Raw genomic sequence first — 57,671 nt, 5'->3', positions numbered from 1 at the left:
TCGAGGCGGGAATCGGGCGGGTCCGGGACCGGATGACCGCGTTCTTCAAGGGCCAACCCGCACCCGAGGTGCGCGTGGAGGAAGCCATCGAATCGGGTCTGCAGGCCGTGATCGTGGAGAACACGGCCCGTGCCGCGGAATCCGCCGAGCGGCGCTGGCGTGACGAGCCCGCCGGACAGGTGTTGCTCGCGGGCCGGGATGCGGCCGGCCTGCCACCGGACTTCCCCGACCAGGTCGCGGAGAGCATCCGGTCGTGGCAGTCGGACGTCATGCTCATGATCCAGCAGGAAGGCGCGGGCAAGCGCACGCGGGCCCGCGCAATGTCGCTGGGCGTGAACGCGCTCGCCGTGATCCTCATGATCGCCGTGTTCTCGACCACGGGCGGGCTGACCGGCCTGGAGGTCGGGATCGCGGGTGGTTCGGGTGTCGTGGGGACCAAACTGCTCGAGGCGGTCTTCGGTGAGGACGCCGTGCGCCGGATGAGCGACCAGGCGCGCAAGAACCTGGAGACCCGGATCCGGACGATGCTGGCCGGTCGGGCCAAGCAGTTCCTGGACACGATCGACGAACTCGGGGAGCACCCCTCGGCCGAGCAACTGCACGCAGCGGCCGCCCGCGTGCGCGCAGAGAGTGAGGCCCTGTGAGCCCGCGTTCCCGGGACCAGGACGTGTCCCTGCCCGATCGGATCTCCGGACTCGCGCAGGCCGTGGAGATCGCGGAGGGTCGCCTGGACGCCGAGGTGATCCGGGGTGCGCGGGAGACCCTCGAGCGCGCCGCGCAGCGCCGGGCGCTGTCCGCGGACCACACCGTGGTGGGCTTCTTCGGCGCCACGGGCTCCGGCAAGTCCTCCCTGTTCAACGCCGTGGTCGGTCAGGACCTCGCCCGTAGTGCGGCGCGCCGACCCACGACCTCCGCACCGCTCGCCGCGATCTGGGGGGATGAGGGCAGCCAGCCGCTACTCGACTGGCTCGACGTCGCTGACCGCAGGGTCGTGGGTCCCGCGCTGAGCACGTCCACCGGGCGCGGGCGCAAGGCGAGCACCACGAGCGGTGGGCTCGTGCTGCTGGACCTGCCGGACTTCGACTCCGTGACGCGGGAACACCGGCAGATCGTCCAGCGCATGGTCGGTCTCGTGGACGTGGTCGTGTGGGTCGTGGACCCCCAGAAGTACGCGGACGCGGTGTTGCACCAGGACTTCGTGCAGCCGCTCGCGCGCCACGGCGCCGTGACCATGGTCGTGCTCAACCAGGCGGACCGGCTCGATGAGCGGGACGTCCCCTCGGTGCTCGCATCGCTCACGGAACTCGTGGCGCAGGACGGCCTCCCCGCGACCGGGCCGAGCGCGCCCGTGGCCGTCTCCGCTCTTACGGGTCAGGGTGTCCCGCAGCTGCGGGACCGGATCCACGCCGTGGCCGCCCAACGCGCCGCCGCCGGGCAGCGGCTCGAGGCGGACGTCATCCACAGCGCCGGGGAACTCGCGCGCGCCGCGGGGGAGGGCGATCCGCGCGGGATCACCAAGGACGCGAGTGAACGGCTCACCGCCGGGCTCGCGCGTGCCGCCGGCATCGACCTGGTCGCGGACGCCGCGGCCCGTTCGTACCGGTTGCGCGCGGGGCGGCACACCGGGTGGATCGCCACGCGCTGGCTCACCCGCCTGCGCAAGGACCCGCTCAAGCGCCTGCACATCGAGAGCCATGACAAGCACTCGGACCCCGGGGTGCACCGCACGTCCCTGCCGCCCATGAACGCGTCCCAGAAGGCCGCCGCGGACTCCGCCGTGCGCGGTTTCGCGGACGATGTCTCCCAGGGCGCCGGGGAGCCGTGGCGGCGCAGCATCCGTGGCGCCGCCCGCAGCAACGAACGGCGGTTGCCGGACGCGTTGGACCAAGCCGTCGCACGCACCAAGTTCTCCGCGCGCGGGGCGTCCTGGTGGTGGATCGTCTTCGACGTCCTGCAGTGGCTCGCCATGCTCGTCACGGTGCTCGGTCTGTTGTGGTTGCTGGGTCTGTTCCTGGCCGAGTACTTCCAGATCCCCCTGCCCCCGCCACCCACGGTTGAGGGCTTCCCACTACCCGTGCCCACGCTCATGGTGCTCGCGGGGGTCGTGCTCGCGCTCTTCCTCGCGCTCACGGGCGCGGTGATCGCGTCGCTCGCGTCCCGTGTCCGGGCCTCGCGGGTACGACGTCGCTTGCAGCGATCCGTCCGCACGACCGCCGAGGAGACGGTCCAGGCCCCGGTGGAACACGAACTCGAGGCGCACCGCGAGTTCACCGGGGCCGTGGCACGGGCGGCACTCACGCGGCGCTGACGCGCACGGCCTCCGAGAGGTGCCGGGCCGCCTGGACCACGATGTCCGCGTGCTTCCGACCGGGCTGCTTGGACAGGCGTTCGATGGGTCCCGAGATGGACACCGCGGCGATCACCCTGCCCGAGGGTCCACGCACGGGCGCGGAGACCGAGGCGATCCCCGGTTCGCGTTCGCCGATCGACTGGGCCCAGCCGCGGCGTCGTACCCCGGCGAGGGTCGTGGCGGAGAACCGCGCGTGATGCAGCCCCTCGATCAGGCGCGCGTGGTCCTCCCACGCCACGAGCACCTGCGCGGCGGAGCCCGCCTTCATGGACAACTGGGTGCCCACGGGGATCGTGTCGCGCAAGCCGATGGGCCGTTCGGCCGAGGCCACGCACACGCGCCACTCGCCCTGGCGGCGGAACACCTGGGAGGACTCACCGGTACTGTCCCGCAACTGCAGGAGCACGGGGGCCGCGGCAGAGATCAGCCGGTCCTCACCCGCGGCCGAGGCGAGCTCCACGAGGCGGGACCCGAGGACGAAGCGCCCGTGCACGTCCCGGCCCACGAACCGGTGATGGGCGAGCGCCACTGCGAGCCGGTGGGCGGTGGGTCGCGCGAGCCCCGTGGTCTCCACGAGATCCGCGAGGGAGGCCGCACCGGCCTCGAGGGCGTCCAGGATGAGGGAGGCCTTGTCGATGACCCCCACGCCGGAGGGGGAGAACGAGGACTCCTCGGGCATGCCCGAGCCCGTCCCTCGGCCGCCCAGGGGAGAGCCCAGGGGGGCTCCGGAAGGATCCATCGCGTGCGTCGTGTCCATGCCTTGATATTGCCGTCTCACAATGCGAGAAGCAAGTCCGAGGAGTGGAACTGCTCGCCGCGAGCGATGACCATGATGGCAACGGTCACGTGCGGGACGCGCGAACGCCGCCCACGCGGCGTCGCCCACCGCACGCCAGGACACGAGCAGGAGTGACGAGATGACGAGCACACAGACCACCGCGCCGCGGACGCTGGCGGAGAAGGTGTGGAACGACCACCTGGTGCGCCAGGGTGAGGCCGGACGCCCCGACCTGATCTACATCGACCTCCACCTGCTCCACGAGGTCACGAGCCCCCAGGCCTTCGAAGGCCTGCGGCTGGCCGGACGCGGACTGCGGCGCACCGATCTGACGATCGCGACCGAGGATCACAACACGCCCACCGAAAACATCTTCTCGACCATCGCGGACGAGACCTCCCGCAAGCAGATCGAGACGCTGCGCCGCAACTGCGAGGAATTCGGTGTGCGGCTGCACTCCCTGGGGGACGCCGAACAGGGGATCGTGCACGTGGTGGGTCCGCAGCTGGGGCTGACCCAGCCGGGGATGACCGTGGTGTGCGGTGACTCCCACACATCCACGCATGGAGCCTTCGGGGCGCTCGCGTTCGGGATCGGCACGTCCGAGGTGGAGCACGTCATGGCCACCCAGACCCTCTCGCTCGCACCGTTCAAGACCATGGCCATCAATGTGGAGGGCACGCTCAAGCCGGGGGTCAGTTCCAAGGACATCATCCTGGCCGTGATCGCCAAGATCGGCACGGGCGGCGGGCAGGGTCACGTGCTCGAGTACCGCGGGTCCGCGATCCGCTCCCTGTCCATGGAAGCGCGCATGACGATCTGCAACATGTCGATCGAGGCGGGTGCGCGGGCGGGGATGATCGCGCCGGACCGGACCACGTTCGACTACGTCGAGGGCCGCCCGCACGCGCCACAGGGTGAGGACTGGGACGCCGCCGTGGAGTACTGGAAGACCCTGCGCACGGATGAGGGCGCCACGTTCGACCGCGAAGTGTTCATCAACGCGGATGAACTGGAGCCGTTCGTCACGTGGGGCACCAACCCGGGTCAGGGCGTGCCGCTGTCCCAGGCGGTCCCGGATCCGGAGGACGCCGGGGACGACAACGCCAAGGACGCCGCGCGGCGCGCCCTCGAGTACATGGGCCTGGAAGCCGGAACACCCATGAAGCAGATCCCCGTAGACACCGTGTTCCTGGGCTCGTGCACCAACTCCCGCATCGAGGACCTGCGGGCCGCCGCGGCGATCGTCAAAGGCCGCAGCAAGGCCGAGAACGTGCGGGTCATGGTTGTCCCCGGTTCCGCCAAGGTGCGCTTGCAGGCCGAGGCCGAGGGGTTGGACAAGGTGTTCACGGACTTCGGCGCGGACTGGCGCTTCGCGGGATGCTCCATGTGCCTCGGGATGAATCCGGACCAGTTGGCGCCGGGGGAGCGCTGCGCCTCCACGTCCAACCGCAACTTCGAGGGGCGCCAGGGCAAGGGCGGGCGCACCCACCTGGTGTCACCGGTGGTCGCGGCGGCCACGGCCGTGCGGGGGACCCTCAGCGCGCCGTCGGACCTCGAGCCGGTGGCCTGAGCCCCGCAACCCGCCGCGACGTACACCACCAGAAAAGGACACAGCCATGGAGAAGTTCACCACCCACCGGGGCGTGGGTGCCCCGGTCAAGCAGTCGAACGTGGACACCGACCAGATCATCCCCGCCGTTTACCTCAAGCGCATCACCAAGACCGGTTTCGACGACGCCCTGTTCGCCGGGTGGCGCAAGAACCCCGAGTTCGTGCTCAACCAGCCCGAGTACCGCAACGCTTCCGTGCTCGTGGCCGGCGCGGACTTCGGTACGGGGTCGTCGCGCGAGCACGCCGTGTGGGCGCTGCGCGACTACGGATTCAAGGCCGTGATCTCCTCCCGTTTCGCGGACATCTTCCGCGGCAACTCGGGCAAGCAGGGATTGCTTGCGGCTCAGGTGGACCAGTCGGACGTGGAGTTGCTGTGGAAGCTCATGGAGGAGCAGCCCGGCGTGGAGATCCAGGTGGACCTGGAGTCGCGCACCGTCACGTGCGGGCCCGTGACTGTGCCCTTCCAGATCGACGACTACACCCGCTGGCGGCTCATGGAGGGTCTCGACGACATCGGGTTGACCCTGCAGCATGAGGCGGACATCGATGCGTACGAGCGCACCCGCCCCGCGTTCAAGCCCACCACGCTGCCCGCCCGAACCTGAGTGGCGGCTGGACCGATCAGCGGTTCGAGCCGGTAGAATGTCGAGGTCCCGTGCGTGTTCCGCGCCCGGGAGATCCCTTCCCGCAGATCGGTAGGTCATGACTTCTTTGCGTATCACCGGCGGCGTTCCGCTGTCGGGTCAGGTGACGGTACGCGGCGCCAAGAACCTGGTTCCCAAGGCCATGGTGGCCGCGCTGCTCGGCTCCACTCCTTCCACGCTGGGCAACGTGCCGGAGATCAAGGACGTCAAGGTCGTCACGGACCTGCTGAGCCTGCACGGTGTGGAGGTCACGCGCGACGACGCCCGGGGTGAGTTGACGCTCGACCCCACCAACGTGACTCGTGCCCGCCATGCGGACATCGACGCCCACGCCGGCGACTCGCGGATCCCGATCCTGCTGTGCGGCCCGCTGTTGCACGCCCTGGGAGAGGCGTTCATCCCGGACCTGGGCGGGTGCCGGATCGGTGACCGACCCATCAACTACCACCTCGAGGTGCTGCGCAATTTCGGCGCCAAGGTGGAGAAGCTCGATTCGGGGATCCGGATGAGTGCACCGCACGGGTTGCAGGGCGCCAAGATCGACCTGCCGTACCCGTCCGTGGGGGCCACGGAACAGGTGCTGCTCTCCGCCACGCGTGCCGAGGGCCATACCGAGCTGCGCGGTGCCGCGACCGAGCCCGAGATCATGGACCTGATCGCGATCCTGCAGAAGATGGGCGCGCTCATCACCGTGCAGACGGACCGTGTGATCCGCATCGAGGGCGTTCCTGAACTCACGGGGTACGTGCACAGCGCGCTGCCCGACCGCATGGAAGCGGCGTCGTGGGGTTCCGCGGCACTGGCCACCGGTGGTGACATCTTCGTGGCCGGCGCCAAGCAGGCGGACATGATGACCTTCCTCAACACCTTCCGCAAGGTGGGCGGTGGGCTGGACATCCGCGAGGACGGCATCCGCTTCTACCACCCGGGCGGGGACCTCAACCCTCTGATCGTGGAGACGGACGTGCACCCCGGATTCATGACCGACTGGCAGCAACCGCTCGTGGTCGTGTTGACCCAGGCCAAGGGCGTGTCGATCGTGCACGAGACCGTGTACGAGAACCGTTTCGGCTTCACGCGCGCGCTCAACCGCATGGGCGCCGTGATCCAGTTGCACCGCGAGTGCCTGGGCTCGGTGCCGTGCCGCTTCGGGCAGCGCAACTTCCTGCACTCCGCCGTGATCTCCGGCCCCACGCCGTTGCACGCCACCGACATCCACATCCCGGACCTGCGCGGCGGATTCTCCCACCTGATCGCGGCGCTTTCCGCGGAGGGCGTCTCGCACGTGACCGGTGTGGAACTGATCAAGCGCGGCTACGAGCACTTCACCGACAAACTGGGTGGGCTGGGCGCGAACTTCACCGTCGACGAGCGGTGAGCCCCCGCCCGCACCGCACGGCTCACCCGATCGAGGGAACTGCAATCCGTCCAGCAAGGAGTGACAGCCCGGATGAGTAGGACCTCGCAGCGTTCAACGTTCCGCGTCCTCGCGGGGATGGTGATCCCCGTCTACCGACTGTTCGCCAGATCCCACTGGCGTGGCCGGGAGAACTTCCCGGACTCCGGCGGTTTCGTGGTGGTGGCCAACCACCTCACGGAGCTCGATCCGATCACCGTGGCCTACCCGGTGTACGCGTCCGGGATCATGCCGCGGTTCCTGGCGAAGGAGTCGTTGTTCCGGGTCCCGGTGGTGGGCACCATCATCGCGAAGATCGGGCAGGTCCCCGTGTACCGCGGAACCTCGCGCGCCAAGGACTCCCTGGTGGCAGCCCTGGCCGAACTCGACAGCGGCGGCGCCGTAATCGTGTATCCGGAGGGCACCATCACGCTGGACACCGAGATGTGGCCCATGCGCGGGCGCACGGGAGCCGCTCGTCTCGCGCTCAAGGCCGGCGTCCCGGTGGTGCCCATGGCGCACTGGGGGGACCAGGAGATCCTGTACCGGGACCCCAGCGGTCACCGCACGGTGAGCCTGTGGCCCCGTAAGCGCGTGGACGTGCTCGTGGGCGAGCCGATGCACCCGGAGGACCTCGTCCCCGGCGGTCTCCAGCGCCCTGGTCATCCGTCCTCCGACGAGCTCACGAAGGCCACCGAATCCATCATGGGTGCGATCACCGATCTGCTGGGTGAGTTGCGGCAAGAAGAAGCACCGCGCGAGCTCTTCGACCCGCGAGCCGGGAAGGTGGCCCCGTGACGCCGGATCCGAACGGTCCCCGCAAGGTCACCGTGCTGGGAGCGGGTTCGTGGGGCACCACGTTCGCCAAGGTCCTCGCGGACGCCGCCGCGGATGCCGGCGCCCAGCGCACCGTGTGTCTGTGGGGCCGCGATCCCGAGTCGATGCAGCGGATCGCCCGCGAGCACCGCAACGACCGTTACGTCCCGGAGATCGAGCTACCGGAAACCCTCGAGTATTCGAGCGACCTGCGCTCGGCGCTCGCGGGAGCGGACCTGGTGGTCGCCGCGATCCCCGCCCAATCGCTGCGCGCGCAACTGGGCGCGGCGGCGTCGTACGTGGAACCGGAGGCCGTGATCCTGTCCCTGGCCAAGGGACTCGAATCCGGGACCGGGCTGCGGATGACCCAGGTGATCGCTCAGGTGCTCGCCGAACACACGCAGCGCACCGCGGAGGAGTGGGCCCGGCACACGTGCGTGCTCTCGGGGCCCAACCTGGCCATGGAGATCGCGCGGGAGGAACCCACGGCCTCCGTGATCGCGGCCACCGCTCACGACACCGCCGCGTGGGTTGCGCGCTGCTGTGCCGCACCCTATTTCCGGCCCTACACGAACACGGACGTAATCGGCACCGAGATCGGCGGTCTCGTGAAGAACGTGATCGCCCTGTGCGTGGGGATCTGCGACGGCCGCGGCTACGGGGACAACTCCAAAGCTTCGGTCATGACGCGCGGCCTGGCCGAGACCACACGGCTGGCCCTGGCGCTGGGCGGCGACCTGACCACCTTGTCGGGGTTGTCAGGGATGGGCGACCTCGTGGCCACGTGCTCGTCCTCCCTGTCCCGCAACCACACGGCCGGTAGGCTCCTGGGGGCCGGACTGAGCCTTGAGCAGGTGCAGGACGCCATGACCCAGACCGCGGAGGGGATCAAGTCCGCCCCCGCGGTCCTCGCCCTCGCGCGCCGCCACGGCGTGGACATGCCCATCACGGAGGCCGTGGTGAGCGTACTGCGCAACGACGTTCCGGTCCACGAACTGACGCCCAGGCTGTTGGGCCGCGATCTGAAATCCGAAGGGAACAGCGCATGAGCACCACCCACGAGAACCCCGAGTCCACCGCCGCGGGCAGTAAGCCGTGTGTCGCGGTCGTGTTCGGCGGGCGCTCGTCGGAACATTCCGTCTCCCTCATCACGGCGCGCTCGGTACTGCGGGCCATCGACCGTGACACATGGGACGTGGTGAGTGTGGGGATCTCCACGGACGGCGCATGGTTCCTGTACTCCCAGGAGGAACTCGAGGCGCTGCTGGACGAGCAGCCCATGGCGCAGCTGCCCGTGGGGCGGCGACGAGTGAGCCTGCCCCTGCAGACGGGGGACAGCCGGCTGCTGATCCACGATTCGGACGAGCACGGTGCCGCCCTGACCCGCGGCCGCCACGTGGACATCGTCTTCCCGTTGCTGCACGGTCCGTTCGGTGAGGACGGGACCCTGCAGGGGCTGCTCGAGCTCGCGGACCTGCCGTACGTGGGGTGCGGCGTGGCGGCCTCGGCGATCGGGATGGACAAGCACTTCATGAAGCTCGCGTTCCAGGCCGCCGGACTCGAGGTGGGTCCGTACACCGTGGTCCACGACCGCACGTGGCGCACCGACCCGCAGGGCGTGCACCGCGCCGTCGCCGAGCTGGGCTTCCCGGTCTTCGTCAAGCCCGCGCGCGCCGGGTCGTCCTTCGGGATCACCCGGGTGGACGACCCCTCCGGACTGGACGCGGCCATCGAGACCGCGCGCGAACACGACCGCAAGCTCGTGATCGAGGCGGGCATCGACGGCCGTGAGATCGAGTGCGCCGTCCTGGGTGGCCACGGCACCGACGATGCCCGCGCGTCCCTGCCCGGGGAGATCGAGGTGCAGGGTCACGCATTCTACGACTTCGAGGCCAAGTACCTTGAGGACGACGGCGCTGCACTTTCGTGCCCCGCGAAGCTCCCGGAGGACGTGATCGACACGCTGCGCCGCGAGGCGGTGCGCGCGTTCCACGCCGTGGACGGTGAGGGGCTTGCACGCTGCGACTTCTTCGTGACGCCCGATCACCGCGTGATCATCAACGAGATCAACACCATGCCCGGGTTCACCCCCATCTCCATGTACCCGCGCATGTGGGACGCGAGCGGGCTGCAGTACAGTGCACTGATCGACGAGTTGATCACCCTGGCGCTCGAACGGCCCGTGGGGCTGCGCTGAATCCGCCCACGCACGCCGCGTGAGGGTTGCGTGAACGCCGGGATCGGAAGGGGCACCCCGTGTGGCACAAACGCGATGACATGATCGTCCACGAGACCGACCCGTACAACGCGGAACCACCCCGGTCGGGACTCCACGATCCGATCACGACCCCCGATTCCTTCTACGTGCGCAATCACGGCCCGGTGCCCGAGAACGACCCCGGGGACTGGGCGGTCACGGTCGACGGGCTCGTCGACGAGTCCGCGAGCTTCACGCCGGAACGGTTGCGGGAGGAGTTCACGCACCACACGCTCACGGCCACGATGCAGTGCGCGGGCAATCGCCGTGCCGGTTTCCTGCCCGTGCGTGACATCCCGGGGGAGGACCCGTGGGGACCCGGGGCCACCTCCACCGCGCCGTGGACCGGGGCTCGATTGTGCGACGTCCTGCGGTCGGTCGGTGTCGCGGACGGCGCCCGGCACGTGGAGTTCACGGCCTCGGACGTCTCCGACCTCGCGGATCCCCCGCAGGCCTACGGCGGGTCGATCCCGCTCGCCAAGGCGTTGTCGTCCGAGGTGCTGCTCGCGTGGGCGATGAACGGCGAACCCCTGCCCGTGGTGCACGGGGCGCCCGTGCGCGTCGTCGTCCCCGGGTACGTGGGGGCGCGCAGCGTCAAGTGGTTGCGCGGGATCACGGTGCGCGCGGACCCGTCCGAGAACTACTTCCAGGCCACGGCCTATCGCGTCCTGCCGCCCGAGGCGGACCCGGATCACGCCGGGCCGGGGGACGGCATCAGTCTGGGATCCGTCGCGTTGAACTGCGACATCCTGAGCCCGGAGGAGCATGAGCACGTTCCGGGCGGTCCGGTGCGCGTCACCGGGTACGCGTACGCGGGGGACGATCGCACGGTGGCGCGCGTGGACGTCTCCGGGGACGACGGGCGCACGTGGCACCAGGCCGAGCTGGATGTGGCGGCCTCCCCGTGGGCGTGGCAGCACTGGGAGGCACTTGTCCCGGTGACCGGGGCCGGGTCCCACGTCCTGATGGCCCGCGCATGGGACAGCACCGGCGCGTGCCAGCCGGAGTCACCGCGAGTGCTGTGGAACCCCAAGGGTTACGTGAACAACTCGTGGGCCCGGGTGGAGGTCACGGTCGAGTGAGGCCGCCTTCTAGGGGCGGCCCTGCTGCTCCAGGGTGTCCTTGACGGACAGGCACTGCCGGGTCTGCTCGATGTTCTGCATGGCGGATCCCGTGTCCACGAGCGCGGTCGAGGACGGCACGCGGCTGCTGTCGAAGAGCACCTCCACCGCGGGGGAACGGCCGTAGGTCACCGCGCGCCACTGGTCCTTCTGATCCGGCACCTCGGAGATCAGCCAGTCCACGCCGTTGACGTTCGTGCACGGGTCCGTGGTGGGTCCCGGTTCCTCCGCGCCGCAGCGCACGATCATGGCCGACGGGTCCCCGTAGGCCGTGGTGCCCTGGCTCGAGGTCTCCCGCTGATCCATCCCGCTCACCGACTCGGGCATCGCGAGCATCACGGACGCGCAGTCGGGGTTGGCGTTGTCTGGGGCGCCGTCCACGGTTACGGTCGAACCGCACCCGGTGAGCACGAGCGCACCCACCACAGCCGCGCCGGCCACGCGGCGGCGGGACGACGACGTCGGTCGCGCCCTCCCGCGCCCCGTGGCGGCGTCGTGCCCTGCGCCTCGTACGACGCCGCGCAGCCGCGGCCGAGTCCCGGGGGCCTGCGCGGCGGACGTGGGCGTGGACGGGTGCTGCGGGGCCGGGGGAATCATGGCACCCAGGATAGGTGCTGCACCCGGGAGTTCGGTGACTGTGCCCGTCGGAGTGGCTCGCTAGTGTAAGGGACATGACGCACGAGCCCGCCGCCCCGCCCGGGACCACCGTGTCCCAGCTCAGCGAGACCGAGCTGCTGGACGCGTTCCTCCCGGGCGCCACCACGGACGGACCGCACGTCCTGGTGGGACCCGGGGACGACTGCGCCGTGATCGCGGCCCCCGGCGAGCGGGTCGTGGTCACCACGGACACGCTGACCGTGGACCAGGACTTCGCGATCGTGTGGCCGTGCGGTTACCGCACCACCGGCGCGGACGTGGGGCACAAGTGCGCCGCGCAGAACCTCGCGGACATCGCCGCCATGGGGGCCGTGCCCACGGCCATGGTCGTGTCCCTCACCCTGCCGGGGGACACCCAGGTCGCATGGGTTTCCGAGTTCGCGGCGGGAACTGTCCGTCACGGCCACGGTCCTGGGCAGGCTCGAGGGTGAGCCCGTACTGCGCAGTGGGGCCGGACGGGGCGGGACCCTCGTGCACGTGGGCGTGCTCGGCCGCGCGGCGGCCGGACTGGACGCCCTGCGGACCCCCGTGCCGGGGCGCTGGGACGGCGTCCCCGAGCCCGAACGGACCGCGCTGCACCGCGCCCAACTGCGACCGGCCCCGCCCGTTTCCGTGGGGGCGGAACTCGCTCGGGCGGGGGCGATCGCCATGCTCGACATCTCGGACGGTCTGTTGCGCGATGTCCGCCGGATCGCACGAGCGAGCGGCGTGAGCATCGACCTGGACCCGCAGGCCCTGGAACCCGCGGTGCACACGCTCGCCCACGCGGGGGAGGCCGTCGGGGTGGACCCGTGGCAGTGGGTGCTCACGGGGGGTGAGGACCACGGTCTGCTCGCCGTGCTCCCTGTGGATTCCCCGCTGCCGTCCGGGGTCCGTGCGATAGGCTCGTGTGCACCCTTGCCCCGCGGGGACGGCCCCCGGGGCGGTGGCTCGTCAGCAAGGAACGAAGCACGGCAGCGGCGCCACGAGCGCGGCACTGTGACCATTGCGGGCCGGAGCCCACGGCAGTGGTTTGGTCGCGATGTCGTCGAAGGATGGGATCACTTTGAGCCATAGAGCCGGCTCGTCCACCACCGAGATACGCAACTGGCTCGACGCCGCGCACCGTCGGCTGCGCGAGCACGCGGACGTTCTAGACGATCTCAACGTCTTCCCCGTCGCGGACGCGGACACCGGTGCGAACCTCAGCGCCACGGTGGGATTCGCGGCGGAGGCCGCGCACCTGATCGAGGGCAGGGACGTGGGCGAACTGCTCGTCTACGCGGGCCAGGCCGCCCTCGAGCAGGCCCGCGGGAACTCCGGCGTACTGGCCGCGGTGGCGTTGACCGCCATGGGTCAGGCGGTGGAGGGCTGCGTGCGGCTGACCGCCGCGCAGCTCAAGGCGGCGCTCATGGCAGCCCAGGTCCGGTGCTGGTCCGCACTCACCGAGCCCGTTCCGGGAACCATGATCTCCGTCCTGCAGGCCGCCGGGGAGGTACCCGTCCCGGACACCGCCGCGGAAGGGTCCAATCAGCAGCTCGTCGAGTGGCTGGACCTCATGGTGCAGGCCGCCACGCAGGCCGTGATCGACACCGTGGACCAGATTCCGGTGCTCAGCGAACGCGGCACGGTGGATTCCGGCGCGCTCGGCATGCTCGTCATCCTCGCGGCGCTGCGCACCGAACTCAGCGGGGAGGACTCGGCCGCGGACCCCGTGCAGGACATCGTCCGGGACCACGCGCTGCCGCTCACGAGTGACGAGCAGGAGCCCTCGGAGGGGTACGAGGTCATGGGCACCATGGACCTCTCCGCCCTGGACGCCGCCGAACTGCGCCACGAGCTCGACGACGCCGGGGACAGTGTGATCGTCAGCGCGGTCAGTGAGAACGAGAACGGGTACACGTGGCGCGTCCACGTACACGTCGCGGACCCGGACACCGCGCTGGACCTCATGCGCCGGCGCGGCACCGCGCGCAATGTGACAGTGACGTCCCTCGCGGCGGAGCCACGGTGACCAGCCACCGGCCGGACGGGGATGCGCCTGCCGCGCCGCAGGGGTTGTCCGCCTTCGCGGACCTGCTGGACCAGCCCCTGACCCGTTACGTCCCCGGGAAGTCCCCGCGCTCCACGGTGTCCCTGCTGGCCCAGGACCTGGGGATCACCACGGTGGGCCAACTGCTGGACCACGCGCCCCGGCGTTACATCCGCCGGGGGAAGATCCAGGCGCTCACGGACCTGGTGGCGGGGGAGCGGACCTCGTTCGTCGCACGCGTCGAGAGCACAAGCACCCGGCGCATGCGCAGTGATCCTCGGCGCAGTCTCACGGACGTCACGGTCTCGGACGACTCCGGTGCCTACCTGAAGATCACGTTCTTCAACGCGTACTCCGCCCAGAAGGACCTCCCCGTGGGGGCGCTCGCCCTGTTCACGGGGAAACCGGAGTTCTACCGGGGGAACCTGTCGATGGCGGGCGCGGACTACGCCCTCGTGGACACCCCCGAATCGGTGTCCCGTGCCACCTCGGACTCCGGTGAGCTCATGCCCATCCCCGTGTACCCGGAGTCCGGCAAGCTCACCACGCCGCGGATCGGAAAGGTGGTCCAGCAAGTACTGCTCACCGCGGACCTGGACGCGATCCAGGACCCGCTGCCGCCCGACGTCGTCGCCGCGCAGGGACTGCCGGAACCAGGACAGGCCTACCGGGATCTGCACGTTCCCGAGACCGTGGCGGCCTACGAACGGGCGCGCAATCGGTTCCGGTTCCAGGAAGCGTTCGTCCTGCAGGCCGAGCTCGTGCGCCGTCGCGCGGAGCACGCCGCGCATCCGGTGGCCCCACGACCCCCGCGGGAGGACGGCCTGTTGGCCCGCTTCGACGCCTCCCTGCCCTTCGCCCTGACCCCTGGCCAGCGGGCGGTCGGGGAGGAGATCTCCCGGGAGATCGCGGGCACCGCACCCATGAACCGGTTGCTGCAGGGCGATGTGGGCTCCGGTAAGACCGTGGTCGCGCTGCGGGCCATGCTCCAGGTCGTGGACCACGGCGGTCAGGCGGCCATGCTCGCCCCCACCGAGGTGCTCGCCGCGCAGCACCACGAGAAGATCACGGCCGCGCTGGGCCCCCTCGCCATGGCCGGGCAGCTGGGTGGGGACCCGGAGGCCACACGGGTCACCCTGCTCACCGGCAGCATGTCCGCACCCGCCCGCCGCAAGGCCCTCCTGGACATCGCCAGCGGCGCCGCGGGCATCGTGGTGGGCACCCATGCCCTGATCCAGGACGCGGTGCAGTTCGCGGACCTCGGCTTGGCCGTCGTGGACGAGCAGCACCGCTTCGGCGTGGAACAACGCGACGCCCTCCGGGACAAGGCCGGCCAGGCCCCGCACACCCTCGTGATGACGGCCACACCCATCCCGCGCACCGTGGCCATGACGGTCTTCGGCGACCTGGACGTAAGCACACTGCGGGAGTTGCCGGGCGGGCGCCAACCCATCGGCACGTTCGTCGTGGGCCTCGCCGAGCACGGCCCGGCCTGGGAACGCCGCGTGTGGGCGCTCGCCGCGGAGCACGTCGCGCGCGGCCGGCAGGTCTACGTCGTCGCGCCCAAGATCGGCGATGACGCCGCGGTGCCCCCCTTCGAGAGCCTGCGCGATTCCATCGAGACGCAAGAGGAAGATCTCGAGCCCGCGACCGTCACGTGGCTCACCGAGCTCGTGGCCGCACAGCCCGAACTCCGGGGCGCCCGCGTGGCCGTGCTGCACGGGCGGCAGGACGCGCCACTCAAGGCTCGCACCATGGCGGACTTCGCGGCGGGGAACACCGACGTACTGGTTTCCACCACGGTGATCGAGGTCGGGGTGGACGTCCCCAACGCCACGCTCATGATCATCGCGGACCCGGAACGGTTCGGGATTTCCCAACTACACCAGCTGCGCGGGCGGATCGGGCGCGGTGAGCACCCGGGCACGTGTTTGCTCGTGACCCGCACACCCCCCGATCATCCCGGGCGCGCGCGTCTCGACGCCGTGGCCGCGACCACGGACGGCTTCGATCTCGCGGAAGTCGATCTGAGCCTGCGCAAGGAGGGGGACATCCTGGGCGCGTCCCAGTCCGGGGGCCGCTCCGGCCTACGGTGGATCAGTGCACTGCGGGACGAGGCCCTCGTCGCACGGGCCAGGGCCGCCGCGGAGATCGTGGTCCACGACGACCCGCAGCTCACCGAACACCCCGCCCTGCGTGCGGCGATCACACGGGTCCTGGACGAGGACCGACAAGCATTCCTGGAGCGAGGATGACACGGATCATAGCCGGACGAGCCGGCGGCCAACGCCTGAAGTCGGTGCCCGGCTCGGCCACACGACCCACGACCGACCGGGTCAAGGAATCACTGTTCGCCCGGCTCGACGCCTGGGGCATGTGTGAGGGCGCACGCGTCCTCGACCTCTTCGCGGGCTCGGGCGCCCTGGGCCTCGAGGCGGCGAGCCGCGGAGCCGCGACCGTCACGCTCGTGGAACGAGCGGCCGTGGCGGCGGCGGTGTGTCGGGAGAACGCGACGCTCGTAGCGGCGTCGTGCCCGGACACCAAGATCACCACCGTGCAGTCCGCCGTGGCCGGGTACCTGGGCCGCGCCGCGCACCACCGCTGGGACCTCGTGCTCGCCGACCCGCCCTACCCTCTGGACAACGATGAGCTCGCCCGGACGCTCTCGCGGCTCGCGGGTCGGCTGGGGCCGGGCGGGGTGATCGCGGTCGAGCGTTCCACACGCACCGAGGAGCCCGCGTGGCCCCGTGGCCTGCGCCGTTTCGAGGACGGCGAGCATGGCGAGACCCGCTTGTGGTTCCTCGAAGCGGACGACCACGCGCCCGGTGCCTCGGACGCGGACTAACCTCGGCGTCACCCCGGTCCGGGCGTGGTCGACCCGGGCCCCTGCGCGGTCGACCTGGTCAGCTGCGCCGGCTCAGGCACCTCGCGAGCCGGAGCTGCGCGAGGCCGAGCGCGCCGCCGTCGGCGCCCGGTAACGGCCTGTCAGACCGCGGCGGCGAGTCCCGCCATGGCCCCGCGCAGCACGTCCGTGCGCTTGCAGAACGCCAACCGCAGCCAGTCCGCGTACAGCCCCCGGTTCGCGGGACCCGCGAACGCCGAGACCGGGATGCCCACCAGACCCGCGTTCTCGGCCCAGTGCCGGCCGAGGTCCGTGGCGTTGTCCACCCCGGCGAGCGCGTAGTGATCGCTCACGTCCGCGACCGCGAAGAACGTGCCCTCGGGAACCGGCGGGGTCAGCCCGGCCTCCCGCAGCCCGGCCACGAGCACGTCTCGGCGCTCGCGGTAGTCCTCGAGCAGCGCATCGTAGAACGCGGGCGGGAAACTCAGTGCATGGGCCACGGCGTGCTGCAGCGGGGCGGCCGCGCTGTGCGAAAGATAGCTCTTCACGGCGATGACCCCGCGCATCAGCTCGGGCGGGCCGCTCACCCAGCCCACGCGCCAGCCCGTGGCGGAGAACGTCTTCCCCGCGGAGGACACGCTCAGGGTGCGCTCCGCAGCCCCGGGCAGGGAGGCGATGGGCTCATGGGGCCCGGCGAACCGGAGGTGCTCGTACACCTCGTCGGTCACGATCACGGCGTCGAACTCCGTGGCGAGCTCCACGAGCAGTTCCTTGAACTCGCGGGACGCCACCGTGCCCGTGGGGTTGTGCGGGTCGTTGAGTATCACGGCGCGGGTGCGGGGGGAGAACGCGGCGCGCACGTCGTCCGGGTCCGGCGTGAAGGTCGGGGGGAGCAGGGGGACGGGAACGGGCGTGGCGCCGGTGAATTCCACGGCCGCGCCGTAGAGGTCATAGCGCGGCTCGAACATGACCACTTCGTCCCCGGGCTGCAGCACGGACAACAGCGCCGCGGTCATGCCCTCGGTCGCGCCCGCGCTCACGGCGATCTGCGAATCGGGGTCGAGGTGCAGACCGTAGTGGTCGCGCTGGTGCTTAGCCACCGCCTGGCGCAGTGCGGGGACGCCGATAATGGGCGCGTACTGGTGGTGCCCGGTGTGCAGGGCGGCCACCGCGGCGTCGACCATGGGCTGCGGCGGCGCGAAATCCGGGAACCCCTGACCGAGGTTCACCGAGCCGGTGCGCGTGGCGAGCGCCGTCATCTCTTCGAAGACCGTGGAACGGAGGGCCCCGGAGGGATCCAGCAGCCCGCCGCCTGCGGCCATGCGCTGCCACGGCTGGGCGCGGGGCCTCTCCCGGGCGGGATCGGCGCGGGGTGCGGCCGCGGGCGAGTGGTCGTGAGCGTCTGCGATCATGGGCCCATTCTAGGAATCCCTGCCGCTAGGGTGGTGCCATGCGACGCGCCATCTGCCCGGGGTCCTTCGACCCGCTGCACCTGGGACACTGCGCGGTGATCCACCGCGCTGCCCGCCTGTTCGACGAGGTGATCGTGGCCGTGTCCACGAACCCCAACAAGACCCACCGCTTCAGCGAGGACACCCGGATCAAACTGGTGCGCGAGGTGTTCGCGGACGAACCGGCCGTGGTCGTGGAACCGCTCGCATCGGGGCTGATCGCGGACTACGCGGAGCGCCGGGAGGCGGTGGCCCTGATCAAGGGGCTGCGCAACAGCGCGGACTACGACTACGAACTGCCCATGGCCACCATGAACCGTTCCCTCACGGGCGTGGAGACGGTGTTCCTGCCGGGGGAGCCGTCCCTGTTGCACGTGTCCTCGTCCCTCGTGATGGAGGTCGCGGCACTCGGGGGCGACGTCGCGTCGTTCGTTCCCGACCCCGTCCTGCGGGCCATCGAACGGCACTGAGGGGCCCGGCGGAATTGCCAGGTCGGGCATGGCCGCGGGGTGGTAGAGCTCGACCCCGTTGATCGAGTCCCTGACCAGCACCTCGGTGGAACGCACCGTGGAAGTAATCCTGTCCGTGTTGCTGTTCATGGACGCTTTGGACATCCGCGACGCCCCGCGTCGCAGCCGCACCCCGGTGCTTCACGTGCTGTTCCTGGCCCTGCCCCTCAGTCTCATCGCGGTGTTCTTCGCCGCCAGGTACCTGCTGCCGGACGTCCGGTTGTCCCTGTGCCTCGTGCTGGCCTGCATCCTGGTCCCAAGCGACCTGGCCCGAACGCGCCTCGATCGCGTGGCTGGATCCGCGCGGGATCGCCTCCGTCGTGCTGGCGCTCCTCGCCCTGCAGGCCGGGATCGATACGCAGATCGGGATCATCCTGGAGAGTGTGGTCATGGTCGTGTTCTGCTCCGTGTTGCTGCATGGTCTCACCGCGCCGCTGATCGGGCGGGCCGTCGCCCGGCGAGAGCCCGCGGGTGCCAGGGCCGTGCGTCCGGGGGACATCCGGACGGGGCCCGTGGGATGAACCGACGAGGGTCGGCATGCTAAGGTGGTCTGTCGGCCAGTGTCGTTAGCCAGGAGTTTCGTGAATCACCGCAACAGTTCAGCCCTCACGTTCAACGTCAGGGATCTCGAACACCGACCGGGGACCATGGAAACCCTGGATGTCGAGGCACCCGCACCGAAGGACTTCGGTACGGCGCTCATCGGCTCGCCGGAGGGCGCGCCCATGGATCTGCAGCTGCGCCTGGAATCCGTCCACGACGGTATTCTGGTGTCCGGAACCGTGATCGTGAGCGTTCACGGGGAATGCAGTAGATGCCTCGACCCCATCGACTACGAACTACCGGTCGACGTGCAAGAACTTTTCGTCTTCGATCCGTCCCCCCAGGGTGACGAGAACGTCGAGGACGAGCAAGTGTATGAAGTGCGGGACGAGGAGATCGACCTCGAACCGATGCTTCGGGACGCAGTGATCACACAACTGCCGTTCCAACCGGTGTGCCGGGCTGACTGCCCGGGCCTGTGCGCCCAGTGCGGCGCACGGCTCGAGAACGACCCGGACCACCACCACGACGTCCTGGATCCCCGCTGGTCCGCCCTGCAGGGGCTGATGACCGAATCGGGGGATCCGCAGGCGTCGGAGCCGACAACCGACACGAGAGAAGAGAGATAGCCGTGGCTGTTCCCAAGCGGAAAATGTCCCGCGCGAATACCCGGATGCGCCGCTCCCAGTGGAAGGCGCAAGCCCCCAAACTGGTGAAGACCGTGGAGAACGGCAAGGTCAGCTACAGCCTGCCGCACCAGGCCAAGCTGGTCTCCGATTCCGCCGGCACCCCCTTGTTCTACGAGTACAAGGGTCGCAAGGTCGCTGACGCGTAAGGTGACCATTTTGCCGGATCCCGGCGAACTGCTTGAGCGTCTCGGTGTCGACCTCGACACCGAGACGCTTCGCATTGCGCTCACACATCGTTCGTACGCGTACGAGCATCCCGGGGAAGTCCACAACGAACGCCTCGAGTTCCTGGGGGACGCGGTCCTGCAGCTCGCGGTCACGGACGAGATCTTCCACCGCTATCCCGAGTGGGACGAGGGGAGCCTCGCGAAACTGCGGGCATCCGTGGTCTCCGCCCGCGCGCTCGCCGGGGTCGCCAAGACCCTCGGCCTCGGCCCCCACATCCGCCTGGGCAAGGGCGAGATCCGCACGCACGGGGCCGAGAAGGCCTCCATCCTCGCGGACACCACCGAGGCCCTGATCGGCGCCGTCTACGAGGCGTGTGGGCCGTTGCCCGCGCGCGATCTCGTGCTGCGACTGATCGTCCCCCTACTCGAGGACACCCGCGTGCTGCACGAGGGCCGCGACTGGAAGACCCGCGTGGTGGAACTCGCCTCCCAGTACGAGCTGGGGACCGTGCGCTACGAGGTCGAGGGCACCGGCCCGGACCACGCGCGCCGCTTCGCCGCGGACGTCGTCGTGCACGGTGATGTCCTGGGACACGGCGAGGGGACGTCCAAGAAGGCCGCCGAACGCGCGGCCGCCGCGGTCGCGTGCGAGGCAATCGTCGAACGTTTCGCCACCGAGAACTGAGCGCGCCGTGCCTGAGTTGCCCGAAGTGGAAGTGGTGCGCCGCGGCGTCGCCCGCTGGGTCGTGGGGCGCACCGTGGAGGACGTGGAGGTCGTGGACCCCCGGTCCCTGCGGCGACACACCGACGGCCCGGAGGACTTCCGCCGCGAATTGACCGGGCTGACAGTTGTCGACGCGTGCCGGCGCGGCAAGTTCCTGTGGTTGCCCGTGCGCGCTGCGGATGGGTCAGAACCTTCCCGCGCACTGCTCGTGCACCTGGGGATGAGCGGGCAACTGCTCGTGTCCTCCCCGGAACACCCCAGGCCGCGCCACGAGCGCATCCGGCTGGAGCTGTCCCCGGCGCTCGACGAGTCCGGGCAGCCGTTGCCAGAGCAACTGCGGTTCGTGGACCAGCGGATCTTCGGTGGAATGCTGCTGGATCGTCTGGTGCCCGCGTCGGACGGCCACGGCACGGTCCCGGAACACGCCGTGCACATTGCGCGCGATCCGCTGGACCCGCTCTTCGACGTCGCGGCCTTCCACGCGGCGCTGCGGCGTCGTCGGACCGGGCTCAAGCGCGCGCTGCTGGACCAGGGGCTGATTTCCGGGATCGGCAACATCTACGCGGACGAAGCGCTGTGGGCGGCGCGCCTGCACTGGGCCGCGCCCACCGAGACCATGACCGCGCCGCGCACATACACACTCGTGGCGGCGTGCCAGGAGGTCATGCGTCGCGCGCTGGACGCAGGCGGCACGAGCTTCGACTCGCTGTACGTCAACGTCAACGGCGAGTCCGGGTACTTCTCCCGGTCACTCAACGCCTATGGCCGCGCCGGCCAGCCGTGCCCTCGCTGCGAGGCCGGCGGGGACGACGGCGTCATCGTGCGTGAGCGCTTCGCCAACCGTTCCTCGTATCGCTGCTCGCGGTGCCAGCGGCGGCCGAGACGTTTCCGGCCCTGACGAGAGACCCCGCAGGCGGCTCGCCCGTCGGGGGTCGAGACCGGCATCGATGTCCCCACGCCGCCCAGGCCATCCGGATCACCCGCTGGCCCCGGGGCGACCCCGAGAGCCAATGACGAGAATTGTGCCCATGAATGCTCCCAGTGAACCGGACGAGAACCCGGGGAAGGCGCCCGGCGCCTTCGATGCACCCCGGGTCCGTCGAGCTGTGCTCACGGTCGCCCTCCTGAACTTCGGGTACTTCTTCGTCGAGTTCTTCGTCGCGCTCGGTTCAGGGTCGGTGTCGCTGCTGGCCGACAGTGTCGACGTCCTCGAGGACACCTCGATCAACCTGTTGATCTTCGTGGCGCTCGGCTGGGCCCTGGCCAAGCGCGCCGTCATGGGCAAGGTCATGGCCGTCGTGATCCTCGCTCCGGCCGCGTTCGCGGCATGGGAAGCAGCTCAGCGGTTCGCCGAGCCTGTGGCACCGGACGCGCTGCCCGTCGTCCTCGCCTCGCTCGGCTCCATTGTCATCAACGGGACGAGTGCTCTCGTCATCGCCCGCGTCCGCAACCACGGCGGCTCCCTCGGCCGCGCCGCGTTCCTCTCGGCCCGCAACGACGTGCTGGTGAACGTGGCGATCATCGTCATGGCCCTGATCACCGCATGGACGGGCTCAGGCTGGCCGGACCTGGTCCTCGGATGTCTGATCATCCTGCTCGCGTTGCACGCCGCCTACGAGGTGTGGGAGGTCAGTGAGGAGGAGCGCCTGGCCGCCAAGGCCCTCGCCGGCGAAGAGATCGATTGATCCGGGCATCGGTCCCGGCCCTGTCCGGACGTCGTACCCGGCCACTCACGCCAGGATGCACCGGAGGCAGAGGCGCGTGGTCGAGGAGAATCACTGCCGAACACCGGCTGGTCTACATGGTCGTGGGTGACGATCTCATCATCCTGCAAGCGCGCTACCACTACTGAGCAACCGCACGCGGAGGCCGGGTAGCGGGGCCTGCACCCTGGTTCGCATCGTGCCCGCGGCTCCACGCCGCGGGCACGACAGCGCCTACTGTGCGCGCACGATCTGCAGGTCGTTGCTCGTCCCGCTCTCTTCTTCGGGGGCGATCGAGGCGTCCTCGGCGCGGGTGCGCTGGTCGTCGGCGACCTCCACCACGCGTGACACCGCGACCGATCCCGTGTTGCGCTGCGGGCGCGGCTTGTCGGAGTAGTACGCGGTGAGCCGCGCGAAGCCCTCGTCCAGGCTCACGGACGGCGTCCAGTCCAGCAGTTCGCGGGTCTCGCGCTGGTCGAACCAGTGGGCCGTGGACAGCTGCTCGGCCAGGAACTCGGTCATGGGCGGCTCGCCGTCCCCGCCGCGGAACTTCGCGGGCAGGTACGGCCAGACCTTCTCGATGACGCGGCCGGCGAAGCGTGCCACGCCACCGGGGATCGAGCGCGTGGGCGCGGGGGCGCCCGCGGCGCGGCACATCCGCGCGATGAGTTCGCCCACCGGGCGGGGCTCACCGTTGGTGATCACCAGCGCGCGTCCGCGCACGGTGTCAATGCGCTCGAGCGCCCGCACGATGCCCTCGGACGCGTTGTCGATGTAGGTGGTGTCGATCATGGCCGCACCGTTGTCCAGGTACGGCATCCGCCCGGCCGCCGCGCGATCCGCGACGCGCTCCACGAGCTGGGTGTCCCCGGGGCCCCACACGATGTGCGGACGTACCGCGGCCACCTTGAGGTCGCGCTGGCCGTCCATGCTCAGGCCGAGCAGTTCAGCGGCGGCCTTGGACCGCGCGTAGTTCCCGCGCGCCGTCTGGGGGTTCGCGGGTTCCGCGCCCGCGCCCTCGATCGACACGCCCGCGTGGGCCACGGACGGCGAGGACACGAAGACCACGTTCTGCACCCCGGCGTTCTGCGCCTGGCACAGCAGCACACGCGTCCCGGTCACGTTGACCCGCACGAAGTCCTCCCAGTCCCCGGTGAAGGAGACCTTGGCCGCGAGGTGGATGACGTCGTCCACGCCGTCGAGCGCGCGCGCCACGTCGTCGGGATCGGTCACCGAACCGAGCACCTCGTCGACGCCTTCGCGCTCGGCCACGGATGCGTGACCCCGCTGGAAGACGCGCACGCGCCAGCCGCGCGAGAGCAGGACGCGGGCAACGTCCCCTCCGAGCATCCCTGACGCGCCGGTCACCAGCACGGTGCGGCCGTCCCCGGTCAGCTCACCCTGGGTCGCGGTGGCGCCGCCACGCTCGGGATCCGCGATCTGCGCGACGCCGGGAGCGGTGTCCTGCCGGTCTCCATCCGATGCGTTTGCATCGGAATTGCTTGCGTTCCCGTCGTTCCGGGGAGCCGACGACGCCGCCCCGGCCGCGGTGGCCCCGGGAGCGGGCGCAGCGGCGTCGTGATCGTCGGCGCGGTGGCGGCCGGCGCCGGAGCGGTCGGGAGCAGGGGTCTGGTCGTGGCTCACAGGGCACTCATCTTTCCGGTGGCCAGGGCCTGCTCGGCCCAGTCACTCAATTCGGCGCGGTCGATCTTGGAGTTGTGGCGGATGTCCGTGGGCTGCTCGGGGATCACGAGCACGGCGCTCACAGCCAGCCCGGTCGCGAAATCGATCGTAGCGCGCACGCGCTCGGCCAGATCCGCGGGGGCCACGTGGGGCTTGGCGGCCGGGGGCACCGTTTCGATCACGGCCACGGGGGACTGGGAACCGCGGGGGCCCACACCCACGACGGCCACGCGGCCCACACCGGGAACCGTCTGGGCGGCGTGCTCCGCCGCGACGGAAGACACCGGCCCGTCGGACATCGTGATCACGTGGGCCAGGCGGCCCTCGTACCACAGCCGCTCACGGGCGTCGAAGTGCCCCACGTCCCCGGTGCGGTGCCAGCCGGGGGTCAGGTCGGAGGCGCGCTCCGTGATCCACAACCGGTCGTAGTGGTCCTTGGCGTGCGGTGCGCGCGCCACGATCTCGCCGGTGACACCAGGGGTGGTCACGATGTCGGGGGAGACGGAGCCGTCCGCGCGCAGCGGCAATACGCCGAGCTGCGCTCCCTCGACCGGGGTGCCCACACACACGCCGCGGCCCGCACCCTCGACGCCGCTCTGGGCGTCCTCCCGTGCCGCGCGGATCACGTCCAAGCTGACGTCGGTCAGGGGCAACGCCTCGGTCATCCCGTAGGGGGTGTGCAGCTCGGCCGCGGGCATCAGCTCCTGCAACCGGGCGAGCAGCTCCTCGGGGATCGGCGCTCCGGCGGAGAGCATGAGGTCCACCCGGGCCAGCGCATCACGCTCGGCGGGGGACAGCTCGTCCGCGGTGGCCAGGACGTTGGCGATGGCCGCGGGGGACGCGAATACCGCGGTGGCGCCGATCGCCATCGTAGCTTCGGTGAGCGCCTGTGCGGTGAGCGTCTTGGGGCTCGTGACGTCCATGTCCGGTGTGACGGAGGCGGCACCAAGGGCGGGGCCGAGCAGCGCGAACGGCGCGAACCCGGCCACGAGTCCGGTTCCGGCCCGCAGCCCGTAGGTGTCCCGGATGGTGTCGCGCATCCCGGCCATCTGGCGGTGGGTGTAGACCACGCCCTTGGCGGGTCCGGTGGAGCCGGACGTGAACAGCACGGCGGCCGCGGCGTCCGGGTCCACGGCGGGGATGTCCTCCGGGCGCACGGTGGTCACCGAGTCCATGAGCTCGGCCACGGTGTGTTCCACGCCCAGCAGCTTCTTGGACACGGGGTCCAGCCGGTCCGCGGAGATCCGGCGTCCGGGCCAGCCCAGGGCGCGCGCACCCATGAGGGCCTTGCGGATGCCGATGAACCAGTCGGGGGACGAACCGCGCAGCGCCCGGGTCAGTCCCTTGCGGCCCAGCCCCTGGTCCGCGACCACGATCACCGCGCCCATGCGCAGGCACGAGTAGATCAGGGTGGTGAGCATGGAGCCCGGGGGGACCATGAGGTTCACACGGTCCCCGGGGCGCACGCCCGTGCGCAGCAGGGCCACCGCGAGCTGGTCCACGGACGTGCTCAGCTGGGCCCAGGTCACGGTGCGTTCCACGTTGAGCGCCGGTGCGGAACCGTCCACGGTTCCCATGACGGGTCCCATGTCCACGACGGCGGGGGAGGCGTCGCGGCGTCGTGCGTCGAGTTCGGCGAAGAACGGCACGAAGTCCCCGCGACCGCGCGCGCGGCGCTCACGGTGGGCCTGCACCACGGGCTCGTCCTGACCGAAACGCTCACCGAGCCACGTGAGGATCGCTGGGGCGATGTCCCGGGCCTCGGGCAGCAGGTGCTTGGCGCCTTCGAAGCGGTGGACGTCCGCGTGGGGTGCCCGCCGCATGAGGTCCTCGAGGTAACGCTGCTGGAACACGGGATCGTTGGTGCCCCACAGCAGCAGCGTGGGGACCTCGCGCGCGCTCATCCGCCCGGCGATGCGCTCGTACGCCGCGTTGGAGGGGTGGCCCGGTTCGGCGGGGATGTCGGCGACGAAGTGCGCGATGCCCTCGCGGCGCTCGCGGGAGGTGTACGGAGCCTTGTAGGCCTTCTTGAGGTCCTTGGCCGGGGCGGGATCGCACAGGGCCAGGGTGGTGTCCAGGAACGCGGTGGTCCCGGAGGTGAGGGGTTCGTGCACGGCGCGGTTGAGCGCGAGCCGCAGGGCCGAGGGGATGGGCTCGGCGTTGTCGTGGTGAACGGCGGTGTTGGTCATGATGGTCGCCGCGTGGAGCTGCGGGTGTTCCTGCGCCCAGCCCTGGGAGATGAGCCCGCCCCAGTCGTGGGCCAAGGTGACCACCGGCAGTCCGGCGTCGTCGATGCCCAGCGCGTGCGTGAGGTCCCCGAGGTCCCGGACGCGGTCCTCGAGCCGACGGAACAATCCCGTGCGCTCGGAGAAGCCCATGTCCAGCTGGTCCACGGCCACCACGCGCCACGGCTGCTCGGCCGTCTGGCCGGCGCGCACCACGTCCCGCCACAGGTAGGACCACGTGGGGTTGCCGTGCACCGCCAGGATGATCCCGCGGGGACTGCGGCCCGCCTCGGTGATCGCGTCCCCGTTGTCCAGCACGTGCCAGCGGCGCTTCCTGCCGGGCACGGGTTCCACGACCGCCGTGGTCGGGACGCTCACCGTGGTGGACCACGCGGGGTCCACACCCGGCAGCGGGGTGTCGGTGAAGGGCAGACGCACCGTGGTGGTGCGTTCCGGGGAGGGTGTGGAGAGCACGTTGCTCCTCCGTTCTGTGAGGCGGTGACCGGGGGCTACGGGCGGGCTACCAGGCGATCTCCATGAGGGTCGTGTTCAGGCCCGAGCCCACGCCCAGGCACAGCACGCGCTGGCCGGGTTCGAGCCGCTCGGCCTCGAGCGCGAGTGTCATGGGCAGGGCCGCGGCGGCCACGTTGCCCCAGTACGGGAAGGTGAGGGGGACACGGCCCGCGTCCAGGCCCATGTCCTGGATGAGCTTGTTGGTGTGCGAGTTGGAGACCTGGTGGGTCACGTAGGAGTCCATGTCCCGCCACTGCCAGCCGTCCTTCTCGGCCTCGAGCCACGCCTCGACCACGAGGCCCACCCCGTGGTTGAGCAGCCCGGTGGCGTCCGTGAACATGCCGTCGTCCCCGCCGATGCACAGGTGGTTGAACTCCGTGCCCGCGCGCGTGACGGATCCCACGATGCGGTGCCCGTTCGGGTGGCGGTCCGCGGGGCCCACCACGGCCGCGGCGGCACCGCACCCCAGCGTGAGCGTGGCGAACTCCTGCACCACCTGTTCGCGGGTGATGTCGTCCCCGCGCAACCGTTCCACCGCTGCGTGGTGCCACGGGGAGGGGTCCTCACCGGCGACCACCAGGGCGTACTCGATCGCCCCGGCGTCGATCATGGACGCTGCCACGGTTAGGGCATTGACGAAGCCCAGGCACGCGTTGGTCATGTCGAAGTTCAGCGCGGAGCTCGGCAGGCCCAACCGGTCGTGGATGCCCACGGCCACGGCGGGTTCGAAGTTGTCGCGGGTCACGGACGCGTTGATGAACAACCCGATCTGCTCCGGGGCCACCCCCGATTGCCGCAGGGCCTCCTGGCCGGCCTCCGTGGCGCCGTCCGTGAAGTGGCGTCCCGGTGCCCAACCGCGGCGTTCCTTGATCCCGGCCAGTCGCTCGAGCAGCCCCTTGGGCATGCGCAGCCGCCGGAAGGTCTCTGCCAACTCCTCATCGAACCGAGTAGACGGAATTACCACGTCCGCCTCCGTCTTGGTCACGGATAGGACTGCGGCATTTCGGTTTCTGATGGTGGAGTTACCGGTCAATGTGGCGCTTTCGATCAGACGCCACCCGTACCGTCAAGGAATCGATCGTGAGAGGAGAGCCTCGGCGCTCGGGTGAACTAGCGGGTTGGACCGGCTCAGTCTAACGGTCCCGACTGACAGCTCCCTTCGGATGTACGTGGCGTTTCTCTGCGGGCGCAGGCCGTTCCGGCCCCGGTGAGCCGCGGGTGTGAGCCCCCGCACGCGCCCCGCACCGCCGCGGGGCCCGCCCCGGGTAGACTCGGGGGCTGCCCCCGCGCTCGTGATCGCCCAGGTCGGCGCGCCTGTCACCCGCCGGTGCGCGCGCCGAGGGGCGGCGTAAGCGACAACGACATTGGAGACCCCCGCGTGCATCTGAAGACCCTCACCGTGCGTGGTTTCAAGTCCTTTGCGTCCGCCACCACGTTCCACATGGAGCCCGGGGTCACCGCGGTCGTGGGGCCGAACGGGTCGGGTAAGTCCAACGTGGTGGACGCCCTCGCGTGGGTCATGGGGGAGCAGGGCGCCAAGTCCCTGCGCGGCGGGAAGATGGAGGACGTCATCTTCGCAGGCACCTCCGGTCGCTCCGCCCTGGGCCGCGCACACGTGTCCCTGACCATCGACAACGCCGACGGCGCCCTGCCGATCGAATACTCCGAGGTCACCATCTCGCGCACGCTGTTCCGCTCCGGGGGCTCCGAATACGCGATCAACGGCCGTTCGTGCCGGTTGCTGGACATCCAGGAGCTGCTCTCCGACTCCGGGCTGGGTCGGGAGATGCACGTGATCGTGGGGCAGGGGCAGCTGGACCGGATCCTGCAGGCCACCCCCGAGGACCGCCGTGGGTTCATCGAGGAGGCCTCAGGGATCCTCAAGCACCGCCGCCGTAAGGAGAAGACCCTGCGCAAGCTCGAATCGGTGCAGGCGAACCTGGACCGGCTCGAGGACCTCACCGGTGAGATCCAGCGTCAGCTCACGCCCCTGGGTCGGCAGGCGCGCACGGCTCGTAAGGCGCAGCGGATCCAGTACGACGTCCGTGATGCGCGCGCCCGTCTGCTCGCGGACGATCTCGTGGCGGCGCGCGCCGGGATGGACACGGATCAGGACGCGAGCCGCGCGGCGCGCGAACGCAAGGCCGAACTCGAGACCGCGGCCGCGGATCTCGCCCAGCGGCTGCAGGAGACCGAGACCCGTGCCGCGCGCACCACCCCGGAACTGAACGCGGCCCGCACGAGCTGGTACGAACTGAGCACGGTGCGCGACCGCTACCGGGCGCTGGCGGCCCTGGCCGAGGAGCGCCGTCGGCTGCTGGGCAGTACCGAGGAAACCGCCGCCACGAACCGGGACGCGCAGACCCTCGAGGAACAGGCCGCCCGGACACTCGTCGAGGCTGAACAGCTGGCCGAACGGGTCGCGGGGGCGCGCGAGGACCTCGACCGTGCGCATGCGGCGCGTGAGGCCGCCGAATCGACCGCGCGGGACGCGGAAAAGGAATCGGCCGCGCTCGTGCGCCGTGCCGCGGACCGACGCGCGGGGCAGGTCCGGCTCGCCGCGGCGGTCACGGCCGCGCGGTCGGCGCTCACGGCCGCAGAAGCGGACGTGGAGCGTGTTCGCGGGGAGCTCTCCGACGTCGTGACCCGCGCCGAGAGTGCCCGTCTGGACACCGCGTCCCTGCGCGAGACGGCCGAGGCCACCGCGGTCGAGGCGCAGCGCCTCGGGGAACGGGCCCGCGAAGCCCAGGAAACGGCCGACGCCGCTCGCGCCCGCTCGCGGGAGGCGGACGACCACCGACAGCAGACCGCGAGCGCGCTGCACGCCCACATCGTGCGCCTCGAGACTCTGCGCGAGTCCGTGCGGCAACCGGACGGCTCGTCCTCGGTGGCGGACGTCGTCCCCGTGCTGGGGGAGGTGCCGCGGGCCGTGCGCGTGAGCCCGGGGTGGGAACGCGCCGTGGCCGCCGCGCTGGGCCCGTGGTCCGACGCGCTCGCCGTGGCGTCCCACACCTCGGCCGCCCGGGTCTTCTCGCGGCTGCGCGATGCCGGGACGGGTCGCGTGCACCTCGTGATCGCGCGGGAGGACGGCGCGGCCACCGAAGTCACCGGTCCAGCGCTGCCCGAGGGGTGCGTGCGCGCCACAGAGGTCCTCTCCTCGGCCCCGGAGGAATCCGACACCACGGGCCACGCGGCCGTCGTGGCCGCGGTGCGGGCCGCACTCGCCACCACGGTGCTCGCCCCGGACGCGACCGCCGCGCTCGCGGTCCTCGACGCCGCGGCGCAGGACGGGCGGGCCGACGCCGCGTGGCGCGTGGTCACCCGCGACGGTGACGTGTACGGCGTCCATCGGGTCCAGGGCGGAGCCACGGATGCGGCCGGCAACCTCGAGATCCTCGCGTTGATCGACCGCGAGGTGGAAAAGACCGCGACCTTGCGGGACGCCGCAGAGACCGCGGCGGAACGGGCCCGGGAGGCCGAGGAACAGCGCGCGGGCGCGGAACGGGAAGTCCGCGAGACCGGCCGGGCCGCGCAGCGGGCCCAGCAGGAGGCCGCGGCGGCCGGGGCGGCGTCGAGCAGGGCGGAGGCCACGGCGTCGTCGGCGGATTCCGAACTGGAACGGCGCCGCGGTGTCCTGGCGACCGCACAGCAGCGTTTGACCCAGCGGGATGCGGAGCTGCGCGAGGCCGTGGAACGCGCCGAGGCCGCGGAGACCGGGGACGAGGAGGACCTCGACCGCGAGCAGCTCGCGGCCGCGTCCGCCAAGGACCGTGCCGAGGAGCAGGCCCGGACCGCCCGCGAGGTCGAGACCGAGGCGCGGCTCGCGCTGCGCGGGCTCGAGGAACAACATCGCCACGCCGAGTCCCGGGCGCAGGCCCAGGCGCGGGCGGCGCGTACCGAACGTGTCGCGCAGGCCGAGGCCGCGCGGCGTGCGGAGCGTCGCCGCGTGCAAGCGGTCGTGGCGCGGGCCGTGGGGGAGGCCGCGCGCTATCTCCGGGAACGCGCCGACGACGCCGCGGCGCGGGCGGCCGCCCAGCGCGACGCCATCGAGACCAGCAGGGCCGGGCTGGACGAGGTCGCGCAGCGATTGCGCTCCGAACGTGACGAGCTCACCCGGCGGATCGGCGAACTTACCGAACAGCTGCATCGTGCGGAACTGGACCTCGCGCAGCGCCGGGCCCGGCTCGAGGGGCTCGAGACCACGGCCCTCGAGGAGTTGGGGATGACCCCCGACTTCCTCGTGGACTACTACGGCCCCCACCTGCCCGTCCTGGACGCGGACGCAGCGCTCGAGGCGGCCCAGCGCGCCGAGGAGGACGGCGCGCCCGTGCAGCTGGCTCTGCCCCGGATGACCGATGCCGGGACCCCGTTCCGACGCGAGGAGCAGGAGACCCGGTTGCAGCGCGCGCAGAAGCAGCTCAAGGCGCTCGGCAAGGTCAACCCGCTCGCGCTCGAGGAGTTCGCCGCGCTCGAGGAACGCCACAAGTTCTTGGTCACCCAACTCGAGGACGTCAAGAATTCCCGCACGGATCTGCGCAACATCATCCGGCAGGTGGACCAGCACGTCGAAGAGGTCTTCGCCCAGGCCTACCGGGACACCGCGGAACAGTTCGTCTCGGTGTTCGCGACCCTGTTCCCGGGCGGGGAGGGGCGGTTGCGCCTGACCGACCCGGACGACATGCTCAACTCGGGGGTCGAGGTCGAGGCCCGGCCCGCCGGGAAGAAGATCAAGAGGCTCTCCCTGCTCTCCGGCGGCGAGCGCTCCCTGACGGCACTCGCGTTGCTCGTGGCCATCTTCAAGGCCCGGCCGTCCCCGTTCTACGTCATGGACGAGGTTGAGGCCGCGCTGGACGACCGGAATCTGGGTCGGTTGCTCACCATCTTCGAGCAGCTCAAGGAGAGCTCGCAGCTGATCATCGTGACCCACCAGAAACGCACCATGGAGATCGCGGACGCGCTCTACGGAGTCTCGATGCGCGGCGACGGCGTGAGCCTCGTCGTGGGCCAGCAGCTCTCGCAGTTGCGCTGAGGTCTTCCGCCGACGACGCCGCTCGCCCGCCGAGGGTGGGACGGCTCAGCTTGTCGCCGCGCGGGCGCGGCGCAACAGCGCGGCCCCGCGGCGGCGGAAGGTCAGGTCACTCCCGATCCTCGCGGTCAGCGTGGTGCCGTCAGAAGTCAACTCGGTATCGGGATGGGAGAGGGTTTCCCGGATCCGCTCCGGGGCCACTTCCGGTGTCAGGGACGGAACACCATGGCGAGCACGAGCACCGGCGTGGTGATGATCCCGCGGTCCCGTAGCTCCGTGAGGATCGCGTTCGCGACGAACATCGACACGAAAACGACCATGAAGAGTACCGCCGTGGAACGGGGACGACGTCGCTCGGTTGCGGCCACGGGAGCTCACTTCCGTCGGGGGGCGGGGCCCTGGGGCCCTGGGTGCGTGACTCCGGGGGCAGGGTGTCCCTGACCGGAAGCCACGCGACGGCGGCGAGGAGCATGAGCGCTCCCGAGATCCCAAAGGCCCAGCCGAAACCGGCGGCGTCCGCGAGCGCGCCCGCGAGCACGGGGCCGGCGATCTGGCCCGCGTCCGCGCACATCTGGTACCGGGACAGTACTCTGCCGCCCGCTCGATCCGGGCCGATGACATCCGCCACGGCGGCTTGCTGCCCCGGGTTGAGGGTTCCGGAGCCCACCCCGGAGAGCAGGGACAGTACGGCGAACGCCACCACGGACGTGCTCAGCCCCACCCCAATGGTCGCGAGGCCGCACACGAGCAGGCCCGTGAGCACGAGCGGTTTGCGCCCCACGCGGTCGGTGAGCCGCCCCGTGACGGTCAAGGCCGCGGCGTTGCCCACGGCGAACAGTGCCAGGGCGAGCCCGGCGACGGCCGGACCCTCACCGACCACCTGGACGGCCAGGAGAGGGACCAGGGCCACGCGTACGCCCATGGCCGTCCAGCCCGTGGAGAAGCTGGACACGAGCGCGGCACGGTACGCTCCGGCGTCGAGTGCTTCGCGGACGCGCATGGGCGGCTGGGCCCGGCCGGTGCGTCTGGCGCCGATCGTCTCGTCCTTCAGCCGCAGGTACACCACGAGCACGGCGACCAGCAGAGCGCCGGCGTAGATCAGGAACGGGGCGTGCATCCCGAGACCCGCGAGCAGTCCGCCGAGCACGGGCCCCAGGATGCCGCCCAGCAGGAACGCGGTCGCGTAGTACCCGGAGACCCGCCCGCGCATGGTGGGCGGGGCCAACCTCACGATCAGGCCCATCGCGGACACCGTGAACATCGTGGACCCGATGCCCCCGAGACCGCGGAAGATCAGCAATTGCCAATAGGTCTGCGCGAAGGCGGTCGCGGCCGAGGACAGGGCCACCACGAGCAACCCGATCAGGTACGTGGGCCGCTCACCCAACTTGTTGACCACCGCACCGCTCGCGGGGGCGAAGACGAGCCGGCACAGGGCGAACGCGCTGATCACGGCGGAGGCCGCGGCCACGCCCACGCCGAAACTGGCCGCGAACTGCGGCAGCACGGGCGCCACGATCCCGTAGCCCAGAGCGATCACGAAGGCCGCAGCGATCAGGACCTTGATGGGCTCGGGGACCCTGCCGCGCGGCGCGGGTTTTCCGGCGGCGTCGTCCGATGCCGCCGCACCAGCGCGCGCGTCGTCGGGGGAGGCGGGCGGGACACGCCCTGCAGTTTATGGGACATTAGGAGGGTGATCACGACTGACCTGATGTGGATACTCATTGTCGCCGCGGTGGTGGTGGTGCTGCTCGTGGTGTTCGGCATCCTGCTGCTGCGCCGACCCAAGGCACCGCGGGGAGGTTACACGGACACCCGGGACCTGGACGACGTCCCGGAGACCGAGGGCGACACCCTCGTCGAGGACAGACCGGTCAGCACCCTCGAACGCCCGGAGTCCGCCCGCGGGCGCCTGGCCCGGTTGCGCGGACGGCTGGCCAAGTCCAACACCATGCTCGGCAAGGGTCTGCTGGTCTTGCTGTCCCGCGAACGCATCGATCAGGACACGTGGGACGAGATCGAGGACACGCTGCTCATGGCGGACCTCGGCACGGACGCGTCCCTCGAGCTCGTGGAGAACCTCAAGAAGCGCGTGCGGGTCGAGGGCACCAAGGACCCCGCGCACTTGAAGTCCCTGTTGCGTGAAGAAATGCTCGCGCTCGTGGACCCCACCCTGGACCGTTCCCTGCGCACCGAGTCCGCCCCGGGCAAGCCCGCGGTGGTCCTGGTGGTGGGTGTCAACGGCGTGGGCAAGACCACCACGGTCGGCAAGCTCGCGCGCGTGCTCGTGGCCGAGGACAAGGACGTCCTGCTCGGCGCGGCGGACACGTTCCGCGCGGCCGCCGCTGACCAGCTCGAGACCTGGGGAGCCCGCGTGGGCGTGCCCACGGTGCGCTCCGAGCAGGAGGGCGCGGACCCCGCCTCGGTCGCGTTCGATGCCGTCAAGGCCGGCATCGACCAAGAGGCGGATGTGGTCCTCGTGGACACCGCTGGCCGGCTGCAGAACAAGGCCGGTCTGATGGACCAGCTCGGCAAGGTCAAGCGCGTGATCGAGAAGGCCGCCGAGGTGGACGAGGTGCTGCTCGTGATCGACGCGACCACCGGGCAGAACGGCATGACCCAGGCCAAGGTCTTCGCGCAGGCCGTGGACATCACGGGCATCGTGCTCACCAAGCTTGACGGCACCGCCAAGGGAGGGATCGTGGTCGCCATCCAGCGCGGCCTGGGCGTGCCCGTCAAGCTGATCGGTCTCGGCGAGGGCCCGGACGACCTCGCACCCTTCAACGCCGAGCAGTTCGTGGACGCGATCATCGACTGAACCTGCTCCCTCTCGCGATGCCGACGGCGCCCGCCCCCCCCCTAGGGGGAGCGGGCGCCGTCGTCGGGGCACCGGCACTTGCACTGGCCCCTGCCACTGCACTGGAACCGGCATCGACACCGGCACCTGAGGAGTTAACACGATCGTCACACGCGGACGTGACGTGAAACACCGGCGTCACGAACCCGCGCCGTCGCGGTAACACCCGCCCCGTTGACTGTGTGCAAGAGGTGCAAAGGCTGTGCCGACACGAGACAGGGACGAGGTGATCCGGGTGGAGTTGACCGCCGGACACGTGTGGACCGTGGTGGCCGCGGGGTTGGTGTTCTTCATGACCCCCGGACTTGCACTGTTCTACGGAGGCATGACCCGCGCCAAGGGTGTGCTGAACATGATGATGATGAGCTTCGCCGCGCTCGGCGTGGTGGGCGTCGTGTGGGTGCTGTGGGGCGGTTCCATGCTCGCCGGGGACCCGGTGCTGGGCGGCCTCAGCGCGGATCCGTTCGCGCACTTCGGTCTGCACGGCCTGATGGGCACCGAGGACCTGCTGTCCTCAGACTTCTCCGTGACGTTCGCGATCATCACCGTGGCCCTGATCTCCGGCGCGATCGCGGACCGCACCCGGTTCGGCACGTGGGTGGTCTTCACGCTCGTGTGGGTCACCCTGGTCTACTTCCCCCTCGCGTACATGGTGTGGGGTGACGGGCTGTTCTCCGAGGACGGCGCCCTGGGCCGGATCTTCGGCGAGCCGATCGACTTCGCCGGCGGGCTCGCCGTGCACATCAACGCGGGTATCGCGGCGCTGGTGCTCATCCTGCTCATCGGCGCCCGCCGCGGCTTCGGCCGCGACTCGGGCCAGCGCCCGCACAACCTGCCGCTCGTGATGCTCGGCTCGGCCATCCTGTGGTTCGGCTGGTTCGGCTTCAACGCCGGCGCCGCAACCACCGTGGAGCAGGCCGCCCTGATCTGGACCAACACGCTCGTGGCCCCGGCTGCGGCCATGCTGGCCTGGCTGCTCACCGAGCGCATCCGGGACGGGCACGCGACGTCGCTGGGTGCGGCGTCGGGCGTCGTCGCCGGGCTCGTGGCCATCACCCCGGCGTGCGCCAACGTGACCCCGCTCGGCGCGATCCTGCTCTCCGCCGTGGCCGGTGCGTGCTCCGCGATCGCCGTGGGCCTGAAGTACCGGATCCACCTGGACGACTCGCTGGACGTGTGCGGCGTGCACCTGGTCTCCGGCATCGTCGGCACCGTGGCACTGGGCTTCCTGGCGATCCCCTCCGAGGGCCGGGCCGGGCTGTTCTACGGTGGTGGCTGGGGCCTGCTGGGCACCCAGCTCGCCGCGACCCTCTTCGTGACGCTCTACACCAGCGTCCTCACGCTGGTCATCGGGCTCGTCCTGAAGGCCACGATGGGGCTGCGGATCACCCGCCGGGACGAGGTCATCGGCGTGGACCTCACCCAGCACGCGGAGTCCGCGTACTCGCTGAAGGACGAGGCCACCGGCTACTTCGCCGGGCAAGCCCCCGCGCGGCCCCTGCCCGGGACCGCCGAAGCCCCCGTGCCCGCCGCCAGCAAAGGAGACAACCAGTGAAGCTGATCACCGCAGTGGTGCGACCCGAGAAGTTCAGTGACGTCAAAGACGCCCTGGAGAGATACGGCGTGCAGGGCATGACCGTGCTGACCGTCCACGGCTACGGCCGCCAGCGCGGGCACCGTGAGGTCTACCGCGGTGCCGAGTACACGGTGGACCTCCTCGAGAAGGTGCGCATCGAGACGGTCGTGGAGGATGGCGAGGTCCAGGACCTCGTGGACGTCATCGTGACCTCCGCACGCACGGGCGAACCCGGGGACGGCAAGGTGTGGGTCACTCCCGTAGAGAACACCGTGCGCGTGAGCACCGGCGAACTGGGTGACGTCGCGCTCTGAGGTCGCGCGCGACGTCGTCGGCACAGGCCCCGTCCGGGCGACCGGGCGGGGCTTCGCTTGCTAACCTGGGACACTGAATTCATCCGTTGTCAGACGAAAGCAGCGACCACCCCGTGTTCAATTCACTGTCCGACCGGCTCACAGCGACCTTCAAGAACCTGCGCGGCAAGGGCCGGCTCTCGGAGGCCGATGTCGATGCCACCGTCCGGGAGATCCGCCGGGCCCTGCTGGAGGCGGACGTGGCCGTGCCCGTGGTCCGGGAGTTCACGGCGATCGTCAAGGAGCGCGCGCTCGGCGCGGAGGTCTCGGAGGCGCTGAACCCCGGCCAGCAGGTCGTGAAGATCGTCAACGAGGAGCTGCAGAACGTCCTCGGCGGCGAGACCCGGCGGATCAACCTCGCCAAGACCGGGCCCACAGTGATCATGCTCGCGGGCCTGCAGGGTGCGGGCAAAACCACCTTGGCCGGCAAGCTTGGCAAGTGGCTCACGGACCAGGGCCACAAGCCCGTGCTCGTGGCCTCCGACCTGCAGCGGCCCAATGCCGTCACCCAGCTGCAGGTCGTGGGTCAGCGCGCCGGGGTACCCGTGTTCGCCCCCGAGCCCGGCGCCACCTCGGAGTTCGACGACCCCACGGGGGATCCCGTGAAGGTGGCCCGCGACGGCGTCGACTTCGCCCGCTCCAAGCTCTACGACGTCGTGATCGTCGACACCGCCGGACGCCTGGGCATCGACCAGGCGCTGATGAACCAGGCGCGCGACATCCGCGACGCCGTGGACCCGGACGAGGTCCTGTTCGTCATCGACGCAATGATCGGTCAGGACGCCGTGAACACCGCCAAGGCGTTTGACGAGGGCGTGGATTTCACCGGCGTGGTGCTCTCCAAGCTTGACGGCGACGCCCGCGGCGGCGCGGCCCTGTCCGTCCGCGCGGTGACCGGCAAGCCCATCATGTTCGCGTCCACGGGCGAGGGCGTGCGGGACTTCGAGCAGTTCCACCCGGACCGGATGGCCTCGCGCATCCTGGACATGGGTGACGTCCTCACGCTCATCGAGCAGGCCGAGCGACAGTGGGACAAGACCGAGGCCGAGCGGATGGCCAAGAAGTTCACCGATCAGGAGGACTTCACCTTCGAGGACTTCCTCGCGCAGATGCAGCAGCTGCGCAAGATGGGGTCCATGAAGAAGATGCTCGCCATGATGCCCGGCGCCGCCGGGATGCGCGAGCAGCTTGAGAACTTCGACGAGCGGGAGATCGACCGCGTGGAGGCCATCGTGCGCTCCATGACCCCGCACGAACGCGTGGCCCCCAAGATCATCAACGGCTCGCGCCGCGCGCGCATCGCGAAGGGTTCCGGCGTCTCGGTCTCCGAGGTCAACCAGCTCATGGAGCGCTTCGCCCAGGCGCAGAAGATGATGAAGCGCCTGGCGCAGGGCAAAGGCGTGCCCGGGATGCCCGGCGGCATCCCCGGGATGGGCGGCGCCGGCGGGGGTGCTGCCAAGAAGGGCAAATCCAAGAAGAAGAGCTCGCGCTCCGGCAACCCCGCCAAGCGCGCGCAGGAGAACGCGGCCCTCGCCTCCGGTCAGAAGCCGGCGGCGCCGGGCAGCGCGTTCGGTGCCCAGGGCAAGGACCTGGACGCCGAGTCGCTGAACCTGCCCAAGGGCTTCGAGAAATTCCTCGGAAAGTAGGCGGTCATGGGTTCATACCTCCCCGACGACGAACTGCGCAGCTTCATCGCGTCGCTGCCCACCCGGCGGCTCGCGTCCGCCGCGATCATCCGGGACGAGAGCGGTCGCGTGCTCACGGTCGAACCCAATTACAAGGACGACTGGACCCTGCCCGGCGGCACCGTGGAGGCGGGGGAGGATCCCCGCACCGGGTGCTTCCGCGAAGTGGTGGAGGAGGTCGGCCTGCACCTCGAGGGCGGGCGGCTGCTCGCGGTGAGCCACGGCGTGGGCATGGGCATGTGGGGGGACTCCGTGTCCTTCCTCTACGACGGCGGGCAAATTCCCTCCGACACGCCCATCACGGTGCAGGAGGAGGAACTGCTCTCGTACCGGTGGGTGGCCCCCGAGGAGCTCGAGACCGTGCTGAGCTCCGGCCTGGCGCAGCACATCCGCGCGGCTCTGGAGGCCTTGCGCTCCGGGACCGTGGTCGAACGCGTCATGGACGGCGGCCGGCGCGCATGAGTGCCGCGCCGCGCACCGCGCTGATCGTGCACGCGGACGCCCCGCAGTTGCCGTTCATCGCCACCGCTCTGGGGACCAGGTTCACGGCGCTCGCGCGCAACGGCTGGTCAGTCGTGCTGGTCCCGGACGAGTTGGACCCCGGGGCCCTCGCTGCGGCCGCGGACCCTGACGCGATGGCCGTCCTGATCTCCTCGGACGGGGAGAGCCGCAGCCTGCGGATCTACCCACCCGTGAACTCGTTGAACGCTCGTGAGTCGTGGAGTGCCCAGTTCGCGCGGATCGCGGACGATTCCACGCTGCGCTGGGAACCCGCGGAGTCCGCGACCGACCTCGTCCTCGAAGCGCTCCGGGGGCAGGCGAGCCCGGTGCCCACGGCCCAGCCCGCGCGTGACGCGCAGGACACGAACGGCGCTCTGGATTTCAGCGGTGCCCCCGATACCGCCAGCGCCGCGGGCGCGGACGACGCCGCGTCGTCGCCCGCCGCGGGCACCGCCGAGGCCCGCATGCTGACCACGGTGGAGTTCATCGCGTCCCTGACCGAGCTGGACGCCGCCGCCACGGCCCGGCTCGAGAACTACGCGCGCACGCCCAGCTCGGGGCTGCTACTGGAATCCGTCCTGCAGCTGCTCGGCCTACCCACCGTGGCCGCGAAGCTCGTGGAGTCCCAGCGCGAGCTGCACGAGGTCGACGGTGTCACGGACTTCGAGCCCCGGCCCCTGGGTCTGTCCATGCTGGCCGCCGCGAGCGTGGAGCCTAGCGGCGGGGACGTGCTGTCCCGGATCCAGCGGGCCTACGTGCGCAGGCCGGGACTGCTGCTCGCGATCGGGGGAGCGGAGATCGCCCTCGGCGCAGGGCTCGCGGGTCTCGCAGCCCGCGGGGGACGCCGTGCCGCCGTGCTCGGTTCGGCGTCGGCGGCGCTGTTCACGGATGCCGCCCTCCAAGCCGCCCTGTGGGCCTCGGTGCGCGCACGCAAGAACCGCTGACGCGTTCGCCCCGACCGCCCGCGGTTTGACACGTATGGCACAATGGTCGGGTACTCGACCCGTGCGGACCCTCTCACCGCGCGTGCTGTCGCGTCCACAGGAAATCTACTCACGGCCCGCCCCACGGGCAGGTGTGTGCGATGTCCGATTCCATTCGAAACAGGAGTAACCACACAAGTGGCAGTCAAGATTCGTCTCAAGCGTATGGGTAAGATGCGTGACCCTCGTTACCGCGTGGTCGTCGTGGATTCCCGCAAGAAGCGCGACGGTCGCGTGATCGAAGAGGTCGGTGTGTACCAGCCCACCGAGCACCCCTCGTACATCAACCTGGTGTCGGATCGCGTGCAGTACTGGCTCGGTGTCGGTGCGCAGCCCTCCGAGGCCGTGCTGTCCCTCATGAAGATCACCGGTGACTGGCAGAAGTTCAAGGGTGAGCCGGGCGCCGAGGGCACCCTCAAGCAGCCCGAGGCCAAGGCGGAGTTCGTGGCCCCGGACAACGGTTCCGTGATCATCCCCGAGGCCATCACCGCCAAGGCCGACAAGGCCGAGGAAGCTCCCGCCGAGGAGACCGCGGCCACGGAGGACGACGCCGAGAAGGCAGAGTGAGCATGCTCGCCGAAGCGCTCGAGCACCTGGTCCGTGGCATCGTGGACAGCCCCGACGACGTGTCGGTGCGCTCCCGCGACGGCCGGCGCGGTCAGACGCTCGAGGTGCGAGTGCACCCGGACGATCTGGGTCGCGTGATCGGGCGATCGGGACGCACGGCCAAGGCCCTGCGCACCGTGGTCTCGGCACTGGCTTCCGGCGAGAACGTTCGCGTGGACGTGGTCGACACCGACCGGCGTCGCTGACGCGAACACACGTATCACGGCCCCCGTTCCTCGCACCGAGGAGCGGGGGCCGTGGTCGTTGCCCGCGCGGTAGCGTGCGGGCCCCACACAGCACGAGTCGCCACGAGGAGATGCCATGAGCGTTCGGGTAGCCCGGATCGGTAAACCGCACGGGGTGCGGGGAGAAGTCACGGTGGAGTTGTTCACGGACGACCCGCGGGCGCGGTTCGCCCCGGGCTCCGTGCTCGAGGTGCAGCCCGCCCGTGAGCGGGGCAGGGGCGAGGGCAATGCACCGGCCGGGGCCGGCTCCCCGCAGCTCGAGCACGTGACCGTGAGCGGTTCCCGGTGGAACAAGAACGTGCTGGTGGCGCGTTTCGAGGAGATCGAGGACCGCAACGCGGCGGAGGCCGCGCGGGGTCTCGAACTGTTCGCGGAGGCCGCGGACCTCGAGCTCGACGACGACGAATGGCACCAGGACGACCTGCTGGGTCTCACGGCGGTGGACATCACACGGGACGACGCCCGGATCGGGACGGTCAAGGCGCTGATCCAGGGTGTCGCCCAGGACCTGTTGGAGATCACCCCGGACGGCGGCGGGCGGCCCGTGCTCATCCCGTTCGTGGAAGAAATCGTCCCCGAGGTGGACCTGGACGCGGGTGTCGTGCTGGTGAGCCCGCCCCCGGGCCTGCTCGAGCTCGCGGAAGCGGAGTAAACCGTGCGCATCGACGTGCTGAGCATCTTCCCCGAGTACCTGCAGCCCCTCAACCTGTCACTGATCGGTAAGGCCGTCACGGACGGGGTCCTCCACCTCGCGGTCACCGATCCCCGCGACTTCACCACCGACCGGCACCGCACCGTGGACGACACCCCCTACGGCGGGGGCGCGGGCATGGTCATGAAGCCCGAGCCATGGACGCTCGCCCTCGAGTCGGTGGTGCGCGCAGGGGGCGACGCCGCGGCGTCGTCGTCCGCTCGGACCGCACCGGAGGCCCCGGAGACCGCGGTACCGGCTGTCGTGACGAACCCTGCGCAGACCACAGAGCCGGGTGCCGCAACGTCGTCCTTCACCGTTGGGAAACACTCCGCGGCACCCGTGCTCGTGGTCCCGTCCCCGGCGGGGGAGGTGTTCACGCAGCGGATCGCGTACGAACTGGCAGCGGAGGAGCACCTGATCTTCGCGTGCGGGCGCTACGAGGGGATCGACGAGCGCTTCATCGACAACGCTCGGACCGAGGTGCGGGTGCGCCCCCTGAGTCTGGGCGACTACGTGCTCAACGGGGGAGAGGTCGCAGTGCTCGCCATGGTCGAGGCCGTGACGCGGTTGATCCCCGGCGTGATCGGCAATCCGGAATCACTGGCCGAGGAGTCCCACACGGGCGGGCTGCTCGAGTACCCCGTGTACACGAAACCCGCGGTGTGGCGGGAGCGGGCCGTGCCCGAGATCCTGCTGTCCGGTCACCACGGGCGGATCGAACGGTGGCGGCGGGACCAGCAACTCTCACGCACCGCGCAGCGCCGCCCGGACATGATCCTGGCCCTGGACCCCGCACAGCTGGACAGGGCGGACCTCGCGGTGCTCGCCGAGACCGGCTTCCACGTGACGGGTGGATCGTGGCGCCGTGACGGCGGGCACGCGGCCGCGGAAGGCACGCCGGATATGGCATAATAGAGCGCTGTGTGTGCGTCGGGCACGCCCCTGCCGCAGGGGGGAGAGCGACCAACGACGCACCACCCGGCACGGCCATCCCAAGTTTCGTCCCGGATCCTGGAGCGATGCCACCCCGCGCGGGGTGACACGCGGACCACACGTGGGAGACCTGCGGCGATCACGAGGAGTTATGTCATGAAAATTCTTGACCAGCTTGATGCCAAGTCGCTGCGCAACGACGTCCCGGACTTCCGTGCCGGTGACACCCTCAACGTGCACGTGAACATCGTGGAAGGCAACCGCTCCCGTGTTCAGGTGTTCAAGGGCTTCGTCGTGGGCCGTCAGGGCTCCGGCGTGCGCGAGACCTTCACCGTGCGCAAGGTCAGCTTCGGTGTGGGCGTGGAGCGTACCTTCCCGGTGCACTCCCCGATCATCGAGAAGATCGAGCTCGTGAGCCGCGGCGACGTGCGCCGTGCCAAGTTGTACTACATGCGCGATCGTCACGGTAAGGCTGCTCGCATCCGCGAGAAGCGCGACTCGAGCGCATCGAGCAAGTAAGACTCACCGGGTGCCACAGCACACGGAACACGCGGAGGGCCCGGCATCTGCCGGGTCCTCCGCCGTGAAACGGCCCGTTTCCACGCGCCGGTGGTGGTTGTGGGTCGTGGCCATCGCCCTGCTCACGGCCTTCGTCCTGGCCTCGGTCGTGCGCGGTTTCGTGGCGGACGTCTACTGGGTCGGTTCCGATTCCATGGAGCCCACGCTCCAGGGCGGGGACCGGGTGCTGGTGGACAAACTCGTCTCGGGGAACGACGTCGCTCGGGGCGAGCTGGTGGTCTTCGACGGCCGCGGTTCCCTGGACCCGCTGCACTCGACGGACCCGTGGCACCAGCAGGTCGCCCACACCCTGGGCCGCTGGCTGGGCGTCACCGGTTCAGACACCGCGTACGTCAAGCGGGTCATCGGGGTCGCAGGGGACACAGTGTCCTGCTGCACCGCGGACGGACTGGTCACCGTCAACGGCCGGCCACAACACGAGGACTACGTCTTCCCCGGGGACGAGCCGTCCCGGATCCCGTTCACGGTGCACGTGCCCGAAGGACGGGTGTGGCTCATGGGTGACCACCGCAGCGTGTCCGTGGACTCCCGATCGCTGCTGGGCTCGCCGGGCGGCGGCCTGATCCGCACCGAACGCATCGTGGGCACCGCCGAGCGTGTCGTGTGGCCCCCGGAGCGTGCCCGTACACTGCGGGAGTGACGGTCTCGGTGCTCCGCCCCGCCCCGCCCACCCCCCGCGCGGGCGGCATCCCGGGCGCGAGCGACGTCGCCGAGCAAGCTTCCGCGCGCGAACACGCAACCGTGTCCGTGGGACCCGAGAAGAGGAATGCGTAGTGGCTGAGCAGCATGGATCAGGTGTCGAGGGCGTTCGCGGACCGGGTGAGCCCGCACCGCAGCGCGACCCCGGCGGCGCGGCGGCACCCCGGGACGCGCGGGCGAGCGAATCCGGCGCACGGCGCCGCGGCCGCCGGGGCGCCAAGGAGCCCACGACCGGGTGGGGCGCGGTCAAGGAGATCCTGATCGTGGTGGCCCTCGCGCTCCTCATCGCGTTCCTGGTCAAGACCTTCCTGATCCGCGGCTTCTTCATCCCCTCCGGGTCCATGGAACAGACCCTGGAACTCAACGACCGGATCTTCGTCAACGTGCTGGACGGCCGCACGGGCAACATCGACCGCGGCGACATCGTGGTCTTCGAGGACACCCAGGGTTGGCTGCCCGAGGCGCCCCGGACCGCGGCCAACCCCGTGCGCGGCGCGCTCGAGTTCGTGGGCCTGATCCCCGACAGCAGCCAGCAGGCCCTGGTCAAGCGCGTGATCGGCGTGGGCGGGGATCACGTGACGTGCTGCGACGCGTCCGGGCGGGTCACGGTCAACGGCGAGGCGCTCGATGAGCCCTACTTGTACCCCGGGGCAGCGCCGTCCGACATCTCGTTCGACGTCACCGTGCCCGACGGCAAGCTGTTCGTGCTGGGTGACCACCGCAACGCCTCCGCCGATTCCCGCTACCACATCGCCACCGGCACCGGGTTCGTGAGCGAGGACGACGTCGTGGGCACCGCGTTCGTGATCGCGTGGCCGCTCGATCGCTTCCAGTTCCTGCACAACCCCGCCGAGGTGTTCCAGGACGTCCCCGCGGCCGGCGGGCAGTGAGCCCCGCGACGCCGCGCACCGTGCCCACGCTCGAACTGGAAACGGAACTCGCGCGCGCCGGGCACCGCTTCGTGGCCGGAATGGACGAGGTGGGCCGGGGAGCCCTCGCGGGCCCCGCGAGCGTGGGCCTCGCGGTCCTGGACCTCGAACGGATGACCGGGGGAGCGCCGTCGGACCCGCCGCCGTGGCACGGCGTGCGTGACTCCAAGGCCCTGAGTCCAGCGCGGCGTGCGGCCCTCGCGCGCACGATCGCGGCGTGGGCCGTGGGCACCGCGGTGGGGCACGCGCAACCGCGCGAGATCGACCAGTTCGGTGTCACCGCCGCGCTGCGCTTGGCCGGGCTCCGGGCACTGGCCACCGTGGCCGCACACGGCACGCGCGTCGATGCCTTGATCCTGGACGGTTCCCACAACTGGCTGGACGCACCCCCGGTGCTGGGGCAGGACGCCGACGACGCCGCGTTGCCGCCGGTCGTGCGCACATTCGTCCGGGCCGATGCGCACTGTGTCAGCGTGGCGGCCGCGTCAATCCTGGCGAAAGTGGAGCGCGACGAACTCATGGTCTCGCTCGGCCGCGAGTTCCCCGCGTACGCGTGGGAGTCCAACAAGGGCTACGGCAGTGCTGTGCATCGCGCGGCGCTGCTCGAACACGGCACCACGCCGCAGCACCGGCTCAGCTGGAACCTTGGCGCGCGGTAGTCCGCTGGTCACCCGCATTCCTTCGCAGGTGAGGTGGGGGCCTGGTACTCGAAGGCCCATAGCGCGTCCTGGACGGATCCGCCCTGCACAGGCGCGCCCCGGCCATGGCCAGGAGTGTCGTCGCGCATCACAGTGGGTCCATGACGACTTCCACTTCTGCCCATGTGCCACGCAATTCCGGTCGTCCGGGCACCGCTCCGCCCGACACCGCCCCGCCCGACGCCCCGGTCGCGGCCCATGTGAGCGTGGGGAGGGCGGGGGAGGAACTGATCGCGGACCTGTTGCAGCGTTCGGGCTGGCGGATCCTGGACCGGAACTGGCGCCCCGCCGTTGGGCCCGGGGCACCCCGCGGTGAGCTGGACGTCGTCGCCGAGCGACAGGGAACCGTGACCGTGTTCGAGGTCAAGACGCGCTCGGGCGGGGACTTCGGACATCCCGCGGAGGCCGTGGGGTGGGAGAAGCTGCGGCGACTGCACGTCCTCGCGCGCGCCTGGGCCAGGGAACACAGGGCTGTCGAGATCCCCGGCGTGGACGTCGTGGCGGTCCACTGGCCCCGCGGCGGTACCCCGCGCGTGGAACGCATAGGCTCCCTCGGCTGGTTGTGAGGCATCCGCGCGATCCGTGCCACGGGGCCCGTTCGCCGCCGACCTCCACCGGGGAGTCACACTCCGGGTCGTCACCGAGAGCATTATGAATTTCCCCCTCCCCGTGCCACGGTATTTTGTGGGATGAGTACAAAGGCTCGGCGATCGGGGGACGCATGAAGAGTCCGGCGTGGCTTCCTCACGTGTTGTCGGCCACGGCATTGGCCGCGGCCGCCTCGCTGATGCTCGTCTCGTGCGCGGACGAGGAGCCGCCCGCCGGATCCGACGCCTCCGCGTGTGCCACCTCAGCCGCGGGTGACCGGGGTCTGCATGCCGGGATCTTCCGGGCGAACCTCCCCAACGGGGCGTCCGTGCGCATCACGCTCCCCGCGCGGGAGATCCCCGATCCTGAACTCGACGAACTGCGCAAGGATGCCCGCGTCAAACGCGCGACGTACGCCACCGTGGAGATCGACAACGAACGGGGAGATTCCCCCGTGTCGGTGAGTCGCATGATCCTCAAGGCCTCCGACGGCGGGTCCTACCAACTGGAGAACGTCTCACGAGCCCTGGACCGGTGGCGGCCCCGGACGTCCGGGGACCAGTACCGCGCCCATGACGGGTCGCCACTGACCGAGCACGAGGCCCGGCACCTCAAGAATCGCATCGAGGAGGCGGACCGGACCGCCGCGGGGGACATCGCCGCGGGCGAACGCGGTACGAACATCCTCGTGGGGGACATCTCCCGTGTTCCAGAGAGCTTCGAGAGTCTCGAGCTGATCCCCTCCATCGGTAACCGGGAAGTCACCCCCGTGCGTGCCCAGCCCGAGGACACCGATGACACCCCGAGCGGCAACGGGCCCGCGGGCGGCGGACAATCGGGCAGCGGGAATGGATCGGACGGCGCCAGGGAGAGTGCGAGCCCCGATGCCCCCGCGGAATCGGCTGCTCCCGGTGTCCCCGCTCCGGACGTCCCCGAACCCTCGGCATCGCCCACCGCGGACACCCCTCAGGTGCCCGAGGATCCGGGTGCACCCGCGGTTCCGGACCCCGGAGCGCCCGTTCTCCCGGATCCGGGAGGGATCCCGCCGGTGAATCCCGATCCGGGCGGTCCCGTGCCTCCGAGCCCGGCGCCCACGATCCCGATCCCGCCGGTACCCGCGCCCGACACCTCCGTCTCGCCCCACCCGGCGGTGACCGATCCCATCGTCTCGGTGCCCACGGTGCCCACGGTGCCAGCACCGGTGATCCCGGACCCCGTGGACCCGGATCCGGGGATTCCGGGCCCGGGATCCCTGGAGCCCGCAGCCCCGGCGGAGTCGCAGGACCTATAGCTCGGTCCCATGAACCTGGAACTGCGGGCCGGAGCCCCGGTCACGGAGCTTCCCGACAGCGCCGTCTCCGTGGTGCCGGTGTCGGTTCCCACCGACGTGCTGCCCGTCGAGGACACGGACCCGGCAATTGCCGTCCCCGTGCCCCTGGAGGACCCCGCGCCCGCTGCTCTCTAGTGGGCCGTTCGTTGGGATTCGCCCCGGTACACGGTTTTGTTCAGGGGCGCCTCGCGAAGTAGTCTGCTGCGCCCGGCCGGGTCACGGGTCCGCCGTGCCGGCGCTGTTAGGGGCCTCCGCGGGTGATCGTGTTCCACCGGGTCTCTCGGGTCGTGCCTCGCCCGTCTGGCCAGTTCATTTCCGCATTCGGGCCGCGGCATCTGGGCTGCACACTGCTGGGCTGTGCTAGGGCCCGGCGGCCCGGGCGGGAACTCTGGACCCATGATTCGAGATTCGGTGACGTGCAGCGCCAACCCATGGTCCGGACGTGGCTCGTGAACGGGTTCGCGCGCAGCCGCAGTGTGGCGCTGGTCGGGTTGGCGGGGCACGTGGTGGAGGTTGAGGCGGACATCGGCCAGTCACTGCCGGCGTTCACGATCATCGGCCTGCCCGATCAAGCGGTGAACGAGTCCAAGGAACGGATCCGTTCGGCCGCGCGCCATGCCGGGGCCGCCCTCGCACCGCGCAAGATCACGGTGAACCTCTCCCCGGCCACGCTCCCCAAGCGGGGGTCGCACTTCGACGTCGCGGTTGTGATGGCGGTGCTCAGCGCCCAGGGGGTGGTGCGGGTGCCGCCGGACACGGTGTTCTACGCCGAGCTCGGTCTGGACGGTTCCCTGCGTCCGGTGCGCGGTGTCCTGCCCGCCGTGTTGGCAGCGGTGCGGGCGGGGTATCCCCGAGTGGTCGTCGCCGAAGCCAATCGGGCGGAGGCCGAGCTGGTGGCCGGCGCGGACGTGAGTTCCGCCGCCCACCTGTCGCAGCTGCTCGTCGCCCACGGAGCGGATCCTACGTTGCTGGCCCGTGCGACGTCGTCACGGGCCGAGAGCGCGCCGGACGGCGGGAACCCGCAGGAGCCGGACGGAACGGCCGTGCCAGACCTGCGGGACGTGGTGGGGCAGGTCGAAGGGCGTCAAGCGCTCGAGATCGCCGCCGCCGGTGGACATCATCTCCTAATGGTGGGTCCACCGGGAGCGGGCAAGACGATGCTCGCGGAACGGTTGCCGGGGATCCTGCCGGACCTCGCGGACGATGACTCCCTGGAGGTCACGTCCGTGCATTCGCTGCGAGGCGACGACGTGTGTTCGTCTCTCATACGGCGGCCCCCGTTCCAGGCCCCACACCACAGCATCACCATGCCCGCGCTGTGTGGCGGAGGCAGCGGGATGCCACGGCCCGGGGCCATTTCCCTGGCGCACCGGGGCGTATTGTTCCTGGACGAGGCCCCTGAGTTCGACCGCCGGGTGCTGGACGCCCTGCGGCAACCGCTCGAATCGGGAACGGTCACGATCGCCCGGGCACAATCCGTGGCCCACTATCCCGCGCATTTCCAATTGGTCCTGGCGGCGAATCCGTGTGCGTGTGGCAACGCGGGCGGCACGGACCAGGCATGCACATGCACGGCGGTGCAGCGCCGCAGGTATTTCGGCAAACTGTCCGGGCCCCTGCTCGACCGTGTGGATCTGCAATTGCGGGTCCCCGCCGTGACCTACCACGAGCTCAGCGGGGGCCACGGCCGGACCCCCGAGGACAGCGCAGCCGTCGCGGAGCGGGTTGCGACCGCCCGGGCCGCCCAGGAGGAGCGGCTGCGCCGCTGGGGGTGCCGACTGAACAGCGCGGTTCCCGGTTCACTGTTGCATCGTACCCTGTCACCGGGCACTCGATCCGTGCTACCGCTCAAGGCCGCCATGGACAACAAGACCCTGACGGCCCGTGGATTCGTGAAGGTGTTGCGTGTTGCCTGGACCCTGGCGGATCTGGCCGGGGCCACGGTTCCCAGCCCCGAGCACGTGCAGCTGGCCCTCTACTTCAAGACGACGGTGACGACATGACGGAACACCACCCCGCCGGGTCTGAAAGCTACGGCAGCTCGACAGAGCACCACCCCGCCGGGCCGGACCGCCGCGGCAATATGACGGATCTAGGGGCAACAGCGGGGGACACTGCCGCGGTCGGCACCCCTGGCGATCCATACCACGCCGTCCGGGCGTGCCGCGTGCGCTTATCGCGCATCATCGAACCCGGCGACACCGCGGGCTTGATCCTGCTGGCAGCCCTAGGCCCTGAACTGTTGTGGCGCAGCATCGTGGAATTGCAGGCCCCCAGTCCCGCTCTGTGTTCCGTTTATCGCAAGGCCACCGAGGAGCTGGCCCCGGACTCGTCGGTCCCGAATCTCCTCAAACGGTTCGCGGCCTGGCGCTCGCGGCTGCCCGTCCCGGAGCCCCGCGTGGATGCCCGGCACGCCGAACAGATCGGTGCGTGGACACTCATCCCGGAGGATCCGGGGTGGCCCGCGCAGCTCGACGACCTGGGCCTGCAGCGCCCGCTGGTCCTGTGGGGCCGGGGTCATCGCGAGGCGCTGTCCCGGCTGGATCGCAGTGTGGCCGTTGTGGGCGCACGCAACGCGAGCGGTTACGGGGCCGCGGTGACCCGACAGATGGCCCATGAACTGGCCGCTGCCCACTGGTGTGTGGTCTCGGGCGGCGCGTACGGGATCGACGCCGTGGCGCACACGGCCGCCCTTGAAGCAGGCACCGAGGATGGGGCCACGATCGCCGTTCTGGCGTGCGGTGTGGATCGGTTCTACCCGGCGGGCAACGCGGACCTGCTGCATCACATCACGCAGCGGTCAGTGGTGCTGAGTGAGGTCCCCCTGGGCTGTGCTCCCGCGCGCTACCGGTTCCTGCAGCGCAACCGCATCATCGCGGCCCTCACGCGAGCCACGGTGGTCACGGAGGCGGCGTGGCGTTCCGGATCGCTCAACACCGCACGCCACGCAGCGGGGCTCTCGCGGGAGGTCGCCGCGGTCCCGGGGGACGTTCTCGTGGGAGGATCGGCGGGCTGCCATCGCCTCATCCGCGACGATCACGCGGTGCTCGTGAGCAATGCCGCCGAGCTCCTGGAACTCGTGGAGCCCCTGGGCAATGCGGTGGCCCAGGATGCACACCGGGCGGCGAGTACCCGTGACGAGCGCCCCGAGGACGGCCTGGATCCCACGTTGTTGCGCTTGTTCGACGCGCTGCCCCTGCGCACCGACGCGGACCCGTCCCACCTGTGCGCGGTGTCCGGGTTGAGCCCGGGGGAGGTGCTCACGGGTCTCGTAAGGCTCCGTGACGCCGGACTGGCCGCGGACTCGCTGCTCGGATGGCGGCGGGTAGGCTCGCCGCATGGGCGCAGTAAAAGACCGGACGGTCGAACGGGAACCTGAGCACGCGGCGTCGTCGGGCGCGCAGGGGACACCGGCAGCAGGGGCGAAGGATACCCCGCCCGGGCCGCTCGAGGCCTACCTCCCGCAGTTCCGGGCGTACCTGAGCCTCGAGCGGTCCCGCAGCCACCACACCGTGCGCTCCTACGTCAACGACGTCTCGGACCTCTCGCACTGGATGCGGGACCACGGGATCGACGCCATGGACCTGCTGGACCGGGACACCCTGCGCGGCTGGCTCGCCCAGCGCCACCACCGAGGACTCGCCCGTAGTTCCCTGTCCCGGGGGATCGCGGCCGTGCACACGTTCTTCCGCTGGGCCGTGGACACCCAGGGGCTGCGTCACGACCCGGCCGCGGGGTTGCGCGGGCCGCGCCCCGCCAAGCACCTCCCGGACGTCGTGGGCGCCACGGCACTCAACGACATGCTCGACGACCTCGGGGACGTCGCCCTCGGCGGGCACGACGACGCTCACGCGGCAGCGCTCGCGGCGCGCGACTGGGCACTGCTCGAACTGCTCTACGCCACGGGCGCTCGGATCAGCGAGCTCGTGTCCCTCGACGGGTCCCACGTGGACGCCGTGAACCACGTCCTCACGGTCACGGGCAAGGGCAACAAACAACGCCGGGTCCCGTACGGGGAGAGCGCGGGGGAGGCGCTGGCCCTGTGGGGACATCGGCGCGCGGAGCTCGCGGCACCCGAAGCGGGTGACGCCGTCTTCGTCGGGGCCCGCGGTGCCCGGATCGACGCCCGGGTGGCCCGCAGGGTCGTGGCCCGTGCGTTGGAGACCATTCCGGAGACCACCGCCCGTGGGCCGCACAGCCTGCGGCACAGCGCTGCGACCCACTTGCTGGACGGGGGAGCGGACCTGCGCACCGTGCAGGAAGTGCTGGGGCACGCGAGCGTGGCCACCACCCAGATCTACACCCATGTGTCCGTGGAGCGGCTCAAACGTGCCTACTCCCAAGCGCATCCGCGAGCTTGACATTTCAGCGCGAGCAGTGATTCGGGTTGACCGGTGAGTAGCCCTGCTGGACAATGAAACGGAATGAGCCACCCCCGCGGCCTCGAATCCGCGAGGGTGTGTACATCAGGTCGCCGAACACCGACCGGACAACTTCATACGGGCGCCGAAACACATAGACCGGGGCCTCCGAGCAGGACGTTGGGGAAGACGTACCTACACAACGGAGGAACAGGCTATGTCTTCACCCACCACGCGGGGTGTGCTGTACGTGCACTCCGCGCCGCAGGCGCTGTGCCCCCACATCCAGTGGGCTCTGGAATCCGTCTCGCGACAGCGCACGGATCTACAGTGGACACCGCAGAACGCCGAGCCCGGTTGCGTGCGCACCGAACTCGAGTGGTCCGGCCGCGCAGGCACGGGGGCGCTGCTCGCCTCCGCGCTCCGGACCCTGGGGCGGGTGAGGTTCGAGGTGACCGAGAACGCGAGCCGCGGTAACGACGGCTCCCGGTGGTCCTTCACGCCGGATCTGGGGATCTTCCACGCGACCACGGACGTCGCCGGGAACATCTGCGTGAGCGAGGACCGGATCCGGTTCGCGTTCGAGGCCTCCGGTGGGGACCCCTCCGCCGTGGTCGCGGAGCTCTCCCTGGCGCTGGGGGAGGCTTGGGACGAGGAGTTGGAACCGTTCCGTCACGCCGCCGAGGGCGCACCCGTGCGGTGGCTGCATCGCGTCGGATGACCCCCGCCAGATAGCCCGCCCGCCGGTAGACCCGCCGGATGACGCGGCTCGCCCCGGAAAGGCGTTACCGATGCGGCGTGACGTGGTGGGTGATCTACCCGGGGACCCCCGATGGGTGCTACCCGTACCTACAAGTTTCCGACCTCAGAACTCTCGCTCCGAATCCGTTGCGGAGCACGAACGAACCCCGGTGTCCCACCTCCACAGGGTGGGCCACCGGGGTTCGTCGCCGGGGTGGGCGCCCGCTACAGGGAGCGGAACGCCGCCACCGAGTTGTGCCCGCCGAAACCGAACGAGTTGGAGATCGCGACCATGTCCCCACCGGGGAGATTCCGGGCGGTGGTCACCACGTCCAAATCGATCCGGGGGTCCTGGTTCTCCAGGTTGATGGTGCACGGGGCCTTGCGCTCGGATAGGGCCAGGACGGTGAGCACACCCTCCACGGCTCCGGAACCACCGAGCAGGTGACCCATCATGGACTTGGTCGCGGACACGGCCATGTCGTCCACGGCGGACCCGAATGCGCAGCGCAGTGCGCCGGCCTCGGGGATGTCGCCCACGGGGGTAGAGGTCGCGTGCGCGTTGACGTGCTTGATGTCCGAGGGGGCGATGTCCCCGGACTCCATGGCCTCACGCAGCGCGCGGGCGGGTCCGCCCTCATCCCCGGTGGCGGGAGCGGTGATGTGGTGGGCGTCGGCACTGAGACCCGCACCCGCCAGTTCGGCGTAGATCCGCGCGCCGCGGGCCTTCGCGTGCTCCTCGGACTCGAGCACCACGGCACCGGCACCCTCACCCATGACGAACCCGTCGCGGTCCACGTCGAACGGGCGGGAGGCGCGCTGCGGATCGTCGTTGCGCCGGGACAGGGCCTGCATGGAGTTGAACGCGGCAATGGTCATGGGGTGGATCGCACTCTCGGCGCCGCCCACGATCACCACGTCCGCCTTGCCCGAGCGGATCAGATTCAGACCCTGGAAGAACGCCTCGGTGCCGGATGCACACGCGGAGACCGGGGTGATCGCGCACGCGCGGGCCTTGAACTCCATGCTCACCGAGGACGCATTGCCGTTGGGCATGAGCATGGGCACGGTCATGGGCTTGACGCGGCGGGGCCCCTTGGCGAGCAGGGTGTCCCACGCATCCAGGAGGGTCCACACACCGCCGATACCGGTACCGAACGCCACGCCCACGCGGGTGGGGTCCAACTCGTCGCTCGAGTCGGCGTCGGCGCCGGAGAAACCGGCGTCCGTCCACGCCTCACGAGCCGCTGCCACGGACAGCTGACCGGAGGGGTCCAGACGCTTGGCCTGCACCCGGGACACGGCATCCTCAGACGGCTTGGGGGAGGTGGCGCCGATGCGCACAGGGAGGTCGTACTTCTCCACCCACTCCTGTTCCAGAGCGTGGACACCGGAGACACCCTTGAGGGCGTTCTGCCAGGTCTCCTGGACGTTCTCACCGATGGGAGTGATGGCACCCAGGCCGGTGACGACTACTTTGCGGGACATGTTGTGCACTTCCTCGTGTCCGGGGTCGCAGATGTTCCAGGGCTTGCTCGGTCGGCCGCCTGGTGTGACGTGAGGTGACGTGCCCCGCTCGCGCTGGAGGGCACGTCACCTGACACCCGGGGATCAGTCCTGGGCGTTGTCGATGAAGTTGACGGCGTCCTCGACGGTCTTCAGGTTCTTGACCTCTTCGTCCGGGATAGTGACGTCGAACTTCTCCTCGGCGTTGACCACGATGGTCATCATGGAGATGGAGTCGATGTCCAGATCCTCGGTGAAGGACTTGTCGAGCTGCACGGCGTCGGTCTCGAGGCCGGTCTCTTCGTTCACGATTTCTGCCAGGCCGGCCAGGATTTCGTCTTTGCTCGCCATATCGGCTTCCTTTCCTTATAGTCGCGGTGCGCGACCTTACTGGGTGAGCACGGGGTTCGGGAGAACTACCGTGCGGACCGCCCGAGTGCTCGAACGGTCCGTGGACAAGAGGTGTGCGGTCTAACCCTACGGCACGCCACGGGTGGGATCAGGGCAGCAGCACCACTTGGGCGCCGTACACGAGACCCGCCCCGAAACCGATCTGCAGGGAGGGCTTCCCGGACAGTTCCGGATGCTCCGCGAGCAAGCGGTGGGTGGCCAGCGGGATGGACGCCGCGGAGGTGTTACCGGCCTCTGCGATGTCCCGGGCGATGATCACGGAGTCGGGCAGCTTGAGCACCTTGGCCATCTGATCGATGATGCGCATGTTCGCCTGATGGGGCACGAATGCCGCGAGGTCCTCGGGCTCGAGCCCGGAGGCCTCGAGGGCTTCCTTGGCCACGCGGGCTCCCTCCCACGAGGCCCACCGGAAGACCGTGGGTCCGTCCTGGCGCAGGGTGGGCCACATGGTGGCGTCCGGGCGCATCTCACCGGTCTCCGGGTCCGCGAGGTCCTTGGCGAAGGTCCGCTCGCCACCCTTCTCGACCGTGCGGATGTCGGTGAGCGGGTGGGTCATACGGATCGCGTCCCACTTGGATCCGTCCGAACCCCACACGGACGGGCCGATCCCCGGGACGTCGGACGGGCCGATGACCACGGCGCCGGCGCCGTCGCCGAGCAGGAAGGAGATGGAACGCTCGGTGTTGTCGATGACGTCGGAGAGCTTTTCCACGCCGATCACCAGCACGTTGGTGGAATCCCCGGAGCGCACGAGCGCGTCCGCCTGGGCGATGCCGTAGCAGTAGCCCGCGCACGCCGCGGAGATGTCGTAGGCCGCCGCAGGTGTGGCCCCCAAGCGGTCCGCGAGCTGGGCGGCGAGGGACGGGGTGAGGTACGGGAAGGACACGGTGGACACGATGATGGTGTCCAGCTGCTCACCCGTGAGACCGGCGCTCTCGAGTGCCTCGCGGGCCGAGTGCTCGGCCATCTCCAGGACGGTGACGTCCGCCGGGGCACGGTGGCGGGTGTGGATGCCCGTGCGCTTGACGATCCACTCGTCGGAGGATTCGATCCACTGACAGACGTCGTCATTGGTCACGATCTCGGACGGGCGGTAGGCGCCGATACCCAGGATGCGTGTGTGGGCGTTGGGGGTGTTCTGTTTGATGGTCGCCACGGGAGGCCGACTCCTTACCTGGTGCAGTTCACGAGTTGTCCGGGTGCGTGCGCACACTTGTCAGCTCAGAATACTCCGCACCGTCTCCAGGTCCTCCGGTGTGTTGACGGCGGTTGCGGGCACGCCCTTGAGCCCGCGCTTGGCCAGACCCACGAGGGTCCCGGCCGGCGGCAGTTCCACGATGTGCTCGACCTGCAGCTCGGCCAGGGTCTCCATGCACGCGTCCCACCGCACCGGGCGGCAGACCTGCTCCACGAGCGAGTCCACGGCCGCTGCACCGCCGTCGACCCGGGCACCATCGAAATTGCTCAGCAGGGGGTGCTCCGGATCGTTCGGGGACAGCTGCGGCACGAGCTCACGCAGCGGCTCCAGCGCGGGCGCCATGTGCTCGGTGTGGAACGCGCCGGCGACCTTGAGCTTGATGACCTTTGCCCGCGCCGGAGGGTTCTCCGCGAGGGCGTCGAGCTGCTCGATCGTCCCGGCGGCGACCACCTGGCCACCGCCGTTCGCGTTCGCGGCGGTGGCGCCGACGGCGGCGATGGCCTGAGCGACGTCGTCTGGCTTACCGCCCAGCACCGCGGCCATCCCCGTGGGGGAGACGGCGGCTGCGCGGGCCATTTCCGTGGCGCGCACGCGCACGAACCGCATGGCGTCCGCCTCGCTCAGCACGCCGGACAGCGCGGCGGCGGTGATCTCACCGACGGAGTGCCCCGCGAAGACGACGTCGGAGCGGTCCTCCAAGCTCGGCGCGAGCAGTCGCCCGGCCACGAGACCCGCGGCCACGATGAGGGGCTGGGCCACCGCGGTGTCCTTGATTGTCTCCTCGTCCGCCTGGGTGCCGTAGTGCGTGAGATCCAGCCCGGCGGCGTCGGACAGCTCGCTCAGGTGGTCGGACACTCCGGGAACGGACAACCACTCGGTGAGGAAACCTGGCTTCTGGGACCCCTGACCGGGGCAGACAACTGCAATCACCCGTTCATTCCACCAAGAGTGGACCGCGCCACGGACTGGTCGGTGTCACCAACCTGGGGGACGAGCTTTGTGGGAGGTCTACAAGACCATGTCATGGCTGACTGTTCAGCCGGCCCGCGAGCACGGCGCAGTGCAGCACGAACGCGTCCCGGGGCAGCAGGGGGTCCCACCCGGTGATGTCGCTGACGCGGCGCAACCGGTAGCGCACGGTGTTGGCGTGGACGAACAGCTCGCGCGCGGTGGCCTCGAGCGAGTGCCCCACGCACAGGTAGGTGGTGAGGGTGTCCACGAGTCCGGTGGAGGACGCCGAGAGCGGTTCCCACACGGCCTCCACCATGGAGCGCAGCGCGAGCGGGTCCCCGCTGATGGCGCGTTCGGGCCACAGGTCCTCGGAGTAGACGGGATGCGGTGCCTGGGGCCAGGCCGCGGCGGCGCGCAATCCTGCCTGGGCGCGATCCGCCGATTCCTTGACCTCGAACACGGAGGACACCGCGGGCCCGTGGACCACCGGCCCCTCACCGAACACCGCCGCGAGCTTGGTCAGGGAACGCATGCGGTCTCGGAGCCCGCCGAGCACGAGTACGAGCCGGTCGGTCTGGATGGCCACGAGGCATTCCGTGGCATGGCGGCCGGCCGCGCGCCGGATGCGTTCCACACCGGCGGGTCCGGTGGTGGCGGGCGCGGGGCCCACCATGACCGTGACGTCACCCTGGTCGGTCCAGCCGAGCGCGGAGACCCTGGAGCGCATGGAGTCGGAGTGGTCGCCGCGCAGGATCCCGTCCACCACGAGCGATTCCAGCCTCGCATCCCACGAGCCTCGGTTCTCGGCGGCCTTGGCATAGACGTCCGCGGCGGCGAAGGCGACCTCGCGCGAGAAGCGCAGCACGGCCTCGCGCAGCGCCACCTCGTCGTTGTGCTGGGCGAGCTCGGGGACCTTCTCCTCGACCACGTCCACGACGATGCGCAGCACCTGCAGTGCGTTCTGCAGCGTGATGGAGCGGGTCAGTTCCGTGGGGGCCTGCTTGAAGATCTCCGTCAGCACCCACACGGGTTCCTGCGGGTTCTCGTACCACCGCACGAAGGACGCGATACCGCGCTGGGCGAGCAGCCCGAGTTCCGAGCGTTCGTCCGCGCGCAGCTGGGAGAACCACGGCAGGGACGTGCTCAACCGCTGCACTGCCACGGTCGAGACCTGCCCTAGATTGGCCGTGAGGTTGTCCAGCGTCTTGGGGTGCGGTGTGCCCTGTTGCCGACTGCGGAGCGGCCAGGTCACCCGGCGCGTGGAGCGTGCTTTGCGGGCGGCGGAGCCGGAGGTGTCGGAGGGCATGAGTCGAGGGTAGTCCATGCCGTTCGCCCGTCCGGGGGGGATGTCCCCGGACGACGACGCCGCACGCCGGGGCGGGTGCCCCGCGTCGAGTTGCAGGCGGGGTGCGCGCGTCCGCGAATACGGGTCAGGGCGAGCCCGCCGCGGGTTCGGTCTTCGAGGTTTAACGCGTTTGCATGGTACGACGGCGCCCCCGCACTGTCCCGTCCGTGTGTGGGTGGGTGG

General features: G+C 70.4%; 54 protein-coding genes and 2 pseudogenes (1 of these 56 only partly in view). 44 read left to right on the top strand and 12 right to left on the bottom strand.

Going from position 1 to position 57,671, the window contains the following annotated elements:
- On the top strand, positions 1 to 644 hold the end of the coding sequence (locus J1M36_RS02815; RefSeq protein ID WP_206478615.1) for a dynamin family protein. It extends 1,111 nt beyond the left edge of the window; 644 of the gene's 1,755 nt are visible here — the last part of the coding sequence; the start codon falls outside the window, past its left edge; the stop codon is at positions 642 to 644.
- Complete coding sequence (locus J1M36_RS02810) at positions 641 to 2,308, top strand: GTPase (protein ID WP_206478614.1); 1,668 nt, start codon at positions 641 to 643, stop codon at positions 2,306 to 2,308. The genes J1M36_RS02815 and J1M36_RS02810 overlap by 4 nt, the downstream gene beginning before the upstream one ends.
- Here J1M36_RS02810 and J1M36_RS02805 read toward each other — a convergent pair.
- Positions 2,295 to 3,029: an IclR family transcriptional regulator gene (locus J1M36_RS02805; RefSeq protein ID WP_165489845.1), complete on the bottom strand. Its 735-nt coding sequence runs from the start codon at positions 3,027 to 3,029 to the stop codon at positions 2,295 to 2,297. The two genes, J1M36_RS02810 and J1M36_RS02805, sit on opposite strands and share 14 nt — an antisense overlap.
- 238 nt (positions 3,030 to 3,267) lie before the next feature.
- Here J1M36_RS02805 and leuC point away from each other — a divergent pair, with 238 nt between their 5' ends.
- From leuC to J1M36_RS02770, 7 genes are all read left to right on the top strand, one after another.
- Entirely contained in the window at positions 3,268 to 4,701 is a 1,434-nt protein-coding gene (leuC, locus tag J1M36_RS02800) for a 3-isopropylmalate dehydratase large subunit (RefSeq protein ID WP_098054710.1), read from the top strand.
- Between the two features lie 46 nt (positions 4,702 to 4,747).
- The gene (gene leuD / locus J1M36_RS02795) at positions 4,748 to 5,347 is read left to right on the top strand and encodes a 3-isopropylmalate dehydratase small subunit (RefSeq protein WP_206478613.1); all 600 of its coding nucleotides are present in this window, start codon (positions 4,748 to 4,750) and stop codon (positions 5,345 to 5,347) included.
- Between the two features lie 97 nt (positions 5,348 to 5,444).
- Positions 5,445 to 6,764 carry a UDP-N-acetylglucosamine 1-carboxyvinyltransferase gene (murA, locus tag J1M36_RS02790; protein ID WP_064845678.1) on the top strand — a complete coding sequence of 440 codons (1,320 nt, stop codon included), beginning with the start codon at positions 5,445 to 5,447 and terminating at the stop codon, positions 6,762 to 6,764.
- 72 nt (positions 6,765 to 6,836) lie between these two features.
- Entirely contained in the window at positions 6,837 to 7,580 is a 744-nt protein-coding gene (locus J1M36_RS02785) for a 1-acyl-sn-glycerol-3-phosphate acyltransferase (RefSeq protein WP_098054707.1), read from the top strand.
- Complete coding sequence (locus J1M36_RS02780; RefSeq protein ID WP_206478612.1) at positions 7,577 to 8,647, top strand: NAD(P)H-dependent glycerol-3-phosphate dehydrogenase; 1,071 nt, start codon at positions 7,577 to 7,579, stop codon at positions 8,645 to 8,647. The genes J1M36_RS02785 and J1M36_RS02780 overlap by 4 nt, the downstream gene beginning before the upstream one ends.
- On the top strand, positions 8,644 to 9,795 hold the full coding sequence (locus J1M36_RS02775; RefSeq protein WP_035964592.1) for a D-alanine--D-alanine ligase family protein: 1,152 nt from the start codon (positions 8,644 to 8,646) through the stop codon (positions 9,793 to 9,795). Before J1M36_RS02780 ends, J1M36_RS02775 begins: the two co-directional genes overlap by 4 nt.
- A gap of 59 nt (positions 9,796 to 9,854) precedes the next feature.
- Positions 9,855 to 10,937, top strand: a complete 1,083-nt coding sequence (locus J1M36_RS02770) for a sulfite oxidase (RefSeq protein ID WP_206478611.1) — start codon at positions 9,855 to 9,857, stop codon at positions 10,935 to 10,937.
- A gap of 9 nt (positions 10,938 to 10,946) precedes the next feature.
- Here the strand turns inward: J1M36_RS02770 and J1M36_RS02765 are convergent, their stop codons facing one another.
- Entirely contained in the window at positions 10,947 to 11,573 is a 627-nt protein-coding gene (locus J1M36_RS02765) for a DUF3515 family protein (protein ID WP_193519851.1), read from the bottom strand.
- Between the two features lie 74 nt (positions 11,574 to 11,647).
- Between J1M36_RS02765 and J1M36_RS12645 the strand changes: the two genes are divergently transcribed.
- From J1M36_RS12645 to rsmD, 5 genes are all read left to right on the top strand, one after another.
- Positions 11,648 to 12,064 (top strand): AIR synthase related protein, encoded by a 417-nt coding sequence (locus J1M36_RS12645; protein WP_241246778.1) that lies wholly within the window; start codon positions 11,648 to 11,650, stop codon positions 12,062 to 12,064.
- A 46-nt stretch (positions 12,065 to 12,110) separates the two neighbouring features.
- Complete coding sequence (locus J1M36_RS12640; protein WP_241246777.1) at positions 12,111 to 12,689, top strand: hypothetical protein; 579 nt, start codon at positions 12,111 to 12,113, stop codon at positions 12,687 to 12,689.
- A complete protein-coding gene (locus tag J1M36_RS02755; protein ID WP_240505578.1) occupies positions 12,679 to 13,626 on the top strand; it encodes a DAK2 domain-containing protein in 948 nt (315 codons plus the stop codon). The genes J1M36_RS12640 and J1M36_RS02755 overlap by 11 nt, the downstream gene beginning before the upstream one ends.
- 65 nt (positions 13,627 to 13,691) lie before the next feature.
- Entirely contained in the window at positions 13,692 to 15,899 is a 2,208-nt protein-coding gene (locus J1M36_RS02750; protein WP_241246810.1) for an ATP-dependent DNA helicase RecG, read from the top strand.
- Positions 15,896 to 16,489: a 16S rRNA (guanine(966)-N(2))-methyltransferase RsmD gene (rsmD, locus tag J1M36_RS02745; protein WP_085106300.1), complete on the top strand. Its 594-nt coding sequence runs from the start codon at positions 15,896 to 15,898 to the stop codon at positions 16,487 to 16,489. Before J1M36_RS02750 ends, rsmD begins: the two co-directional genes overlap by 4 nt.
- Before the next feature lie 140 nt (positions 16,490 to 16,629).
- Here the strand turns inward: rsmD and J1M36_RS02740 are convergent, their stop codons facing one another.
- Entirely contained in the window at positions 16,630 to 17,898 is a 1,269-nt protein-coding gene (locus J1M36_RS02740; RefSeq protein ID WP_206478610.1) for an aminotransferase class I/II-fold pyridoxal phosphate-dependent enzyme, read from the bottom strand.
- 38 nt (positions 17,899 to 17,936) lie between these two features.
- Between J1M36_RS02740 and coaD the strand changes: the two genes are divergently transcribed.
- The 8 genes and pseudogenes from coaD to J1M36_RS12635 form a co-directional block, all read left to right on the top strand.
- The gene (coaD, locus tag J1M36_RS02735; protein ID WP_064845670.1) at positions 17,937 to 18,407 is read left to right on the top strand and encodes a pantetheine-phosphate adenylyltransferase; all 471 of its coding nucleotides are present in this window, start codon (positions 17,937 to 17,939) and stop codon (positions 18,405 to 18,407) included.
- Positions 18,408 to 18,766: 359 nt separating this feature from the next.
- A complete protein-coding gene (locus tag J1M36_RS02730) occupies positions 18,767 to 18,967 on the top strand; it encodes a hypothetical protein (RefSeq protein ID WP_206478609.1) in 201 nt (66 codons plus the stop codon).
- A 60-nt stretch (positions 18,968 to 19,027) separates the two neighbouring features.
- Positions 19,028 to 19,618, top strand: a complete 591-nt coding sequence (locus J1M36_RS02725; RefSeq protein ID WP_064845669.1) for a DUF177 domain-containing protein — start codon at positions 19,028 to 19,030, stop codon at positions 19,616 to 19,618.
- 2 nt (positions 19,619 to 19,620) lie between these two features.
- The gene (gene rpmF, locus J1M36_RS02720) at positions 19,621 to 19,824 is read left to right on the top strand and encodes a 50S ribosomal protein L32 (protein ID WP_012398114.1); all 204 of its coding nucleotides are present in this window, start codon (positions 19,621 to 19,623) and stop codon (positions 19,822 to 19,824) included.
- Position 19,825: 1 nt separating this feature from the next.
- On the top strand, positions 19,826 to 20,530 hold the full coding sequence (gene rnc / locus J1M36_RS02715) for a ribonuclease III (RefSeq protein ID WP_064845668.1): 705 nt from the start codon (positions 19,826 to 19,828) through the stop codon (positions 20,528 to 20,530).
- 7 nt (positions 20,531 to 20,537) lie between these two features.
- Positions 20,538 to 21,467 carry a bifunctional DNA-formamidopyrimidine glycosylase/DNA-(apurinic or apyrimidinic site) lyase gene (mutM, locus tag J1M36_RS02710; protein WP_206478608.1) on the top strand — a complete coding sequence of 310 codons (930 nt, stop codon included), beginning with the start codon at positions 20,538 to 20,540 and terminating at the stop codon, positions 21,465 to 21,467.
- A gap of 130 nt (positions 21,468 to 21,597) precedes the next feature.
- Positions 21,598 to 22,254 (top strand): cation diffusion facilitator family transporter, encoded by a 657-nt coding sequence (locus tag J1M36_RS02705; RefSeq protein ID WP_206478607.1) that lies wholly within the window; start codon positions 21,598 to 21,600, stop codon positions 22,252 to 22,254.
- Positions 22,255 to 22,325: 71 nt separating this feature from the next.
- Positions 22,326 to 22,421 (top strand): annotated as a pseudogene (locus J1M36_RS12635) (type II toxin-antitoxin system YoeB family toxin); the annotation flags it as partial.
- 85 nt (positions 22,422 to 22,506) lie between these two features.
- Here the strand turns inward: J1M36_RS12635 and J1M36_RS02695 are convergent.
- From J1M36_RS02695 to J1M36_RS02685, 3 genes are all read right to left on the bottom strand, one after another.
- Positions 22,507 to 23,667 carry an NAD-dependent epimerase/dehydratase family protein gene (locus tag J1M36_RS02695; protein WP_274606013.1) on the bottom strand — a complete coding sequence of 387 codons (1,161 nt, stop codon included), beginning with the start codon at positions 23,665 to 23,667 and terminating at the stop codon, positions 22,507 to 22,509.
- 245 nt (positions 23,668 to 23,912) lie between these two features.
- Positions 23,913 to 26,654: an alpha/beta fold hydrolase gene (locus J1M36_RS02690; RefSeq protein WP_286738113.1), complete on the bottom strand. Its 2,742-nt coding sequence runs from the start codon at positions 26,652 to 26,654 to the stop codon at positions 23,913 to 23,915.
- A 46-nt stretch (positions 26,655 to 26,700) separates the two neighbouring features.
- Entirely contained in the window at positions 26,701 to 27,726 is a 1,026-nt protein-coding gene (locus tag J1M36_RS02685; protein WP_064846585.1) for a 3-oxoacyl-ACP synthase III, read from the bottom strand.
- A gap of 345 nt (positions 27,727 to 28,071) precedes the next feature.
- Between J1M36_RS02685 and smc the strand changes: the two genes are divergently transcribed.
- Entirely contained in the window at positions 28,072 to 31,722 is a 3,651-nt protein-coding gene (gene smc / locus J1M36_RS02680) for a chromosome segregation protein SMC (protein WP_206478606.1), read from the top strand.
- 139 nt (positions 31,723 to 31,861) lie between these two features.
- On the opposite strand, the pseudogene J1M36_RS02675 reads toward smc, so the two are convergent.
- Positions 31,862 to 33,289: pseudogene (locus J1M36_RS02675) on the bottom strand (MFS transporter); the annotation flags it as partial.
- Positions 33,290 to 33,430: 141 nt separating this feature from the next.
- On the opposite strand from J1M36_RS02675, the gene ftsY reads away from it, so the two are divergent.
- The 21 genes from ftsY to J1M36_RS02570 all read left to right on the top strand — a co-directional run bounded on the left by ftsY (position 33,431) and on the right by J1M36_RS02570 (position 52,057).
- A complete protein-coding gene (gene ftsY / locus J1M36_RS02670) occupies positions 33,431 to 34,537 on the top strand; it encodes a signal recognition particle-docking protein FtsY (protein ID WP_186317185.1) in 1,107 nt (368 codons plus the stop codon).
- A 274-nt stretch (positions 34,538 to 34,811) separates the two neighbouring features.
- The gene (locus tag J1M36_RS02665) at positions 34,812 to 36,131 is read left to right on the top strand and encodes an ammonium transporter (protein WP_342358276.1); all 1,320 of its coding nucleotides are present in this window, start codon (positions 34,812 to 34,814) and stop codon (positions 36,129 to 36,131) included.
- Complete coding sequence (locus J1M36_RS02660) at positions 36,128 to 36,466, top strand: P-II family nitrogen regulator (RefSeq protein ID WP_064846134.1); 339 nt, start codon at positions 36,128 to 36,130, stop codon at positions 36,464 to 36,466. The genes J1M36_RS02665 and J1M36_RS02660 overlap by 4 nt, the downstream gene beginning before the upstream one ends.
- Positions 36,467 to 36,579: 113 nt before the next feature.
- Entirely contained in the window at positions 36,580 to 38,151 is a 1,572-nt protein-coding gene (gene ffh, locus J1M36_RS02655) for a signal recognition particle protein (protein WP_064846133.1), read from the top strand.
- 6 nt (positions 38,152 to 38,157) lie between these two features.
- Positions 38,158 to 38,652: an NUDIX hydrolase gene (locus J1M36_RS02650; RefSeq protein ID WP_064846132.1), complete on the top strand. Its 495-nt coding sequence runs from the start codon at positions 38,158 to 38,160 to the stop codon at positions 38,650 to 38,652.
- A complete protein-coding gene (locus J1M36_RS02645; RefSeq protein ID WP_206478604.1) occupies positions 38,649 to 39,635 on the top strand; it encodes a hypothetical protein in 987 nt (328 codons plus the stop codon). Before J1M36_RS02650 ends, J1M36_RS02645 begins: the two co-directional genes overlap by 4 nt.
- 177 nt (positions 39,636 to 39,812) lie before the next feature.
- Entirely contained in the window at positions 39,813 to 40,241 is a 429-nt protein-coding gene (rpsP, locus tag J1M36_RS02640) for a 30S ribosomal protein S16 (RefSeq protein WP_064846130.1), read from the top strand.
- A 2-nt stretch (positions 40,242 to 40,243) separates the two neighbouring features.
- On the top strand, positions 40,244 to 40,486 hold the full coding sequence (locus J1M36_RS02635; protein ID WP_035964545.1) for an RNA-binding protein: 243 nt from the start codon (positions 40,244 to 40,246) through the stop codon (positions 40,484 to 40,486).
- Positions 40,487 to 40,601: 115 nt separating this feature from the next.
- Entirely contained in the window at positions 40,602 to 41,177 is a 576-nt protein-coding gene (rimM, locus tag J1M36_RS02630) for a ribosome maturation factor RimM (RefSeq protein WP_206478603.1), read from the top strand.
- Between the two features lie 3 nt (positions 41,178 to 41,180).
- Positions 41,181 to 42,131, top strand: a complete 951-nt coding sequence (gene trmD / locus J1M36_RS02625) for a tRNA (guanosine(37)-N1)-methyltransferase TrmD (protein ID WP_206478602.1) — start codon at positions 41,181 to 41,183, stop codon at positions 42,129 to 42,131.
- Positions 42,132 to 42,308: 177 nt separating this feature from the next.
- A complete protein-coding gene (gene rplS, locus J1M36_RS02620) occupies positions 42,309 to 42,671 on the top strand; it encodes a 50S ribosomal protein L19 (RefSeq protein WP_206478601.1) in 363 nt (120 codons plus the stop codon).
- Positions 42,672 to 42,681: 10 nt separating this feature from the next.
- The gene (gene lepB, locus J1M36_RS02615) at positions 42,682 to 43,371 is read left to right on the top strand and encodes a signal peptidase I (protein WP_167318393.1); all 690 of its coding nucleotides are present in this window, start codon (positions 42,682 to 42,684) and stop codon (positions 43,369 to 43,371) included.
- 133 nt (positions 43,372 to 43,504) lie between these two features.
- A complete protein-coding gene (lepB, locus tag J1M36_RS02610) occupies positions 43,505 to 44,320 on the top strand; it encodes a signal peptidase I (protein ID WP_193519840.1) in 816 nt (271 codons plus the stop codon).
- A 20-nt stretch (positions 44,321 to 44,340) separates the two neighbouring features.
- Positions 44,341 to 45,018: a ribonuclease HII gene (locus J1M36_RS02605; RefSeq protein WP_318281424.1), complete on the top strand. Its 678-nt coding sequence runs from the start codon at positions 44,341 to 44,343 to the stop codon at positions 45,016 to 45,018.
- A gap of 140 nt (positions 45,019 to 45,158) precedes the next feature.
- Positions 45,159 to 45,623, top strand: a complete 465-nt coding sequence (locus J1M36_RS02600; protein WP_206478600.1) for a YraN family protein — start codon at positions 45,159 to 45,161, stop codon at positions 45,621 to 45,623.
- 155 nt (positions 45,624 to 45,778) lie between these two features.
- Positions 45,779 to 46,936, top strand: a complete 1,158-nt coding sequence (locus J1M36_RS02595) for a hypothetical protein (protein ID WP_193519837.1) — start codon at positions 45,779 to 45,781, stop codon at positions 46,934 to 46,936.
- Between the two features lie 9 nt (positions 46,937 to 46,945).
- Complete coding sequence (locus tag J1M36_RS02590) at positions 46,946 to 47,110, top strand: hypothetical protein (RefSeq protein WP_193519836.1); 165 nt, start codon at positions 46,946 to 46,948, stop codon at positions 47,108 to 47,110.
- A gap of 296 nt (positions 47,111 to 47,406) precedes the next feature.
- Positions 47,407 to 48,978 (top strand): YifB family Mg chelatase-like AAA ATPase, encoded by a 1,572-nt coding sequence (locus J1M36_RS02585; protein ID WP_064846122.1) that lies wholly within the window; start codon positions 47,407 to 47,409, stop codon positions 48,976 to 48,978.
- A 206-nt stretch (positions 48,979 to 49,184) separates the two neighbouring features.
- Positions 49,185 to 50,354 (top strand): DNA-processing protein DprA, encoded by a 1,170-nt coding sequence (gene dprA, locus J1M36_RS02580; RefSeq protein ID WP_274606011.1) that lies wholly within the window; start codon positions 49,185 to 49,187, stop codon positions 50,352 to 50,354.
- Positions 50,314 to 51,336, top strand: a complete 1,023-nt coding sequence (locus tag J1M36_RS02575; protein ID WP_206478599.1) for a tyrosine recombinase XerC — start codon at positions 50,314 to 50,316, stop codon at positions 51,334 to 51,336. The genes dprA and J1M36_RS02575 overlap by 41 nt, the downstream gene beginning before the upstream one ends.
- A gap of 217 nt (positions 51,337 to 51,553) precedes the next feature.
- Positions 51,554 to 52,057 (top strand): DUF3145 domain-containing protein, encoded by a 504-nt coding sequence (locus J1M36_RS02570; RefSeq protein WP_085106278.1) that lies wholly within the window; start codon positions 51,554 to 51,556, stop codon positions 52,055 to 52,057.
- A gap of 245 nt (positions 52,058 to 52,302) precedes the next feature.
- On the opposite strand, the gene J1M36_RS02565 is transcribed toward J1M36_RS02570, so the two are convergent.
- The 5 genes from J1M36_RS02565 to J1M36_RS02545 all read right to left on the bottom strand — a co-directional run bounded on the left by J1M36_RS02565 (position 52,303) and on the right by J1M36_RS02545 (position 57,449).
- Positions 52,303 to 53,565 carry a beta-ketoacyl synthase gene (locus J1M36_RS02565; protein WP_064846119.1) on the bottom strand — a complete coding sequence of 421 codons (1,263 nt, stop codon included), beginning with the start codon at positions 53,563 to 53,565 and terminating at the stop codon, positions 52,303 to 52,305.
- A gap of 123 nt (positions 53,566 to 53,688) precedes the next feature.
- Positions 53,689 to 53,934: an acyl carrier protein gene (locus J1M36_RS02560; RefSeq protein ID WP_035964527.1), complete on the bottom strand. Its 246-nt coding sequence runs from the start codon at positions 53,932 to 53,934 to the stop codon at positions 53,689 to 53,691.
- Positions 53,935 to 54,082: 148 nt separating this feature from the next.
- On the bottom strand, positions 54,083 to 55,150 hold the full coding sequence (locus J1M36_RS02555) for a beta-ketoacyl-ACP synthase III (protein ID WP_064846118.1): 1,068 nt from the start codon (positions 55,148 to 55,150) through the stop codon (positions 54,083 to 54,085).
- 60 nt (positions 55,151 to 55,210) lie between these two features.
- Positions 55,211 to 56,122: an ACP S-malonyltransferase gene (locus J1M36_RS02550; RefSeq protein ID WP_098056136.1), complete on the bottom strand. Its 912-nt coding sequence runs from the start codon at positions 56,120 to 56,122 to the stop codon at positions 55,211 to 55,213.
- A gap of 91 nt (positions 56,123 to 56,213) precedes the next feature.
- On the bottom strand, positions 56,214 to 57,449 hold the full coding sequence (locus J1M36_RS02545) for a CdaR family transcriptional regulator (protein ID WP_064846116.1): 1,236 nt from the start codon (positions 57,447 to 57,449) through the stop codon (positions 56,214 to 56,216).
- Between the last annotated feature and the right edge of the window lie 222 nt (positions 57,450 to 57,671).

Origin of the sequence: Kocuria sp. KRD140, from assembly GCF_017168375.1 — a bacterium.
In the GTDB taxonomy this organism is placed as follows: domain Bacteria; phylum Actinomycetota; class Actinomycetes; order Actinomycetales; family Micrococcaceae; genus Kocuria; species Kocuria marina.
The sequence above is the reverse complement of the archived record's forward strand: the minus strand, read 5'-3'. Positions and strand labels throughout refer to the sequence as shown.

Bases quoted from the DNA above. Each gene is read 5' to 3' on its own strand.
- J1M36_RS02805 (WP_165489845.1), bottom strand. From the start codon at position 3,029: ATGCCCGAGGAGTCCTCGTTCTCCCCCTCCGGCGTGGGGGTCATCGAC.
- leuC (WP_098054710.1), top strand. From the start codon at position 3,268: ATGACGAGCACACAGACCACCGCGCCGCGGACGCTGGCGGAGAAGGTG.
- leuD (WP_206478613.1), top strand. From the start codon at position 4,748: ATGGAGAAGTTCACCACCCACCGGGGCGTGGGTGCCCCGGTCAAGCAG.
- murA (WP_064845678.1), top strand. From the start codon at position 5,445: ATGACTTCTTTGCGTATCACCGGCGGCGTTCCGCTGTCGGGTCAGGTG.
- J1M36_RS02785 (WP_098054707.1), top strand. From the start codon at position 6,837: ATGAGTAGGACCTCGCAGCGTTCAACGTTCCGCGTCCTCGCGGGGATG.
- J1M36_RS02775 (WP_035964592.1), top strand. From the start codon at position 8,644: ATGAGCACCACCCACGAGAACCCCGAGTCCACCGCCGCGGGCAGTAAG.
- J1M36_RS02765 (WP_193519851.1), bottom strand. From the start codon at position 11,573: ATGATTCCCCCGGCCCCGCAGCACCCGTCCACGCCCACGTCCGCCGCG.
- J1M36_RS12645 (WP_241246778.1), top strand. From the start codon at position 11,648: ATGACGCACGAGCCCGCCGCCCCGCCCGGGACCACCGTGTCCCAGCTC.
- rsmD (WP_085106300.1), top strand. From the start codon at position 15,896: ATGACACGGATCATAGCCGGACGAGCCGGCGGCCAACGCCTGAAGTCG.
- J1M36_RS02740 (WP_206478610.1), bottom strand. From the start codon at position 17,898: ATGATCGCAGACGCTCACGACCACTCGCCCGCGGCCGCACCCCGCGCC.
- coaD (WP_064845670.1), top strand. From the start codon at position 17,937: ATGCGACGCGCCATCTGCCCGGGGTCCTTCGACCCGCTGCACCTGGGA.
- J1M36_RS02705 (WP_206478607.1), top strand. From the start codon at position 21,598: ATGAATGCTCCCAGTGAACCGGACGAGAACCCGGGGAAGGCGCCCGGC.
- ftsY (WP_186317185.1), top strand. From the start codon at position 33,431: ATGTGGATACTCATTGTCGCCGCGGTGGTGGTGGTGCTGCTCGTGGTG.
- J1M36_RS02650 (WP_064846132.1), top strand. From the start codon at position 38,158: ATGGGTTCATACCTCCCCGACGACGAACTGCGCAGCTTCATCGCGTCG.
- J1M36_RS02645 (WP_206478604.1), top strand. From the start codon at position 38,649: ATGAGTGCCGCGCCGCGCACCGCGCTGATCGTGCACGCGGACGCCCCG.
- J1M36_RS02635 (WP_035964545.1), top strand. From the start codon at position 40,244: ATGCTCGCCGAAGCGCTCGAGCACCTGGTCCGTGGCATCGTGGACAGC.
- rimM (WP_206478603.1), top strand. From the start codon at position 40,602: ATGAGCGTTCGGGTAGCCCGGATCGGTAAACCGCACGGGGTGCGGGGA.
- rplS (WP_206478601.1), top strand. From the start codon at position 42,309: ATGAAAATTCTTGACCAGCTTGATGCCAAGTCGCTGCGCAACGACGTC.
- J1M36_RS02600 (WP_206478600.1), top strand. From the start codon at position 45,159: ATGACGACTTCCACTTCTGCCCATGTGCCACGCAATTCCGGTCGTCCG.
- J1M36_RS02595 (WP_193519837.1), top strand. From the start codon at position 45,779: ATGAAGAGTCCGGCGTGGCTTCCTCACGTGTTGTCGGCCACGGCATTG.
- J1M36_RS02590 (WP_193519836.1), top strand. From the start codon at position 46,946: ATGAACCTGGAACTGCGGGCCGGAGCCCCGGTCACGGAGCTTCCCGAC.
- J1M36_RS02585 (WP_064846122.1), top strand. From the start codon at position 47,407: ATGGTCCGGACGTGGCTCGTGAACGGGTTCGCGCGCAGCCGCAGTGTG.
- J1M36_RS02575 (WP_206478599.1), top strand. From the start codon at position 50,314: ATGGGCGCAGTAAAAGACCGGACGGTCGAACGGGAACCTGAGCACGCG.
- J1M36_RS02570 (WP_085106278.1), top strand. From the start codon at position 51,554: ATGTCTTCACCCACCACGCGGGGTGTGCTGTACGTGCACTCCGCGCCG.
- J1M36_RS02565 (WP_064846119.1), bottom strand. From the start codon at position 53,565: ATGTCCCGCAAAGTAGTCGTCACCGGCCTGGGTGCCATCACTCCCATC.
- J1M36_RS02560 (WP_035964527.1), bottom strand. From the start codon at position 53,934: ATGGCGAGCAAAGACGAAATCCTGGCCGGCCTGGCAGAAATCGTGAAC.
- J1M36_RS02545 (WP_064846116.1), bottom strand. From the start codon at position 57,449: ATGCCCTCCGACACCTCCGGCTCCGCCGCCCGCAAAGCACGCTCCACG.